We start from the raw sequence: 57671 nt of genomic DNA on the forward strand, positions 1-57671 counted from the left end.
AGCGAGGATTACACCGCTACCGCTAATCTGAACGGCCACCCCGCCGCCGGGATTGCGGTAATGATGGCGCCCGGCGCCAACGCGCTGGATACCGCGACGCTGGTGAAAAGCAAAATCGCTGAATTCCAGCGTCAGATGCCTCAGGGCTACGATATCGCCTACCCGAAAGACAGCACCGAGTTCATCAAAATCTCGGTCGAGGACGTGATCCAGACGCTGTTTGAAGCGATTATTCTCGTGGTCTGCGTAATGTATCTGTTCCTGCAGAACTTCCGCGCGATGCTCATTCCGGCGGTAGCGGTACCGGTCGTGTTACTTGGTACCTTCGGGGTGCTGGCGCTGTTCGGCTACTCCATTAATACCCTGACGCTGTTCGCCATGGTGCTAGCGATCGGCCTGCTGGTGGATGATGCCATTGTGGTGGTGGAAAACGTCGAACGTATTATGCGCGACGAAGGACTGCCTGCCCGCGAAGCCACCGAAAAATCGATGGGCGAAATCTCCGGCGCGCTGGTGGCGATCGCCCTGGTGCTGTCGGCGGTATTCCTGCCAATGGCCTTTTTCGGCGGTTCGACCGGGGTAATCTATCGCCAGTTCTCGGTGACGATCATCTCGGCGATGATGCTGTCGGTGGTGGTAGCGCTAACCCTCACTCCGGCGCTGTGCGGCGCGCTGCTAAGCCACTCCAAACCTCATGACAAAGGCTTCTTCGGCGCCTTTAATCGCCTGTGGGGGCGTACAGAAGAGGGCTACCAGCGTCGCGTACTCGGCGGCCTACGCCGCGGCGCGGTGATGATGGGCGCTTACGCCTTGATTTGCGGGGCGATGGCGCTGGCGATGTGGAAACTGCCGGGCAGCTTCCTGCCGGTGGAGGATCAGGGCGAAATCATGGTCCAGTACACCTTGCCTGCCGGGGCGACGGCGGTGCGTACCGCCGAGGTGCGCCGTCAGGTGACCGACTGGTTCCTCACCAAAGAGAAAGCCAATACCGAGGTTATCTTCACCGTCGACGGCTTCAGTTTCAGCGGCAGCGGTCAGAATGCCGGTATGGCCTTCGTCTCATTGAAAAACTGGTCGCAGCGCAAAGGCGACGAAAATACCGCGCAAGCCATTGCGCTGCGCGCCAACAAAGAGCTGGGCGCGATCCGCGACGCCACCCTGTTCGCCATGACGCCGCCATCGGTGGACGGCCTTGGGCAAAGTAACGGCTTCACTTTCGAGCTGATGGCCAGCGGGGGTACCGATCGCGATAGCCTGATGAAGCTGCGCAGCCAACTGCTGGCCGCAGCCAATCAGAGCGGCGAACTGCAATCGGTTCGCGCCAACGATCTGCCACAAATGCCACAGCTGCAGGTGGATATCGATAACAACAAAGCCGTCTCGCTGGGGCTGTCGCTCAGCGACGTGACCGATACGCTCTCCAGCGCCTGGGGCGGCACGTACGTCAACGACTTTATCGATCGCGGCCGGGTGAAAAAAGTCTATATCCAGGGCGAGAGCGACGCGCGCGCCGTGCCGTCCGATCTTGGTAAATGGTTTGTCCGCGGCAGCGATAACAGCATGACGCCGTTCACCGCGTTCGCCACCACCCATTGGGAATACGGCCCGGAAAGCCTGGTACGCTACAACGGCTCAGCCGCCTTTGAGATCCAGGGGGAAAACGCCGCGGGCTTCAGCTCAGGGGCGGCAATGGACAAAATGGAAAAACTGGCCGATAGCCTGCCGGCGGGTTCCACCTGGGCATGGAGCGGTATTTCGCTACAGGAAAAACTGGCCAGCGGCCAGGCGATGAGCCTGTACGCCATTTCGATTCTGGTGGTGTTCCTGTGCCTGGCGGCGCTGTATGAAAGCTGGTCGGTGCCGTTCTCGGTGATCATGGTCATCCCGTTAGGCCTGCTTGGCGCGGCGCTGGCGGCCACGCTGCGCGGCTTAAGTAACGACGTCTATTTCCAGGTGGCGCTGTTGACGACTATTGGCCTGTCGTCGAAGAACGCCATTCTTATCGTTGAATTCGCTGAATCCGCGGTGGATGAGGGCTATTCGCTCTCGCGGGCGGCGATCCGCGCCGCGCAGACCCGTCTGCGCCCGATTGTCATGACCTCGCTGGCATTTATCGCCGGAGTACTGCCGCTGGCCATTGCTACCGGCGCCGGGGCCAACAGCCGCGTGGCGATCGGTACCGGGATTATCGGCGGCACCCTGACGGCGACGCTGCTGGCGGTGTTCTTCGTCCCGCTGTTCTTTGTGCTGGTGAAGCGTCTCTTTACCCGCCCAAGTCCTTCTCAGGAGTAAGTTATGTTTCGTTTGAGTTTAATGTTTATCGCGCTCCTGACCGCGGGCTGCGTCTCTCTTGACCCGCACTACGAGCGCCCGGCCGCGCCGGTGCCGGCGACCCTTCCCGGCGCGCACGGCGAATCGACGGCGGTGGTCGGTGACTGGCAAAAAGTGGTCAATGATGCGCGGCTAAAAAAAGTGGTCAGCATCGCGCTTAATAGCAACCGCGATGTGCAAAAGGCATTGGCCGATATTGAAGCCGCTCGCGCCCAGTATGGCGAAACGCGCGCATCGTTGTTTCCCACCGTCGATGCCGAGCTGAGCCATACCCGCAGCAAAACGATCGCCAGCGGCCTAAGTTCTACCTCGCAGGCTGACGGCGCGGTCTCGAGCTTCGAACTGGACTTGTTCGGCAAGAACCAGAGCCTGTCACGCGCGGCGCGAGAAAGCTGGCTTGCCAGCGAATTCACCGCGCAAAATACCCGACTGACGATGATTGCCGATTTGACCACCGCCTGGGTGACGCTGGCGACGGATAATAGCAATCTGGCGCTGGCGCAGCAGACGATGGAAAGCGCGGAGAACTCGCGTAAAATCGTCGCTCGCCAGATGGCGGTGGGCACCGCCTCCGCCGGTGATTTAAGTTCGGCGGAAAGCGTCTATCAGCAGGCGCGAGCCAGCGTCGCCAGCTATCGTACGCTGGTGGCGCAGGATAAAAACGCCATTAACCTACTGGCCGGGGAAACCGTGCCGGAGAGCCTGCTGCCCGGTACGCTGGAGAGCCTGGGGGATAACAGCATCGCGCTGGTGCCGGCGGGGGTATCATCATCGGTACTGTTGCGCCGGCCGGATATTCAGGAGGCGGAACATAATCTCAAGAGCGCTAATGCCGATATCGGTGCGGCGCGAGCGAACTTTTTCCCGTCCATTTCGCTGACCGCCAGCGCCGGGGTCGGCAGCGATTCGCTATCGTCGCTGTTTAGCCATGGCATGCAGGTGTGGTCGTTCGCCCCGTCCATCAGCCTGCCGCTGTTCACCGGCGGCAGTAATCTGGCGCAGCTACGCTATGCGCAGGCTGAGAAAAAGGGGCTGATTGCCACCTACGAGAAATCCATTCAGAGCGCCTTTAAGGACGTTGCCGATGCGCTGGCGCGCCGGGAAACGCTGAGTGAACAGCTCGATGCCCAGCAGCAGTATGTTGCCGCCGAGCAGAAGTCGCTGGATATCGCGATGAAGAGTTATCAGGCCGGGGTTGGCGATTATCTGTCGGTGCTGACCGCCCAGCGGACGCTGTGGTCGGCGAAGGCGACGCTGCTGTCGCTGCAGCAGACCGACCTCAATAACCGCATTACGCTCTGGCAATCGCTGGGCGGCGGCGCCAATTAATGTTCCTCTTCGGAGGCGTTATAGCACCTTAATCCCCACTGACACGTGCGTTAACTCCAGATTGCGGTAATAAAATATTCCACCTTTATTACCGCAATATCTCTAGCTATACCTACAATTATCCTATTATCCCAAGCGTATTAATCGTGATACTCTTCACATGAATGGAATAAAAAATTCCTTATACTGCGCGCAACTGAGAATAACGAGGTTTTTATGAGTATCGACCTGAGCAAACTGCTGACCGAGCGACGCAACGCCAACAGCGCCAACATTGACACCCTCTCCACCGTCGACATGCTGACGGTGATAAACCAGGAAGATCAGCAAGTGGCGCAGGCGATAACGCCTTACTTGCCGCAGATAGCGGAAGTCGTGGATAAAGTGGCGGCGGCGCTGCGGGCCGGGGGACGGCTGATTTACATCGGCGCCGGCACGTCGGGGCGTTTGGGTATTCTGGACGCCAGCGAATGCCCGCCGACCTTTGGCACCCGTCCGGAGCAGGTGGTGGGGATTATCGCCGGCGGACATAAAGCGATTCTGAGCGCCGTGGAAAACGTGGAAGACAATAAAGCGCAAGGGGCGATGGATCTGCAGAACCTTAACTTCAGCAACCGCGATGTGCTGGTGGGGCTGGCGGCCAGCGGGCGTACGCCGTACGTCATTGGCGCGATGGAATACGCCCATAGCCAGAATGCGTTTGTCGCTATCGTCAGCTGTAACCCGCACGGTGAAATGGCGCAGCTGGCGGACGTGGCGATTACCCCGGTGGTCGGCCCGGAAGTGGTTACCGGATCGACCCGCCTGAAAGCCGGCACCGCGCAGAAACTGGTGCTGAATATGATCTCCACCGGGGCGATGATCCGCATCGGTAAGGTCTACAGCAACCTGATGGTGGATGTCGAAGCGACCAATGCCAAGCTGATTGAGCGCCAGGTGTCTATCGTGATGGAAGCGACCGACTGCGATCGCGCCACCGCGCAGAATGCGCTGGATGCCTGTGGCCGCCACTGTAAGACGGCGATTGTGATGGTGTTGGCTGACTTAAGCGCCGCAGAAGCGCAGTCGCTGCTGGCGAAAAACAACGGTTATATCCGCAAGGCGCTAAGCAACACCTGAGCGCCGACAGACAGGTAACAGGCAATGGCAAAAATAACTAAAGAGATGATAGAGCGGATCCTGGCCCACGTCGGCGGGGCCGCAAACGTGGCGCAGGCGGGTAACTGCATGACGCGCCTGCGCTTGACCCTGCGCGATGAAAGCCTGGCCGATAGCGCCGCCATTCGCCAGATTGATGGCGTGATGGGGGTTATCGTCAGCGATGAACAGTTCCAGGTGGTATTAGGCCCCGGCAAGGCGCAGACCGCCGCGGAAATGATGAACGGCCTGATGGAAGCGGCGCCGCAGGCAGCCGCCTCGCTGGCGGATGTGGCAGCGGAGAAAAAGCAGGCGTTAAAGAGCAAGCAGACCAGCGGTGTACAGAAGTTTCTCGCGAAGTTCGCCACTATTTTTACGCCGCTGATCCCCGGCTTCATCGCCGTCGGGCTGCTGCTGGGCTTTGCTACGCTGGCGGAACAAATCTTCGTGCTGGAGAACGCGCACCCTAACGCCAGCCTGGTGGCGCTGATTGGCTACATGAAGGTATTCAGCAAAGGGATGTTTACCTTCCTGAGTATCCTGATTGGCTATAACGCTCAGAAAGTCTTCGGCGGTTCTGGCGTGAACGGCGCGATTATCGCCTCGCTGTTCGTGCTGGGCTACAACCCGGAAGCGACCAGCGGATTCTACGCCGGAATTTCGACCTTCTTCGGCCACGGTATCGACCCGCGCGGCAATATTATCGGCGTGCTAATCGCCTCGATTATTGGCGCGTGGGTAGAACGTCAGGTGCGGCGGATAATGCCTGCTAACCTCGATATGATCCTTACCTCGGCGGTGACGCTGCTGATTATGGGCGCGGTGACCTTTACGGTGATTATGCCGATTGGCGGCTGGCTGTTTACCGGTATGTCGTGGCTGTTCCTGCATCTTAACGGCAATCCGTTTGGCTCGGCGGTGCTGGCAGGGCTGTTCCTGCTGGCGGTGATGTTCGGCGTGCATCAGGGGTTTGTACCGGTCTATTTTGCGCTGGTGGATGCGCAGGGCTTTAACTCGCTGTTCCCGATCCTGGCGATGGCCGGGGCCGGGCAGGTGGGCGCGGCGCTGGCGCTGTTCTGGCGCGCAAAGCGCGATTCGCTGCTGCGAACCCAGATCAAAGGGGCGATTATTCCGGGCTTCCTCGGCATTGGCGAACCGCTGATTTACGGCGTGACCCTGCCGCGTATGAAACCATTTATCACCGCCTGTATCGGCGGCGCCTGCGGCGGTTTCTTCGTGGGCCTGATCGCCTGGCTGGGGCTGCCGGTCGGCCTGAACACGGTGTTCGGCCCCTCGGGGCTGGTGGCGCTGCCGCTGATGACCTCCGGTAGCGGAATTTATGCCGGAATGGCGGTGTACGCCGGCGGTCTGGCGGTTTCGTATCTATGCGGTTTTGTGCTCACCTGGCTGTTCGCCAGTAAAAACGTTGACCTGAGTTAAGCGTATTTCCCCGGATATGGTTAGGCATTCGGCCGGTAGTCAGTAGCCCCGGTAAGCGTAAGCGCCACCGGGGAAGGGTCCCGGATGTCGGCTAACGCCTCATCCGGGCTACGATTGGGCATTCGGCCGGTAGCCCGGTAAGCGTAAGCGCTTAGACGATTTTCATCTTATTGATACCTTTTCGTGTTTAAAAATCGAACACAAAATCGTTATAGTTTTGCTCGAAAAATAATAATGATTTTCCATGGACTGATGGGGTACTAACGATGAAATTGCGTTTACGCACGGCGGCGGCAGTGATGCTGGCTGGCCTGCTATTAGCGGGCTGTGACCAGAAGAATGACAATGCCAAACACATAAAAGTCGGCGTGATTAACGGCGCGGAACAGGATGTGGCGGAAGTGGCGAAGAAGGTGGCGAAAGAAAAGTATGGCCTCGACGTCGAGCTGGTAGGCTTTAGCGGCTCGCTGTTGCCGAACGATGCTACCAACGCCGGGGAGCTGGATGCCAACGTCTTCCAGCATCGTCCCTATCTGGAACAAGACAACAAAGCGCACGGCTACCACCTGGTGGCCATCGGCAATACTTTCGTCTTTCCCATGGCCGGCTATTCGCGCAAGATTAAATCCGTTGCCGATATTAAAGATGGCGCGACTATCGCCATTCCCAACGACCCGACCAACCTCGGCCGCGCGCTATTGTTATTGCAAAAAGAGCAGCTGATTACCCTCAAAGCGGGTACCGGCCTGCTGCCGACGGCGGTGGATATCACCAGTAACCCGCGTAATCTGAAAATTATGGAGCTGGAAGGGGCGCAACTGCCGCGGGTGCTGGACGATCCGAAGGTCGATGTCGCTATTATCAGTACCACCTACCTGCAGCAAACCGGGTTATCGCCGGTGCGTGACGGCATCTTTATTGAAGACAAAAACTCGCCGTACGTGAACATCATTGTGGCGCGTGAAGACAATAAAGATGCCGAAAACGTGAAAGAGTTTATGCGGTCGTACCAGTCGCCGGAAGTGGCGAAGGCGGCAGAAACCATCTTCAACGGCGGCGCGGTACCGGGCTGGTAATCATCTACGCTGCGCCATCAGGTGCAGCAGCGGCACCAGAGACAGCCCGTCCGGCATTTCGCCGCGGGCGATCAGCTGGTTTATCTCCTCGAAGGTAAACCAGCCGGTTTCCATCACTTCATCCTGATCTGCGTCCATGCCAACCCAGCTTAAATCGGTGGCGAGCCAGGTGATAAACAGCTGGTCGCTGCTGCCGTATGACGGGTTGTAGCGGATGATTTCCTCAGCGTGTTGCGCCTGCCAGCCGGTCTCTTCGCGCAGTTCGCGCAGCGCGGCGACGGCGGGCTCTTCCCCTTCATCGACGCCGCCAGAGGGAATGGCCCATACCACCTTATCGATAAGATAACGGTAGTGGCGAATCAGCAGCACTTTGTCGTCCTGGAGCGCCACAATCCCGACCGCCGGGCGTGGGTAGTGAATGGAATAAAAGTCGCGCCGCTCGCCGGGGGCGACATCAATACCTACCTTGCGCATGCTGAACCACGGCGTCTCGGCGATGACCTGCGGATTATGCATATCGGCGGCGGTTAGTTTCTTTTTCATCCTGCCATTCCTGTAGAAAGTCTAACCTTCAGAACAACATAGCCGGCTGTGATTGGCAACCGTCGCAGGTTGGCCCGATTCCATCGATCATTGCCCAAACGCCCATATTGCGCCAGGCTGGTACTCAGTACGATGTTCGTCAGATTACCCCACAGAGGAACGCTAACATGAACATCACCCATATCCGAAATGCTACACAGGTTATTGAATACGCAGGTAAAAAATTCCTGATTGACCCGATGCTGGCGGACAAAGGCGCCTGGCCGGGATTTCCAGGAACCGCGCGCAGCGAGCTACGCAATCCGCTGGTGGCGCTGCCGTTTTCTCGTGAAAAAATTATCGACGTCGATGCGGTTATCGTCACCCATACCCATGACGATCATTGGGACGAGGCGGCGATCGCGGCGATCCCGAAAACCCTGCCGGTTTTCGTCCAGCATGAGGCCGACGCCGCGCTGCTGCGCAGCCAGGGATTTCAGGATATCCGCCTGCTGTCGGCAGACAGTGTATTTGCCGGCGTTAGCCTGCAGAAAACCACTTCCGGGCAACATGGCAGCGACCGTACCTACGCGGTACCGGCGATGGCTGAACGTCTGGGCGAGGCCTGCGGCGTGGTGTTCCGTCATCCGCAGGAGAAGACGCTGTGGCTGGTTGGCGATACCATCTGGCGCGATGAGATTGAAGCCGACATGCTGAAGCTGCGCCCGGATGTGGTGGTGTTGAACGCCGGCTACGCTCACGTTATCGGCTTTGGCCCGATCATCATGGGCAAAGAGGACCTGTTGAAGGCGCATTTCGCCCTGCCGGAAGCGAAAATCATGGCCATCCACCTGGAGGCAGTCAACCATTGTCTGGTGAGCCGCGAAGAGATGCGCCAGTACGTCGCGGATAATCAGATTGCCGGGGTAGTCAGTATTCCGCAGGATGGGGAAACCGTTGTTTATTAACCTGCTCAAGGGGAAGGAATGATGAAATTAACCGACGTGGCGATTGTCGCCGTAGAGGGCTTTAGCCCGTTTCATTATGCCGTCCCCTGTATGCTGTTTGGCGATACGGTCTCGGAAACCAAACGTTTTAATCTGCAGATTTGCGCCGAACAGCCGGGATTACTCAGCGCCCGCGACGGCTTTGCGTTGTACGCCAGCGGTGATTTTACCGCGATGGAACAGGCGGATATCGTGGTGGTGCCCTACTGGGGCGAGGTCAATCAGTGCCCGCCGCAGGCGTTGATCGCGAGCCTGATTCGGGCGCGGGATAACGGCGCAGAAATCGTCGGCCTGTGCCTCGGCGCATTTGTCCTTGGCTACGCCGGGCTGCTCGACGGTAAGCGGGCGGCGACCCACTGGGAGTTCGAGCAGGATTTCCAGCGCCTGTTTCCGCAGGTGCAGCTCGATATCAACGCCCTGTACGTCGATGACCAGAAGGTAATTACCTCGGCGGGTACCGCGGCGGCGCTAGATTGCTGCCTGTATATCATTCGCCAGCGTTTTGGCAGCCTCGCCGCCAACCAGATCGCCCGGCGGATGATCGTGCCGCCGCACCGCGAGGGCGGCCAGGCGCAGTTTATCGCCCAGCCGGTGCCGCGCAACACCCGCGATGCGCGGATTAATTGTCTGCTGGATTATCTGCAGCAGCACATTGCCGAGCCGCATAATCTTGATTCGCTGGCCGAGGTGGTGGCGATGAGCCGCCGTACCCTGACCCGCCACTTCGCCAGGGCGACCGGGATGAGCATTGCCGACTGGTTGACCGCTGAACGTCTGCGCCGCAGCCAGAGCCTGCTCGAAGCGGGGGATTTGCCGGTCGAGCAGGTGGCGGAAGCGGTGGGCTATCTTTCCGCCGTGACCTGGCGCCAGCAGTTTAAAGCGCGTTTTGGCGTTAGCCCGACGGAGTGGCGGCGGACTTTCCGCCGCGGCGTTTAGCCGGCGAGAGTCGAACTGTCGATCACGAAGCGATATTTCACGTCGCCCTTGACCATTCTTTCCCATGCTTCGTTGATCTGATCGGCGCGAATCAGCTCGATATCGGCGACGATGCCGTGTTCGGCGCAGAAGTCGAGCATCTCCTGGGTTTCCGGGATACCGCCGATCATCGAGCCGGCAATCGAGCGGCGGCGGAAGATCAGATTGAACACTTCCGGCGATGGATGCGGCGTAGCCGGGGCGCCAACCAGCGTCATGGTGCCATCGCGTTTCAGCAGCGTGGTGAAGGCATCGAGATTGTGCGGCGCCGCCACGGTGTTGAGGATGAAATCGAAGCTTTTGACGTGGGCCGCCATTTCGTCTTCGTTGCGCGACACCACTACTTCATCCGCGCCCAACGCTCTGGCCGCGTCACGCTTGGATTCCGAGGTGGTAAAGGCCACCACGTGGGCCCCCATGGCGTGGGCCAACTTGATCCCCATATGCCCCAACCCGCCGATGCCGACGACGCCGACTTTTTTGCCCGGCCCGGCGTGCCAGTGGCGTAGCGGCGAATAGGTAGTGATCCCGGCGCACAATAGCGGCGCGACGGCGGCGAGCTGCGCTTCGGGATGGTTTATCCGCAGTACGTAGCGTTCATTGACCACGATCTGCTGTGAATAACCGCCGAGCGTGTGCCCTGGCGCGTCCTGGGTCGGCCCGTTATAGGTCAGCACCATATGGTCGCAGTAGTTCTCCAGTCCCTCAGCGCACTCCTCGCACTTCTTACAGCTATCCACCATACAGCCGACGCCCACCAGATCGCCAACGGCGTAACCTGAGACGGCATCGCCGACCGCCGTCACCCGGCCAACGATTTCATGCCCCGGCACGCAGGGATACAGCGTCCCGGCCCATTCCGCTCGCGCCTGATGGAGATCGGAATGGCAGACGCCGCAGTATGCAATGGCGATCTGCACATCCTGTGGGCCGGGTTCGCGGCGGGTGATAGACATCGATTCGAGCGGCTGGCTGGCGGAGTACGTACCTATAGCGTTGATCTGCATAGCATTACCTCTTGTGCAATAGCGTGATAAATCAAGCGGAAGGGAGTGAACGTTTTTTGTGCGGCAAGGGTAAGCGTAGCCTGGTTAGGGCAGGATGAGAAAAGCGCAGCTCGAAGGGTTAAAAAAGGCGCCTCACCGAGGTGAGACGCTCGTGATATCAAGGCGCGATGGGCGAAATGGCCTCATCGCGCATTTAAAAACCCTCCAGCACGATTTTGCCGACCGAGCTCCCGGTTTCCAGCTTAGCGTGGGCTTTTTGCAGATTGGCGGCGTTGATGGTTCCGTAGTGCTCGCCAAGGGTGGTGCGCAGCGTGTTATCGTCAATCAACGCGGCGACGCGGGTCAGTAGCTGATGTTGGGCGATCATATCATCCGTCTCAAACATTGAGCGGGTGAACATAAATTCCCAGTGCAGCGAAATGCTTTTCGCTTTCAGCGGCACCACGTCCAGGCTCTCCGGGTCATCAATCAGCGCCAGCTTACCCTGCGGGGCGAGCGCGGCGATCAGTTCGTTAAAATGCTGATCGGTATTGGTCAGGCTGGCGACGTGGGTCACGGCATGAATGCCGATTTTCGCCAGTTCTTCACCGAGCGGTTTGCTGTGGTCGATGACGTGATGCGCCCCGGCCTCGCGTACCCACTTCTGGCTTTCCGGGCGCGATGCGGTGCCAATTACCGTCATATTGGTGAGTTTGCTGGCCAACTGGGTGAGGATAGAGCCAACGCCGCCCGCCGCGCCGACAATCAGCAGCGTATCGCCGGCGTTACCGCCTTCCTGCACGCCAAGGCGGTGGAACAGTAATTCCCAGGCGGTGATAGCGGTCAGAGGCAGCGCGGCGGCGGCGGCATTCTCCAGCGAGCGCGGCTTCAGCGCCACGATGCGTTCATCAACCAGCTGCAGTTCGCTGTTGCTGCCGGGGCGGCCCAGCGCGCCGGCGTACCACACTTCATCGCCCGGCGTGAATAGCGTTACCGCATCGCCAACGGCTTTCACCACGCCAACCGCATCCCAGCCCAGCACCCGCGGGGTATCGGCGTTAAACCCGGCGCGCACTTTGGTGTCGACCGGGTTCACCGAAATGGCTTTGACCTCGACCAGCAGATCGTGCCCCTGCGCCTGCGGATCCGGCAGATCGATATCGCGTAAAAAGGGAATGTTGTTGCCGTCGGCGGCGGCCTGGGTAATGGCAATGGCTTTCATAGGTTCTCCGGTCTACAAAGAGGATTCATGGTGCGAATGCGTCGAGGATAGACCGGTCTACCGTCGGGAAAAACGGCCCGGCGGCGATAACAGTTATATAAAAAAAGTGAAAATCGGCGAATGCGACATTGGCGAGTTTCGTTTATTTCGAATATTGTGAGTTTCGAATATTGCGATTATAATTTATACATGGCCATTGGAGACAAGCGCATGACTAAACTGAACCTTCCGGACCCGCTGGAGAGTGAACTTGCCCAGCGCGGGCAGCGTGAGCTGGCGGCATACCTTTCTACTCATCTTGAAACGCAGCGTATTGCGATTGTGGGTGAAGATGACAAAACTCATACCATTGAGTTGCCAACCAGCGCTCTGACTATGCTGATGGAGATCCTTGGGGAATTGGCTTGTGGCAACGCGGTGCAGATTGTTCCTGTTCATGCTGAACTCACCACCCAGGAAGCAGCGAATATCCTCAATGTTTCTCGTCCGCATATGGTTAAACTGCTGGAAGCGAGGAAGCTTCCATTTCATAAAACTGGACGCCATCGCCGGGTTCTGTTTGCCGATCTGATGGAGTATAAAAAACGTAGGGAACAGGAAAGCCTGGACGCGATGCAAGCGCTGGCGGATCAGGCGCAGGACTTAGGGATGTATTAATGCGACATTCACCTTATCCGGTGATTTTAGATGCTTGTGTATTATATCCAGCACGGCTCAGGGATTTATTAATGCACTTAGGGATCGCTGGACTTTATCAACCAAAATGGAGCCGCTTCATTCACGATGAATGGTGCAGGAATCTTCTTATAAATCGGTCTGATATAGCCCCTGAAGCGCTGCGTCGTACCGTTGATCTCATGAATGCTGCTTTACCGGATGCTAATGTAACAGGTTTTGCAGGATTAATTAACGGACTAGTTTTACCCGACCCTGACGATCGGCATGTCCTTGCTGCGGCAATCAGGGCGAAGGCTGAAATTATCGTTACGTTAAATCATAAAGACTTTCCAGCAGAATCATTGCTTCCATTTGAAATTGAAACACTTCATCCTGATGTATTCATATCGGACCTGTTTGACCTTAATCATGCTCTGGCGTTGGAGGCGGTGAGAAGGCAGCGGCAGTCTCTCAAGCATCCTCCAATGACCGTCGATGAGTTCCTGGAGATGCTGCTAAAGCAGGGCTTGCCGATGACGGTAAAAGAGTTAGCCAATTACCAGTACGCCATATAGCGATGGTCATCACCCGGAAGTATTTTGGTTTCATATTTGAGACCCTTTTCCTTTCCATGTCGCAAATATTAATATCACTCCGGAAGAATAATGATATTGCGTTATGGCTCAAGGTTTATACCTTGACTCCCGACATCCTGCGTGCGATTTTTCTTCTATCAAATAATAAACAGAGTTTCATATTTGGAACAAAAATAAAATCATCGTGTTATTTAATTAAGAGTTTCACCGCTGAGACAAAATAATAAGTCGATATTAATCGACGGTCTTTTATCGCTTATAAAAATAAAGTGAGGGATGTGCTATGCGTAAAATACTCCTTTCGCTGCTGCTGGCAGCCGCGACCAGTGGGCTGGCGCTGGCGGACGACGGCAAGCCGTTCCCGCATATCGGCTGGCGCAGCGCGGATAATCTTGCCGGGCTAGATTTCGGCGGCGCGTTGCGGGCAAACTATCGCTATGAAGACTGGAAAGGCAGTAATTATCGCAACCCGCCGCATCTGCGTTTTGATACATTCCGTATCGACAGCAGCGGCTTCTATGATAATTATTTCTTTGATGCCGGGTTCTGGTTCCAGGATCACCGTAAATACGCCATCGACCGCGCTTACGTAGGGTATCGCTTCGACAATAATAATAATATCCAGCTGGGGATCCCCGGCAAACCATTTGGCCTTGAACCTTATCCGCAATTTGGCTGGTCCTATGGTATTCCGTTTTATTTAGGCTTTGGCGTTAGCGCCGGTAGCGGCGTGAACTATCAATATCATGATAATAACTGGTCACTGGATGTGGCCTATTTCCCATGGATGGAACCGGAGAATTTGCGCTATGCGCCGGACGTTGGCGATTACGATCGGCTGAAAAACACTATCTATCCGACTCAGCATCAACAGCATAATGAAAAGCGCGACCAGGTGAACGTGCGTATTGCGCGGGATTTTCACGGCGGCGGCTGGAATAACGAGCTGGGCGGCTCGCTGGCGCTGGCGCGGTTGCACAACCGCGAGACCGACGACGACGGCACCTTCTGGGCAGCAGGCGTGCACGGCATGTTGCATAACGGGCCGTGGCAGCTGACCTCGCAGCTGATTCGCTACCAATACGATCCGAAGAACCCGCCGGGCGTCAGCGACGATACGATTCTGATGGGCGGCAACGGCCTGACGCCGGCCTACCTGATCCCGGCGAAAGCGACGACCGCGTCGCTGAACGTCGCCCGCGATGTTGATGTGAAGTGGGGCGGCGTGTCGAAGCTGCGTTTTTACAACGACTACAGCGTGCTGTGGAAAGATAAAAGCGGCTGGCGCGATTCGCAGATGAACACCCTTGGCGTACAGGTCTTTGCGCTACCGGTGATGTTCTGGGTCGATCTCAGCTGGGCGAAGAATGTTAATCCGTGGGGCGGCGCGCTGAACGCCACCGGCTGGACCAGCACCCAGTCCGAGGGCAGCGGCAAATGGTACTTCCGCACTAACGTCAATATTGGCTATTACTTCTGAGGCGAGAATTTTCCCTGCTCGCGCTGCGCTCAGCAGGGCTACCGTTCTGCGCCCTTTGGTAGCCCGGGTAAGGCGCTAGCCGCCATCCGGCGCAAAAGCGGCTCTTTACCCGCGGTTATTGCCCGGCGGCGCTACGCTTGCGCGGGGCTACAGATCACATGCCGGGCGTAGCCGGGTAAGGCGTAAGCTGATATCCGAGGGTTAGCTCGCGCTATCAGGCATCCTGAGCTACTTTTTAGGCCCTGTTTTCCACTGTAGCAAACCGGCGATATCCTTTTCACCTTCGGCTTCCTTTAAGCGCCGCTGTTGCTCAGCAAACTGACTATATTCCTCCTGCGCTTTTTCATCGGCCATTTTCTTACTGACTTTACCTGCACCTTGCAAAACCTCACGGTCGTTAAATTGCAGGAACTGATCCAGCTTATCCTGCCAGTCGCGTAAAAAGACCTGCTGACGACGACGGGCCTGATCCTCGGCAAAATCCAGCCACATGTTAACTACGCGGTTAAGCTCATTGACTTCATCCTGAGTGAGATAATTTTTTGCTACCGTCACGTCACCCTTATGCACCTCTTCGCCTCTATAGCTGGTCAGTCCCATATGCGGCAGACTTGCGTCAGCACGTTGATGAATGAGCTCAGCGGCGGTATGTCCGGTACAGGCAAAATGTAACTTGTTCTGGATAGTTTGAAAAAACTGCGTGGTTTCTTTTAACGACGGTTGATAGTCAGCTGCTAATGCAAAAATCTCTCGCACCCGTAAATAAACGCGGCGTTCGCTGGCGCGAATATCGCGAATACGCTCCAGCATCTCATCGAAATAGTCGGGTACTGCCGATGAGCCCACAGGCGGATTCTTCAACCGCTCATCGTCCATCACAAACCCTTTGATCAGGTATTCCTGGAGCGTCTGGGTCGCCCACTGGCGGAACTGCGTGCCGCGAGAGGAGCGAACGCGATAGCCAACAGCGAGTATGGCTTCAAGATTGTAATGATCTATCTCCCTGGAAACCTGGCGTTTTCCTTCTTGGCGAACTATCCGGAATTTCCGGATAGTTGAATTTTGAGCAAGTTCACCTTCAGAGAAGATATTGATTAAATGCTCATTAATAGTCCGGACGTCTTTATCGTACAGTTCAGCCATTGTCGCCTGGGATAACCAGATTGTGTCTGACTCAAAACGGCATTCAACGCGCACTTTCCCATCACCGCTGGCAAACATTATGAACTCACCTGCTGGGGATGACGTTATATTTTCTTTTGCCATATGGTCTCCGGGTCAACCTGTTCACAACGGTAGAGTATGTCAGAAGCGGGGCATAAATTTCATTAGACGAACGATTAATCTGGCGCATTTGCGAGCGGTTATCCGGAAAGTGAAGGTATTAAGGCGTCAGCCGCAATCCGGGGGATTTCCCTGCTCGGCGCCGCGCAGGGCTACGGTTCTGCGCCGTCTGGTAGCCCGGGTAAGGCGCTAGCCGCCACCCGGGGATTTTTCTTGCTCGCGCTATCAGGTATGTTGCAGCGTGCCGTTGACGCTTTTCAGCGATTGTTGAATATGCCGTAATTCGGCTGTTAATTTCTCTTCTTTATCGCTGAGCGGTAACAACACAATGCAGCCATCCATCACCTTAACCGTGACCGGCTTCCCGGTATCGAATCCCGCTTCGCGTAGCCACTTGCCGGAAAGGGTAAGACTTGGTGTACTGGTATCCCGGCCATTGGGCCGATAGCCAACCAGCAACTGACGCTCGGTTCCGCTAGCGGTGATATCTGGGGTAGAATGCAAATCAGCCATAATCAACTCCTTGATAGTTGGTGAGGTTAGACGCTCCGGTTGTGTTCCCGCACATCGGAGCGTTGCTTGCACAAGAGGCGTTTAGGTGGCCTCCTATATGTTGAGATTAGATAAATAGGTGGCCTCATGTCAACCATATCGCGCGAAAAAAAACCAAAAGGTGGGGGGCAGTCCCCACAGTTCAAAATGCGCATTGACCCAGCATTAAAGGAACAACTTGATGCCGTGGCGGCAGAGGAAGGGGTAAGTCTCGCCAGTTGGTTGAAGGAACTGGCGAGAGAGGCTTTGCGAAAAAGAGGAGTTAAACCAAAAGGTTAACTTAATATTTAACTTTTTTGTATCGAATATGCTCGAGGACCCTTATCCATTTTTCTTATTTCAAACGAAACTTTGTCGCCAGGTGTAAGATATTTGACTTCATGAAGTATCTCGCCATAGAAAAAGAAAACATCTCGACCTTTTTCTCTAGTGATAAAACCAAATCCTTTAAAAGAATCGAAAGTCTTCACTACCCCATAATGAATTTCTTTTTCTTCACTCATTGCCAAATTTCCTTTTTTGTTGGCATACATTTGAAGTGTTTTCTAATTTTAGTACGCCATATTTTGCTAAGAGCTCTATTATTTCTGGATAATATACCAAGCTTACCAATTAGCTTGTTGACAGTATCTACTTGTCCAATGCTTAGTGATACCTTGTTATTGTATCGAAGAATAATTTTACACTCACGAATTACTTTATTTTTTGATTTGTCATCATAAAGTGGCAAGATTGCATTTAGTCTTTCACGAAGATCTTTATGATTTGATTGGTCTAATCTAGTTAATTTAGCAACAAGTCCGGATGTTTTATTCCAGAAAGCATGATATTCTTCACTATAGATATCAGTATTTGCTTTGTTTTCACATATCTTTACTAATAGTCTAATATACCTTCTTTCTTTTCTGGTCGCTTTTGGTTTAGAATGGCCAACCCATAGCCCTGTTATTTTAAAACTATCTTTAGAGTTTTTTTGAGTTTCAACTTTAGTTTTCTTGTTATTATGTTTGAGGTTATATTTATTAAACATACCAATTACCTCCTTGATAGAGGTGGTAATCTGCGATTCTGATAAAGCTTTACTTGATGATAATGTTACATCATCAAGTAATCTGGTATAAGTGATACTATTATTTCTAAATGATGATACTAATGAATATTCTGAGTTAAAAAAAATTAAGTTGGCTAAATAAGATGAAGTACATGCACCCTGTGGTACTTTATTTCTAAAGGTCGTTAGTTTTGTTAAAATATTTGCAACTTCATCTGGGAAGTGAAAAAAGTTTTTATATATTAAGAAAACAAAATTAGATTTAATATTGTCATAGAAAGATCTAATATCAATGCTTATTATTATATTCGGTTTGTGTTCGCAATGTATATTTGCATTCTCGACATAATCGCGTTTATTGTTATTATCTTTAATTCCTCCTTGTAAATATCCAGGATATTGTACCTTTTCAAAGATTCTATGATTGATTCTTTTCTGTAATCTTTTAAGCTCATGCTTAGGTTCATAAACGGTTCTATCTTTACCTTTCACGTTAATCAAAAACTCAGTGTATGAGTCATCAATTTTGTTAGATAAATTTACTAACAATACTTCGTGTATACCTAAAGTTTTAGCTAGGGTGGGAATAGAAGATATAGGACGAAAAGGGTAATATGGCTTATCCATAATTATTCCATATAACGAAACGTAAAAGAGGTTAGGAGTTAGTTAGAATTAGTAGTATGTACCAAGAGAAGCGTAACAAATAGTACATAATTCCAACCAGTTTTCCCCAATCCACTAACGTAGTCTTGGGTAATTCTTTTCTGCTTCGGTCGACTTGCTCATCAGTAGTAGGAACATCTACTTTCTTTACTACTGAGCCCTTTACTTTGTTAAATGTCACGTGCAGATTTAAGATAATATTAAACATGTGCATAGCCTCGAAAATTAAGACGCTTATTGCGCCGCCAGACCGAGCCTTTCACTGAAGGTAATATTGTCGACCTAACTACTCCTAACCCTATACGCCAGACAACTGTCGGCTATATTATGCAATGAAAATGAGGCAATCTACCTTTCGCTCATATTCTTTTAATATATCCGCATGACCGGTCATGATCCCTAAGGATCGCCTTTCGGCATCGATACCTTCTCTATTGTGACATTTTAAAGAGCGGCAACAGGCGTAGTTCACCTGAATGTTGCAGATTAATCCTACATCTTTTTTCATAATGAGCGCAATACAAAAAACAATAAATTAATGGTTAAAGCGATATTTTATTTAACAAAGAGGTAAAGGCTATTGGTTCACAGTAAATTGATAACTGATTCCATTTATTCTGAAGCTATATAATGATTGGGGAATTAGTAAGGTCAAGATGATTAGGGAACTAATCTAGTTTGGCGGAAGATCACAGGAGTTGAACCTGCCCGGGACCGCTGGCGGCCCCAACTGGATTTGAAGTCCAGCCACCTCACCGGAGATGACGATCTTCCGCGCCTCGATTGCTACATGGAGGCGGGGCGCATTATAGCTACTTTCAGGCATTTACCACATACCTAAACGCACTTTTTTACTGTTAAAACTGGACTTTGCAGAACAGTCTGAGACAAATCCGTTCAAAATCCATGGGTTACACTTTTTCACACTCTTTCGGGCTACCGCGATCACAGAAAACAAGAAACGTAATTTGATAACGAGATATCGCAATTCATCTTACTGCGCCAAAGGGTTACAAAAACCGTAACCGGTACCAATCCGCGGTGCCGCTAAGGGAATAGTGCGCAAATGAAAGATCATATTCTGTCCGTCAAAGAGAAAATTGGCTACGGTATGGGTGACGCCGCCAGCCACATCATTTTTGATAACGTCATGTTATACATGATGTTTTTCTACACCGATATTTTCGGTATCCCCGCCGGCTTTGTCGGCACCATGTTCCTGCTGGCGCGGGCGCTGGATGCGATTTCCGACCCGTGCATGGGCCTGCTTGCCGACCGTACCCGCAGCCGCTGGGGTAAGTTCCGCCCGTGGATCCTCTTCGGCGCTATCCCGTTCGGCCTCGTCTGCGTGCTGGCTTATAGCTCGCCGGATTTAAGCCACAACGGCAAGCTGATCTACGCCGCCGTGACCTACACGCTGCTGACCCTGCTCTACACCGTAGTGAATATCCCCTACTGCGCGCTCGGCGGCGTGATCACCGACAACCCGACGCAGCGCATCTCGCTGCAGTCCTGGCGCTTCGTGCTGGCGACGGCGGGGGGCATGCTCTCCACCGTGCTGATGATGCCGCTGGTCAACTTTATCGGCGGCGAAGATAAAGCGCTCGGCTTCCAGGGCGGCATTGCGGTGCTCTCGGTGGTCGCCTTCCTGATGCTGGCCTTCTGTTTTTTCACCACCAAAGAGCGTGTCGAAGCGCCGCCGAGCAGTACCTCGATGCGTGAAGACCTGCGCGATATCTGGCGCAATGACCAGTGGCGGGTGGTCGGCGTGCTCACCATCCTCAATATCCTCGCGGTCTGCGTTCGCGGTGGCGCGATGATGTACTACACCACCTGGATCATGGGCTCGGCGGCGCTGTTCACCGTCTTCCTCACCACCTACTGCGTCGGCAACCTGATTGGCTCGGCGCTGGCGAAGCCGCTGACCGACTGGAAATGCAAAGTCAGCGTCTTCTGGTGGACCAACGCCCTCCTGGCGGTGCTCAGCGTGGCGATGTTCTTCGTACCGATGGACGCCGAAATCACCATGTTCGTCTTTATCTTCATCATTGGCGTACTGCACCAGCTGGTGACGCCAATCCAGTGGGTGATGATGTCCGACACCGTCGACTACGGCGAATGGTGCAACGGCAAACGCCTGACCGGCATCAGCTTCGCCGGCACTCTGTTTGTGCTCAAGTTGGGGCTGGCGCTGGGCGGCGCGCTGATCGGCTGGATGCTGGCCGGCGGCGGCTATGACGCCGCCGCTAAAACCCAGAACAGTGCCACCCTCACCATCATTATCGCCTTGTTCACCCTCGTTCCGGCGGTGTGCTACCTGCTGAGCGCGGTAATCGCCAAACGCTACTACACGTTAAAAACGCCGTTCCTGAAAAAAATGATGGCCGAGCTGGCCCAGGGCGCGCGTCGCAACGAACAAGAATTCACGGCAGCCCCGATCGACAAAGAATGGCAAAACTAAGAGGACGTTTTAATGAAAATCAGTGATGGAAACTGGCTCATTCAACCAGGGCTCAACCTGATCCAACCCGTACAGGTTTACGAGGTGGAGCAGCAGGGGAATGAAATGGTGGTCTATGCCGCGCCGCGCGATGTCCGCGAACGCGCCTGGCAGCTGGATACGCCATTGTTCACCCTGCGCTTTTTCTCGCCTCAGGAAGGGATAATCGGCGTGCGCATGGAGCACTTCCATGGCGCGCTGGATAACGGCCCGTACTATCCGCTGAACGTGCAGAAAGACGTCCATGTCGAAATAGAAAATACGGCCGAGTTCGCCGAGCTGAAAAGCGGCAGCCTCAGCGTGCGGGTGACTAAAGGTGAATTCTGGGCGCTGGATTTTCTGCGCGACGGCGTGCGTATCACCGGTAGCCAACTGAAAAACAACGGCTACGTGCAGGATAGTAAGACCCAGCGCAACTACATGTTTGAGCGCCTCGACCTCGGCGTCGGCGAAACCGTCTACGGCCTCGGCGAGCGCTTTACCGCGCTGGTGCGCAACGGCCAGACGGTAGAAACCTGGAACGAAGACGGCGGCACCAGCACCGAGCAATCCTACAAGAACATCCCGTTCTACCTGACCAACCGCGGCTATGGCGTGCTGGTGAATCACCCGCAGCGCGTCTCTTTCGAGGTGGGCTCGGAGAAAGTCTCTAAAGTCCAGTTCAGCGTTGAAGGCGAACACCTCGAGTACTTCGTGATCGACGGCCCGACGCCGAAAGCGGTGCTTAACCGCTATACCCAGTTCACCGGCCGCCCGGCGCTGCCGCCGGCATGGTCGTTCGGTCTGTGGCTGACGACCTCGTTCACCACCAACTATGACGAAGCGACGGTGAATAGTTTTATCGACGGCATGGCCGAGCGTAATCTGCCGCTGCACGTCTTCCACTTCGACTGCTTCTGGATGAAGGCCTTCCAGTGGTGCGATTTTGAATGGGATCCGCTAACTTTCCCGGACCCGGAAGGGATGATTAAGCGCCTGAAGGCGAAAGGGCTGAAGGTCTGCGTGTGGATCAACCCGTACATCGGCCAGCGCTCGCCGGTGTTCAAGGAGCTCAAAGAGAAGGGCTACCTGCTGAAGCGTCCGGACGGTTCGCTGTGGCAGTGGGATAAGTGGCAGCCGGGGCTGGCGATTTATGACTTCACCAACCCGGAAGCCTGCCAGTGGTACGCCGACAAGTTAAAAGGTCTGGTGGCGATGGGGGTCGATTGTTTCAAGACCGACTTCGGCGAGCGTATCCCGACCGACGTGCAGTGGTTTGACGGTTCCGATCCGCAGAAAATGCACAACCACTACGCATTCATCTATAACGAGCTGGTGTGGAAGGTGCTGAAAGAGACCGTCGGCGAGCAGGAGGCGGTGCTGTTCGCCCGTTCCGCCTCGGTGGGCGCGCAGCAGTTCCCGGTGCACTGGGGCGGCGACTGCTATGCCAATTACGAATCGATGGCGGAAAGCCTACGCGGCGGGCTGTCGATCGGCATGTCCGGCTTCGGTTTCTGGAGTCACGATATCGGCGGTTTCGAAAACACCGCGCCGGCCCACGTTTATAAGCGCTGGTGCGCCTTTGGCCTGCTCTCCAGCCACAGCCGCCTGCACGGCAGCAAATCCTATCGTGTGCCGTGGGCCTACGACGAAGAGTCCTGTGACGTGGTGCGCCACTTCACGCAGCTGAAATGCCGCATGATGCCGTATCTCTATCGCCAGGCGGCGCTGGCCCACGAGTTCGGCACTCCGATGCTGCGCTCGATGATGCTCGAATTCCCGGACGATCCGGCCTGCGACTATCTCGACCGTCAGTATATGCTCGGCGATTCGCTCCTGGTGGCGCCGGTGTTCTCTGAGGCGGGCGAGGTGCAGTTTTATCTGCCGGAAGGGCGCTGGACGCATCTGTGGCATAACGATGAATTGCCGGGTAGCCGCTGGCATAAGCAGCATCACGATGCGCTGAGCCTGCCGGTCTACGTTCGCGACAACACCCTGCTGGCGCTGGGCAACAACGACCAGAAACCCGATTATGCCTGGCATGAAGGCACCGCCTTCCAGCTGTTCCAGCTCGACGATGGCCGCGAAGCGCTGTGCCAGGTTCCGGCTGCCGATGGTTCCGTGATTTTCACCCTGAAGGCGAAGCGCCAGGGGAACACCATCACCGTGAGCGGCGAAGGCGAAGCCCGCGGCTGGACGCTGTGTCTGCGCAATATCCCGCGGATAGCGGGCGTGCAGGGTGGGACTCAGGCCGGCAGCGAACGGGGCGTGGTAGTGAGCGCTGAGGGTAATGCGCTGACGATTACGCTGTAAGTTAATACAACCCTCTCCGCCAGCGGTGAGGGTTTTTTTATTCCATTTATTGCACAATTCGTAACGTTCATTTCATTCTGGTGACTCATCCCACAGACCGATTTGCCCTCCGGTGGTAGCGTAATCTGCCGCTGAGAGGAGCCCGTAATGGACTTAGAAAATATCTTTCGTGACGTGAAGTTGAGTAAAACCGAAATGACCGTGCTGCGTTTTATTCAGAATGACCCGCAGCTGTGTATCCGCGAAGGGATCCGCACCGTCGCGGAGCGCTGCTACAGTAATCCTTCTTCGCTGGTGCGGCTGGCGAAGAAGCTTAAGTTCAGCGGCTGGCTGGAGCTGGTCTATTTCATCAAGTTCAATATCACCATGCCAAAGCTCGATGTCACCAACGATATCGATTATATGAGCATTCAGCCGGCAGAAGCGCTGACGCCGCTGCTGACTGGCCTTGAGCAGCAGCGTATTTTGATCCACGGCAGCGGCTTTTCGCAGCTGATCGCCCAGTATATTTATAATAAGTTTCTCGTCACCGGCGTTAACGCCAGCCTGGCGCTGTGGCCCGATTACGAAATCCTTGAGCAAAAAAACGCTGCCCGTTTTGATTCTATCTGGATCATTTCTAAATCCGGACGCAGCAGTTCGGCGTTAAATTGGGTTAAGGCGCTGGAAGGCAAGGAGATAAACCTGGTTTGCTTTACCGGCGATTATCAAAGCCCGCTGGCGCAGGCCGCGAATACGGCGTTTATTATTCACGACCCGCAGAAGTTCGACGATGATATTTACTGGAGCAACCCGTTTTTTGGCTACTGCATATTGGGCTTTGAGCGGCTGTTAAAAATGTGGTTTACCAGCGTACATAGCAATAGGTAGCCCCGCTAAGCGTAGCGCGAGCGGGGGGGGGAGTTCCCGGATGGCGGCTGGCGCCTTATCCGGGCTACTCAATCGAGCGGGGGCGACTCGTTACCGCCACCCGGCGAACTGTTCATCGTCGAGATAGGCCTCAACCAGCTTCTTCGCCAGCGAATATGAACCGACCAGCGGATGAGCCATCAACGCCTGCACCGCCAGCGATTTGTCCTGCTGCAGAATTGCCGCCACCGCCAATCGTTCATACTCCTTCACGCTGGCAATCATATTTTTCTGCGCTGTCGGCACGTTAACCGGCGTCACCGGCTTAAGACCCTCTTTGCTCAGATCGCAGCTGATTTCAATCACATCATCGGGGCGTAAAAAATCGAGCGTGCCGTTATTTTGTAGCGACACCACGATGCGTTTGGTGGTGGTGCTGTTGACCGCCTCCAGAATATCCAGCGCCACCCCGGCGTAGCCGCCGGTATCCGGCTCTTCAATAAACTGCCGCAGCGTTAACGGCTCGCGGGTATGGAATTTTTCCTGCTGCGACTCGTTTTGCATATAGCTGTTTTCGCGGCGTAGGTAGTGCTTCATCCAGATGGTAAAGGCCGCCTGCGGATCCGCTTTAACATCCACGCCGCTGAGCTCCTGACGCATATCGTGGTTGATACGGGCAATCTGCTCGCCGCGGGTCTCCGGCGCCTGTTGAATCGCCCGTAGCGCCACTTCGCGATAGTAGTAGTAGTAGAGATACTCGTTGAGCAACTGGTTATCGCACAGTTTGACCAGCTCCGGCGAGAAGTACTGCATCGCCGTTTTACGGTACAAATCCGGGTTGGCGACCAGCTGCGCGGTAACATCTTCCCCGCGCACGGTGAAGTGCGTAAACCAGGAAAAGTGGTTTAAGCCGTAGCATTCCACGCTCAGGTCGTGCGGGTCGCAGCCGAGGATCTCCGGCAGTTCGCGAATCAGCTCCGACGGCGCATCGCAAATCCCGTATACCCGGCGTTTGAAACCGGATTTGATAATCGCCTCGGTGACCAGCCCGGACGGATTGGTAAAGTTAAACAGGATCGCGTCTTTGTCGGCATGTTCCTCGATCAGCCGACAGTAGCGCAGGATCGCCGGGATCGAGCGCATCGCCATGGCAAAACCGCCCGCGCCGGTGGTCTCCTGGCCCAGCGTGTTATGCTCCAGCGCAATCCGCTCGTCGCGGATGCGGCTCTCATCGCCGCCGACGCGCAGCGTGGTAATCACATAATGGGTACCCTGCAGCGCGGCAACCGGATCGCTGGTGGTAGTAAAATGAATATCCGGGCGAATGGTATTAAATACATAGCGGGCGATTTCACCAAATAGCGATAAATTATCTGCTGAGCTATCCTGAAATACCACTTCCGTTAAACCAATGCGGTGCGCGTTATAAGCCAGCGACTTCGCCAGAAATGCAGAGCGTACACCGCCCCCGCCTAATACGGTTAATTTCATACATCACTCCCAATTAATTTTCTGCTAGCCAGCTATCAACCCGGGAACGGACTTGCCCGACTTTGACGCCATAAATAACCTGAACTTCATTACGATTGCGTACTACGCCATTTGCGCCAGTGCTTTTTAATATTTCATCATCAACTAATGCCATATTATGGACGGCCACCCGCAGGCGTGTGAAACAGTTATCAACGGAGATAATATTGGCTTTACCGCCTAAGCCATTAATAATTTCATCCGTCATCGACTGCGGGCCGCTGACTTTTTTACGGTAGTCCGCCTTACTGTATAACTTGACGTTATCGTCATCCTCGCGGCCCGGCGTTTTCAGATTTAACTTCACGACCAGCGTGCGGAATATCGCGTAATAAACGATAAATTGACCAATACCGATCAGCACGTACCCCGGCCAGCGGGTTAACGACACCGGCAGCGGTAGGTTGTAGATCAGAAACTCAATCAGGCCGGAGGCGCCCCACGGCCGCACGGTGAAGATGTCGCAAATTGCCTGTGAAGCAGCGGTTAACGTCGCATGGATCACCCACAGCAGCGGCGAGACAAATAAGAAGGTGAACTCAATGGGTTCGGTGATGCCGGTCAGCATCGAGGTGATAATCGCCGGCAGTAGAATCGCCTTCGCCATCGCTTTCTTCTCCGGCTTCGCGGTGTGATAAAACGCCAGCGATGCGCCCGCCAGGCCAAAGATGGTGGTCATCCCCTGTTGCGAGAAACGTAATGCGTCGTTCATCACCGGCGTCAGATCGGGATGGCGCATATAGGCGAGGAAAATCGCCTGGGTGCCGGAGACGACCTGGCCATCGACATTCAGCGTGCCGCCGATTTGTGTAAGCTGGAAAGGCGACCACACGAAATGGTGCAAGCCGGTAGGAATAAGGAATTTTTCAAAGAAGCCGTAGACAAACACTCCCGCAACGCCGGCATTCTTCATAAACCCGGTCAGGGCGCTAATGCCGTGGGTCATAAACGGCCAAATCCAGGTAAAAGCAATGGCGTAGCAGATAATGACCGGCGTCATGGCGACCAGCGTCAGCTTCGCCCCGCCGTACATCGATAGCGCGCCGGGCAGCTCAATATTGGAGACTTTATTATGTACCCAGGCAATGGTGCAGCCAAGGATGATTCCGAGGAATACTCCCATATCGACGACCACAAAGCCTAATAGCTGCGTTTGTCCGGTGCCGTAATATTCGCCGTTAATTTTTTCCGCCACCGCATGTGTATGTTCCAGCCATGAATGGTTGGCGCCGAGAAACATGATAAAACACATCACCGAGACAAGCGCGACTTCTGTTTTTTTATCTTTTGCCAGGCCGTAACTTATTCCCACGCAAAACAATAATCCAAGGTTGCCGAATAATGGCCAGAAGGTATCGCCAAGCAGTTGCCCTAATTGATGAAGGAAACTGGTTTCAGCAATAAGAGTCGGATTAGTTAAGACGGAACTGAGAGCCAGAATTAATCCAATGACCGGCAAGAACAATACTGCGCCGATCATGGCTCTGGAGAATTTTTGCATATTCTCCAGAATACGTTGACGTATTACAGACATGGTTGTTCCTTTTATTTTTGTAGGTACAGGGGATCATTATTTTTATCAACTTCCAGTATTTTGGTTATAGCAATTCTGATATTTGAAAGGAACCTGTTGCGGGAAATAGGTACAAATAGCCGCTAATTGCATACAGGTTTCAGGACCCGCACCCCAACCCCCTCCCTAAAAGGGAGAGGGAGCGGTCAGAGCTGAGTTTTGCGGGGAGAGGGCAGGGAGAGGGGGACTTTACTGCGGCGCGGCGGGCGCGTTGCTAACCTCGCCGTTGCGCATCACCTGCGCCGCCTGCTGCTTGTCCATATTGGTGGCGCTGAGCTGAGCATTAACGCTCGGTTTCAGCGGCGCATTGGCCTGCACGCTACCGTTCGCGGTTAGCTGGAAATTGCCGTCGCCGCTAATCGGCAGCGCAGGCCAGCCCCAGGCCTGCAGAATATTCAGCGGCACGCCGCGGCCGTTCAAGCTCAGATTGACCTGGCGCTGCGGCAATTGTGACACCGCGGCGGTCGCCTGCAGAATGCCGCGCTCGGTAAAGGCGCTCAGCTCGCTGATGTTGACCGTAGAAGCGTTCGCGTTCAGCTTCAGCGACGGGCGGCGTACGTCGATACGGTTGAAGGTCGCGGCGGCGGCATTGAGGGTGGCGCTACCGTTCCACACGCCCCACTGGCCATCTTTCACCAGCTGTAGTTCACCGCCGTAACCGTCCAGTGCGGTGATCTGCCACGGGAAGGCCGGGTCGATATCGATAATCAGATTTCGGCTGGCGCTGAATTTCTTCAGCGTCAGGCTTTGCAGCCAGCCCGGCATCGGCTCCATCCACAGCTGTTTCCAGTTGGACGGCAGCGTATATTCCAGCCCGGCGAAGACGGCATCGTCGAGCACCAGCGCATTACCGGCGCGCAGCCAGTTGCCGGAGGTACGCACCATGCCGCCCTCCCAGCGGGAGCTGAACTGGCGCAGCGCAATGCCCTGCGGCGAGAATTCGGCATTAACGATGGGATCGAGGAAGTTCAACGAACCGTAGATAAACTCGCTGGCGTTCATCGATAGCGTCCCGTCGTCGCTCTGCCAGCCGTTATGGCTCAAAGTCAGATTGCGCAAGTTGAGGTCGAGGTCGGTCACCGCCCAGCCTGGCCCCTGCAAACGAGCATCGGTCACATCCAGTCGGCCAATCTGCAGCGACGGCACCGAGGTGAGCGGCGCAAGGAACTCATTCAGCGGTTTGGCGCTCTGCAGCCGAATTTCATTCAGGCGCAGGTTATCAACCAGCCAGCTACCGTCGGCGCGGCGTTTGGCGTTGCCGGTCAGCGTGCCGCGCGCGATATCGGCGCCAAGGGTGTTCAGAGTCACCTCGCCGTTATCAATTGCCCCCTGGATCAGGACGTTGCTGGCTTCGACGCCGTTAATATTCATCGAGCCCGCGCTCATCTGAATTTGCGCTTTTCTGCCCAGCACGTCGCCCGCTTCCGGCTGCCACGGCATCACGCCACCGGTCACCCGCTGCGCGCTCAGGTTCCACTCGCTGTCCGGGCTGTTAAAAGCCATATCGCGTAGCTGCAGGCGGTCGGCGGCAAATGGCATTGCCGCGGAAGCCGGAGAAAGATTCAGCGTGCCGTCGCTGAGGACGATTTCATCAGCGTGCAGCGGGTCGCTGAACTGGCGGGTGCTAAAACCGATATCCACCGTTTTGGCGACCAGCGTCGGCGGCTTGCCGTCGCGGCCAAAGGTGACATTTTGCAACTGCAGATGTAGCGGAGAAGAGAAGTCATGCGCCATCTTATCGAAGGCGATTTTCCAGCCGGTGCTTTCGCTTAACCAACTGCTCGCCTGGCGCGCCCCCCAGCGGGTCTGCAGCGCAAAGTAAGCGGCGACGATAACGACCAGCAGGGCGATCAGCAGCCAGAGAACCAGCTTTCCAAGAAATTTCATGATCTTCCATCCTGATAAGTACACATCACCGTGTTATGCACGATTTATGCGCAATCCTCAAGGCGGGAATAGTGAAATGAGATGAAGTGAGGTGAAGAGATGTTACAGCCGCCGCGCTCCCAGGTCGCCGTGGCGATACCGGGGAGCGCAACTTCAATGCGTTAGTTCTTCTCAGGCGGGAAGATTAAATTCAGAACAATCGCCGTGATACCGCCAGCGGCAATACCGGAAGAGAGCAGGTTTTTCAGCCAGTCCGGCGCGAACTGCAGGATCAGCGGCTGCTGCGATACGCCGAGACCCACCGCCAGAGAGAGGGCGATAATCAGAATGGCGCGGCGATTCAGCGGCTCGCGGGAGACGATGCGCACGCCGGATGCGGCAATGGTGCCGAACATCACCAGCGTCGCGCCGCCAAGTACCGGCTCAGGAATATGCTGCACAAAGCCGCTTACCGCCGGGAACAGGCCGAGCACAATCAGCATCAGCGCCACCACAAAGCCCACATAGCGGCTGGCGACGCCAGTCAGTTGGATCACGCCGTTGTTCTGGCCGAAGCAGGAGTTCGGGAAGGTATTGAAAACTGCGGAAACAAATGAGTTCAGGCCGTTCGCCAGTACGCCGCCTTTCAGACGTTTCATATACAGCGGGCCGGAGACCGGTTGCTCAGAAACGTCGGAGGTGGCGGTGATATCGCCGATCGTTTCCAGCGAGGTAATCATAAAGACCAGCATCAGCGGCAGCAGCAGGCTCCAGTCGATGCCCAGGCCGTAATAGAGCGGCGTAGGGATAGTGATCAGGCTGCTGTTGGTAGGCGCGGTGTTAGCCGGCAGCATATCGAGGAACCACGCCGCCAGATAACCGGCAGCCATCGCGATCACCAGCGAGGCGATGCGCAGGTACGGGTTGCGCTGGCGGTTGAGGATAATAATCAGCGCCAGCACGATGCCCGCCAGCAGCAGGTTTTTCGGCGCGCCGAAGGTGTGGTCGGCCATCGCCGCATAGCCGCCGCCGATAGAAGTCAGGCCAACCTGAATGAGCGACAGGCCGATAATCATCACCACCACGCCGGAGACCAGCGGCGTAATAATGCGGCGCGCCAGATGCAGAACCCGCGAGAGGACCATTTCGGTGCAGCTCGCCAGCATCAGGGTGCCGAACAGCGCGGCCATCATCGTCGGCACGTCGGCGCCGCCGGTTTTCAGCGCGGTGCCGCCCATAATCAACGGGGCGACGAAGTTGAAGCTGGTGCCCTGGATGGAGAGCAGGCCGGAGCCAACTGGTCCCCAGGCTTTAATCTGGATAATGGATGCCACGCCGGAGGCGAACAGCGACATGCTGATGATGTGTTGCGTATCTTCGGCCGGGAGGCCGAGCGCCTGACAGATGAGCAGCGCCGGGGTGATGACCGCGACAAACATCGCCAGCAGGTGCTGGAATGCGGCAAACAGCGTTTGCGGAAGCGGCGGACGGTCTTCGAGGCGATAGATTAATTCGCTGGCTGGTTTATGCGCAACCGGTTGCGCATTTTCTGACTCTGCGGTCGTAACGGACATCACAAACAATCCCAAGGTGGCAAAGCGGGAATTTTATCGGACTGTAGACCAAAAGCAAACGTTTGCCACGATTTGGCGCAAAAAATATCCTCACTGAATAGATGTAACAAATTAATTAACATTTTGTATGCTTGATCGCATCAACGCTAATACAAAATATCTTTTTCTGTCATTTTTTGCGCGCTTCTGCTTAAAATCGCTCTCCAACTCCTCAAGATGAGAAGTAATCGACACCGGGAATACCGTCGCGTGTGAATGAATCATGCGCCCATAAGGAGCTCTTTTTTATGTTGCATCTCGATACCTTATCGACGCTCGTTGCCGCAACCATGGTGTTGCTTTTAGGGCGAAAGCTCGTTCAGAACGTCCCATTCCTCAAAAAATATACCATTCCTGAACCCGTCGCCGGCGGCCTGCTGGTGGCGCTGGCGCTGCTGGTTTTGAAAAAAAGCATGGATATCGAAATCGATTTCGATATGAGCCTGAAGGACCCGCTGATGCTGGCGTTCTTCGCCACTATCGGCCTTAACGCTAACCTTGCCAGCCTGCGGGCGGGCGGCAAAGTGCTTGGCACTTTCCTGATTGTGGTGGTGGGCCTGCTGCTGCTGCAGAACGCTCTCGGTATCGGCATGGCGAAGCTGCTGGGGCTGGATCCGCTGATGGGTCTGCTGGCCGGTTCTATCACGCTTTCCGGCGGTCACGGCACCGGGGCGGCGTGGAGTAAATTGTTCGTTGAGCGTTACGGTTTTGCCAATGCCACCGAGGTCGCCATGGCTTGCGCAACCTTCGGCCTGGTGCTCGGCGGCCTGATCGGCGGGCCGGTGGCGCGTTATCTGGTGAAGCACTCTTCCTCGCCGGACGGTACACCGGACGACCAGCTGGCGCCGACGGCGTTTGAGAAGCCGGATATGGGCCGCATGATCACCTCGCTGGTGCTGATTGAAAGCATTGCGTTAATCGCTATCTGCCTGACCGTAGGGAAGGTGGTTGCGCAACTGCTGGCAGGCACCGTGTTTGAATTACCGACCTTCGTCTGCGTGCTGTTTATCGGCGTGATCCTCAGCAACGGCTTGGCGCTGGCAGGGCTGTATCGCGTGTTTGATCGCGCGGTATCGGTACTCGGCAACGTCAGTCTGTCGCTGTTCCTCGCGATGGCGCTGATGAGCCTCAAGCTGTGGGAACTGGCGTCGCTGGCGTTGCCGATGATTATTATTCTGGCGGTACAGGCGGTGGCGATGGCGCTGTATGCGGTGTTTGTGACTTACCGGATGATGGGCAAGAACTATGATGCCGCCGTGCTGGCAGCCGGTCATTGCGGGTTCGGGCTTGGCGCGACGCCGACGGCGATTGCCAATATGCAGGCGATTACCGACCGTTTTGGCCCATCGCATATGGCTTTCCTGGTGGTGCCGATGGTGGGGGCGTTCTTTATCGACATCGTCAACGCGCTGGTGATTAAGCTGTACCTGCTGTTGCCGATATTTGGCTGATACAAAAATGCCGGAGTTAATCTCCGGCATTTTTTTGCCTGATGGCGCTGCGCTTATCAGGCCTACGGGCAACGCCCTGGTATCGTCATCCGGCGCGATACCGAGGTTTACTCGTCGTGCTCTTCCCACGCTAACGCGCGTTTCACCGCTTTCTTCCAGCCGCTGTAGCGGAAATTACGCTCGGTGGTTTCAATACCCGGGCGGAACTCACGTTCAATCACCGCTTTCTCCTGCAGCTCGTCGAGGTTTTGCCAGAAGCCGACCGCCAGACCTGCCAGATAGGCGGCGCCCAGTGCCGTGACTTCACGCACTTCCGGGCGTTCCACGCGGGTGCCGAGAATATCGGACTGGAACTGCATCAGGAAGTTGTTGGCGACCGCGCCGCCGTCCACGCGCAGGGCGTGCAGACGGATACCGGAGTCGGCCTGCATCGCTTCCAGAACGTCACGCGTCTGATAGGCGATAGATTCCAGCGTGGCGCGGATAATATGGTTGGCGTTCACCCCGCGGGTCAGGCCGAAAATCGCGCCGCGCGCATACGGATCCCAGTATGGCGCGCCAAGACCGGTAAAGGCCGGCACCACATACACGCCGTTGGTGTCTTTCACTTTAGTGGCGAAGTATTCAGAATCGAAGGCATCGTTGATGAGTTTCATTTCATCACGCAGCCACTGAATCGACGCTCCGGCCATAAACACCGCGCCTTCCAGCGCGTAGTTCACTTCGCCGGTCGGGCCGCAGGCGATGGTGGTCAGCAGGCCGTGGGTTGAGGTCACCGCCTTTTCACCGGTGTTCATCAACATGAAGCAGCCGGTACCGTAGGTGTTTTTCGCCATCCCTTCTTTCACACACAGCTGGCCAAACAGCGCCGCCTGCTGGTCGCCGGCGATGCCGGAGATAGGAATACGGGTACCGCCTTTACCGCCGATGTTGGTCTGGCCGTACACTTCAGAAGACTTACGTACTTCCGGTAGCATGGCGCGCGGGATATCCAGCGCGTCGAGCATTTTGTCGTCCCAGTCCAGTTCATGGATGTTGAACAACATGGTACGCGAGGCGTTGGTGTAGTCGGTGACGTGCACGCGCCCCTGGGTCATTTTCCAGATAAGCCAGGTATCAACGGTACCGAACAGCAGCTCGCCGCGCTTGGCGCGCTCGCGGGCGCCTTCGACATGGTCAAGGATCCACTTCACTTTGGTACCGGAGAAGTACGGGTCCACCACCAGGCCGGTGGCTTTGCGGATGTACTCTTCCATGCCGTCGCGCTTGAGCTGCTCGCAAATATCCGCGGTGCGGCGGCACTGCCAGACGATAGCGTTGTAAATAGGCTTGCCGGTCTCACGCTCCCAGACGATGGCGGTTTCACGCTGGTTGGTGATGCCGATGGCGGCAATTTCGTCGGAGTTGATATCGGCTTTTGCCAATACTTCGACCAGCGTAGAGCTCTGCGAGGCCCAAATCTCCATCGGGTCGTGCTCAACCCAGCCTGGCTTCGGATAAATTTGTTCGAATTCACGCTGTGACACGCTGACGATATTGGCGTCGTGATCCATCACGACGGCGCGGGAGCTGGTAGTGCCCTGGTCGAGCGCAACGATATATTTTTTCTCGGTCATAATTGGTGTCCCGTAGTCAGATTACAGCGAAGCTTTTTGTTGCGACGCGGAAGAAGCGGATTCTTTTTCTTCCTCGACGCAGGTGTCGCAAGGCAGATGGCGGCCAATGAATTTGCGGTAGCTGAATGCGCCCAGCGCCGCGCCGACCACCGGTGCGCACAGCGGCACCAGGAAATAAGGAATATCTTTGCCGCCGGTGAAGGCGACGTTGCCCCAGCCTGCCAGCCAGGCGAAGGCTTTCGGTCCGATATCACGCGCCGGGTTCATCGCGAAGCCGGTCAGCGGACCCATGGAGGCGCCGATAACGGCAATCAGCAGACCAATCAGCAGCGGCGCCAGCGGGCCGCGCGGCACGCCGTTGCCGTCGTCGGTCAGCGCTAAAATCACGCCCATCAGGATAGCGGTAATCACCATTTCTACCGCGAAGGCCTGCACAAAATTGATATGCGGGTTAGGATAGGTCGAGAAGATACCGGCGAGCTCAAGGCTTTCCACGCTGCCGCGTACCATATTGTGGGTGTGTTCGAAATCGAAGAAAAGATTGTAATAAAGCCCGTAAACTAATGCCGCAGCGCAAAAGGCGCCAGCGAATTGCGAAATAATAAAAGGAACAACTTTGCGCCCATCAAAGCAGGCGAATAACCATAAGGCGATGGTGACCGCCGGATTAAGGTGCGCACCGGATACGCCCGCGGTCAGGTAGATAGCCATAGCCACCCCCAGACCCCAGATGATGCTGATTTCCCACTGACCGAAGCTGGCTCCTGCGACTTTGAGCGCAGCTACGCACCCAACGCCGAAAAAGATCAACAACCCGGTACCGAGAAACTCTGCGATGCACTGGCCTTTTAATGTTGATGTCTGGCTCATAATCGGATCCTGAAGCGAAGTGATTATTGTAAGTATGTTGGTCGTGGACGACCACGGTGCCTTGTAGGCATAGTGTTAATTTATCGTTAACGAGCATAAACGAGAAATATCGAAATTTAAATTTGTGTCCCTCGTCAAGAAAATGAGCGTTTTCGCGCCATAAACGCGTGTTGCGGCACATTTACCCACCTTTTTCTGCGTATTTTGTTATCTCATTGATTAACAATCGCCAGAGAAGTTCGGGGCAATTGCCGCGAACGCACCAGGTAAAGACTGAAAAGTGTTGCAAACCGCAATCTGCGCGGGTTGTCGCTGGACAGGTGAGGCGGGGATTCATACAATCGACGACAACACCGCTATTGTGCGCTAATTCGTTAAGGCGGGACCGCGTATACGAAACACGAGTTTCTATCAACGCCTTGCAAGATCAGGAGAGGTATGACGATGTCATTAGAAGTGTTTGAGAAATTAGAATCTAAAGTTCAGCAGGCGATTGATACCATCACTCTGTTGCAGATGGAAATCGAAGAGCTGAAAGAAAAGAACACCACGCTGGCGCAGGAAGTGCAGAGCGCGCAGCACGGTCGTGAAGAGCTGGAGCGTGAAAATAGCCAGCTGAGAGAACAACAGCAGGGCTGGCAGGATCGTCTGCAGGCGCTGCTGGGCCGCATGGAAGAAGTCTAATCGCTTCTCGCCCCTTCCCGTCCGGGAGGGGGTTTTCTTTATCCTCCGCTTTATATCTCCAGGTTATAGCCAATCTTTTTTTATTCTTTAATCATTGATTCGCTTTCTGGCACGCTTAGTTCATCACAACACGACATAAAGAGAGCGGTGCGATGAATAAGTGGGGCGTAGGGTTAACTCTGTTGCTGGCATCCGCCAGCGTGCTGGCAAAAGATTATCAGCTGTTAAACGTATCGTACGATCCGACGCGCGAGCTGTACGAACAGTATAATAAAGCGTTTAGCGCGCACTGGAAGCAGGAAACCGGCGATAACGTGGTGATTCGTCAGTCGCACGGCGGCTCCGGCAAACAGGCGACGTCAGTTATCAACGGGATTGAAGCAGATGTCGTCACCCTGGCGCTGGCCTACGACGTAGACGCCATTGCTGAACGTGGCCGTATCGATAAAAACTGGCTGAAGCGCCTGCCGGATAACTCCGCGCCGTATACCTCAACCATCGTGTTCCTCGTCCGTAAGGGCAACCCAAAACAGATCCATGACTGGAACGACCTGATTAAACCTGGCGTGTCGGTCATCACCCCGAACCCGAAAAGCTCCGGCGGCGCCCGCTGGAACTACCTGGCGGCATGGGGCTACGCCCTGCATCAGAATCACGGCGATCAAGCTAAAGCGCAGGAGTTCGTGAAGGCGCTGTATAAAAACGTGGAAGTGCTGGATTCCGGCGCGCGCGGTTCTACCAACACCTTCGTCGAACGCGGGATCGGCGATGTGCTGATTGCCTGGGAGAACGAAGCGCTGCTGGCGACGAAAGAGCTGGGCAAGGACAAGTTTGAAATCGTGACGCCGAGCGAGTCTATTCTGGCCGAGCCGACGGTTTCCGTCGTCGATAAAGTGGTGGATAAGAAAGGCACTCGTCAGGTGGCGGAAGCGTACCTGAAGTATCTCTACTCGCCGGAAGGCCAGGAGATTGCGGCGAAGAACTTCTATCGTCCGCGCGATCCTGATGTGGCGAAGAAATATGCCAACGAGTTCCCGAAATTGAAGCTGTTTACCATCGATCAGGAGTTCGGCGGCTGGACGAAAGCGCAGAAGGAGCACTTCTCCAACGGCGGTACCTTCGACCAGATTAGCCAGCGTTAATCCTCTTGTCCCTGCTGGCGCTACGCTTAGCAGGGATACAGTTCTGCGCCATTTGGTATCCCGGGTAAGGCGACAGCCGCCACCCGGGGTAACTCCCCGCCCGCCATCTGTTTTTATTTAGTCATCAAATTACGTTACTCTTCCGGTTCAAGCTTAACAGGGAACAATAATGAGAAGAGTAAGATACCTTTTATGGGTGCTGCTGGTGGTTATTCTGGCGGCGCTGGCTGGCGGCTACTATTGGCTGCATTCCGGCAACCCGAACGCGTTACGTCATATTGTCCTGCAGCAGTGCGTACCCAATCAGCAGCAACATCAAAATCCGTCGCCGTGCGCGGAAGTGAACCTGAAAGGCGGCTACGTGTTGTTTAAAGATCGCAACGGCCCGCTGCAATATCTGCTGATGCCGACCTACCGTATTAACGGTACCGAAAGTCCGCTGCTGTTGGATCCGCTGACGCCGAATTTCTTCTGGCAGGCGTGGCAGGGGCGCGAAATTATGAGCCAGCGCCGCGGCGCGCCAATTGATGATAACGCGGTATCGCTGGCGATTAACTCGCGCAGCGGGCGCACGCAAAACCACTTCCATATTCATATCTCCTGCCTGCGTCCCGATGTCCGCGCGCAGTTAGATAATGATGCGGCGACAATTAGCAGCCGCTGGCTACCCTTGCCGGGCGGTCTGCAGGGCCATCAATATCTGGCGCGTCGGGTAACGGAAACCGAGCTGGCTCAGCGCAGCCCGTTCCTGATGCTGGCGGAAGAGGTACCGGAAGCGCGCGAACATATGGGGCGTTATGCGTTAGCGATGGCGCGTCAAAGCGACGGCTCGCTGGTGCTGTTGGCGACAGAACGTAACCTGCTGACTTTCAACCGTGCTTCGGCGGAAGAAATTCAGGATCATAGCTGCGCAATTCTTAACGCAAACCACTAGTTCTGGCGTTTACCTGTCTTTCCTGTCGTCGTATTCTTGCTGAAAAAAACGACAGGAGACAGGCATGTCGCTCTGGCTAACCCACCCGCTGTTCCTCCCTTCGCTGATCGTCGGCATCACCATTGTGCTCTGGGCGACTTCACTGTTACCGGAATTTATCACCGCGCTGCTGTTCTTCGCGGCGGCGATGATGACCAAAATCGCTCCGCCGGAGGTGATCTTCGGCGGTTTTGCTTCCTCGGCGTTCTGGCTAGTGTTCAGCGGCTTTGTGTTGGGGATCGCCATCCGTAAGACCGGACTGGCGGATAGAGCGGCGCAGGCGCTATCGGCGCGGCTCACCGACTCCTGGCCGCGGATGGTCGGCAGCGTCGTATTACTGAGTTATGCGTTGGCGTTCGTGATGCCGTCAAACATGGGGCGCATCGCGCTGTTGATGCCGATCGTGGCGGCGATGGCCCGGCGCGCGGGGATCGCCGACGGCACGCGCGGCTGGTACGGCCTGGCGCTGGCGGTGGGCTTTGGCACCTTCCAGCTTTCTGCGACCATTTTGCCCGCTAACGTGCCAAATCTGGTGATGAGCGGGGCGGCGGAAGGCTCTTACGGGATCCATCTGAATTACGTTCCCTATTTACTGCTGCATACGCCGGTGCTTGGCTGGCTGAAAGGGGCGGTGCTGGTGGCGTTGATCTGCTGGCTGTTTCCCGGCAAGCCGCATCCGCCGCGCGAGCTGGCGTCGCTGGCGCCAATGAGCCGCGATGAAAAGCGTCTGGCGTGGCTGCTGGTGGTGGTACTGACGTTATGGGTGACAGAGAGCTGGCACGGTGTCGGCCCGGCGTGGACCGGCCTGGCGGCAGCGGTGGTCACGCTGCTGCCACGAGTGGGATTTATCAGCGGCGAGGAGTTCGCCAGCGGGGTGAATATGCGCACCTGCATTTATGTTGCCGGCATTTTGGGACTGGCGATTACCGTGACCCAAACCGGGATTGGCGGCGCGGTGGGTAACGCGCTGCTGCAGGTGATGCCGCTGGATAAAGATAATCCGTTCACCAGCTTCCTGGCGCTGACCGGAATTACCAGCGCGCTGAACTTTATTATGACCGCTAACGGCGTCCCGGCGCTGTATACGACTTTTGCGCAGAGCTTTGCCGACGCGACCGGCTTTCCGCTGCTGAGCGTGATTATGATTCAGGTGCTGGGTTATTCCACGCCGCTGCTGCCGTACCAAGCGTCGCCGATCGTGGTGGCGATGGGATTAGGTAAAGTCCCGGCGAGAGCGGGGATGTTGCTATGTCTGGCGCTGGCGGCGGTGAGCTATTTGATTTTGCTGCCGTTGGATTACGCGTGGTATCAGCTATTGGGGAAATTGTAGCGATAATATAAAACCCGGCTCGCGCTGCGCTAAGCCGGGTTATTACTCGTGCGAATTTGTCAGCAACCCCGGCGGCGTTTCACCACCGGGAAAGCGAATTACGCTTTTTTCGCCGCTTCTGCAGCTTTAACGATCACCGCGAAAGCGTCTGCTTTCAGGGATGCGCCGCCAACCAGCGCGCCGTCGATGTCCGGCTGGGTGAACAGCTCTGCGGCGTTGCCGGCGTTAACGGAACCGCCGTACTGGATGATGACCTGCTCAGCGATTTTAGCGTCAGCTTTAGCAATGTGGTCACGGATAAATTTGTGCACCGCCTGAGCCTGCGCTGGGGTAGCGGATTTACCGGTACCGATGGCCCATACGGGTTCGTAAGCGATAACCACGCCTTCAAAAGCGGCTGCGCCCTGAGTTTTCAGCACGGCGTCGATCTGACGCGCGCAAACTTCTTCAGTTTTGCCCGCTTCGTTTTCAGCTTCGGTTTCACCGATGCACAGAACCGGCGTCAGACCCTGCTCTTTCAGTACAGCGAATTTCTTCGCGATCAGCTCGTCGGATTCTTTGTGGTAGGTACGGCGTTCGGAGTGGCCGATGATGATGTACTGCGCGCCGATATCTTTCAGCATTTCAGCGGAGGTTTCACCGGTGAATGCGCCGGACAGGTTCACGTCAACGTTCTGCGCGCCCAGGTGGATGTGGCTGCCTTCTGCCGCACGCTTAGCCAGGTCGAGATACATTTCCGGCGGCGCGATTGCCACTGCACAGCCGCTTACGCCGGCCAGTTCAGTACGCAGGTTAGCAACCAGTTCGTTTACCATGTGGCGGCTGCCGTTCAGTTTCCAGTTACCCATCACTAAAGGATGTCGCATTTTAATTCTCCACGCTACTAAGCGAATTAAGGAATATAGCCGCCCCAGAGGGCAGCATGGTCTGTGAAACAGTATAGAGACTCGTCACTGGAAAGGCTTTGCTTTTTGTCATTTATTGTTGTCTTCCAGCGTTTCAGATAGCGCCAGCTTAATCGGTTCAATGGCGAAAGTTAGCCCCTTTTCCCCGTGATCTGCCACCACATAGCGCACCGCGCCTTCGGTTTCGGTGTAGTAGCGTTTGCCTTTGCCGGCAGTCAGCAGTTTTTGCAGCTTTTGCTGGCTCTGCAGTGGGCTTAGGGTCGGCACAAAGGCGCGAAGAATGGCGCTCATATACTCCTGCGCTTTCGCTTTCGCCGCCTTTTGTTCCGGCCCCTGAATCGGCAGCCAGGTTATCTGCATTGATTTAATCTTCAGCGTGCCGCGCTCCAGCGCGGTAGAGGCATACAGATTCTCGTTAATCTTGGTGGCGGCGCGGGTCAGGTTGGCTTTATCGCGGCTGGAGGCGATAGAACGGAACTCGTTTAGCGGCAGTTTCGGATTATCGGCATTAAATTTCTCGCGGAACTCGCTGATGCTGACATCAAAAATCGGCGCGCTGGGTAGCAAATAGGGGGCGGTGGCGGCGGATTCCGTTTCTGCGGACAACGCCATCGGGCCGACAGATAACGCTGTCAGCCCAATTAAACTTAAGATTGCCCACTTCTTCATGCCCATCTTTCCTTTTTTTGCCTGCCGACGATTAAAACGGGAACCGTCACGCTTGTCAAAAAGTGACGCCTTCAGGGTAAACTACGCGAATGATGATGATAAGGAATAAAACATGACCCTACAGCAGTGGTTATTCTCAATTAAAGGCCGTATTGGCCGCCGGGATTTCTGGATTTGGATCGTTATCTGGGTGTTGACCATGAGCGCGCTGTTTACCCTCGCGGGCAGCAATTTACTGAGTTTGCAGACCGCGGCGTTTATTCTCGTCTGCCTGCTCTGGCCGACGGCGGCGGTGGTGGTGAAGCGTCTGCACGATCGCGGGAGATCCGGCCTCTGGGCGCTGCTGATGATTTTGGCGTGGATGCTGCTGGCGGGCAACTGGGCGATGTTGCCGCAGGTCTGGCAGTGGGGCGTTGGGCGCTTTGTACCGACGCTGATTATCGTCATGATGTTGATCGACCTGGGCGCGTTCGTCGGCACCCAGGGCGAAAATAAGTTTGGCAAAGAGACGCAGGATGTCCGCTGGAAAGCGGACGCCTGATTACCAGTAGTGCTCTGCCGTCATATGGCCCGGTCGGCGACGCAGATGTTTGGTCATCTGCCGGGTCTCTTTCAGCAACTGCTGGGTATCACGCACCATCTGCGGGTTACCGCACAGCATCACGTGGCTGGTATCGGCGGTCATCGCCAGGCCGACCGCCTCTTCCAGCGCGCCGGTTTCAATCAGAAACGGCACCCGGCCCGTCAGCGAACCTTCCGCTGTCTCGCGGCTAACCACGGTCTGGATACGTAATTTGCCGGCGTAGCGCTGCTCCAGTTCGCGCATTTGCGGTAAATAGCTGAGGTCGGCGGCGTAGCGCGCCGCATGCACCAGCACAAGGTTCTTGAAGCGATCCAGGTCTTTTCCTTCTTCCAGAATCGACAGATAGGGGCCGATCGCCGTACCGGTGGCGAGCATCCACAACGTGTCGCAGTCTGGCACCTCTTCCAGCACGAAGAAACCGGCGGCTTCGCTGACAATCTGAACATCGTCGCCGGGTTTCAGCGCGGCCAGTCGCGGGCTGAGTTTACCCTCCGGAACGGTGACCAGGTAGAACTCGAGATCGGGATTGCTGGGGGCGTTGACATAGGAGTAGGCGCGCTGCACGCGCTCGCCGTCAACATCCAGGCCCAGTTTAGCAAACTGCCCTGCGGTGAACGGCTCAACGGGCGCGTGAATGGTGAGGCTAAATAGTGCATCGGTCCAGTTTTGCACTTTTACAACTTTACCTGTAACCCAGTTTGCCATTGCGTCTCTCCTTTCAATCTCGTCAGTCTATCTTCACCGCGACGGGAGAAGATTTCCAGCCCGAAAAGGCTGGAAAGCTCGATTGATCAAATGTTTTACAGGATGTATTGCTGGACGTCCGGGTCTTTTCGGTCGAGGTAATGAATCGACTGAATACGGCGGATAGTCCGCGATTTACCGCGGATTAGCAGCGTTTCGGTGGTCGCCATGTTGCCCTTGCGGGTGATGCCGTCCAGCAGATCGCCTTTGGTAATCCCGGTGGCGGAGAAGATGACGTTATCACTGCGCGCCATCTCATCAAGACGCAGCACTTTACCCGCTTCGATACCCATGGTTTTGCAGCGCGCCAGTTCGTTTTCACCGATACGGCGGTTCTCTTCGCTATCGCCCTTCACGTGGTGACGAGCCAGCAGGCGGCCCTGCATATCGCCGTCAAGCGCGCGGATCACTGCCGCCGAAACCACACCTTCCGGCGCGCCGCCGATGCCGTACAGCACGTCGACTTCGCTATCCGGCATACAGGTCAGGATAGAGGCCGCCACGTCGCCATCGGGGATCGCGAACACGCGCACGCCCAACTGCTGCAGTTGCGCAATGACCGCGTCGTGGCGGGGTTTTGCCAGCACGGTGACGGTCAGCTCGTCGAGCGGTTTATTCAACGCGCGGGCGATGTTGCGCAGGTTCTCTTCCAGCGGCAGATTGAGATCGATGGCGCCTTTAGCGCCGGGGCCGACAATCAGCTTTTCCATATACATATCCGGCGCGTTGAGGAAGCAGCCTTTATCGCCAACCGCCATCACCGCCAGCGCGTTGGCCTGGCCCATGGCCGTCATGCGGGTACCTTCAATCGGATCGACGGCGATATCTACCGCGTCGCCTTTGCCGGTACCCACTTTTTCGCCGATATAGAGCATCGGCGCTTCATCGATTTCACCCTCGCCGATGACGATGGTGCCGTCGATATTGACGAGGTTAAGCATAATGCGCATGGCGTTAACCGCTGCGCCGTCGGCGGTATTTTTATCGCCGCGGCCCAGCCATTTATAGCCCGCCAGCGCGGCGGCTTCGGTGACACGCGAAAATTCGATGGCCAGTTCTCGTTTCATAATCCACTCATTGTGTAGAAAAGTTGCCCGTAGCGCGGCAAGAAGGACGCGCTACGCGTTGGAATAGCGTTCGGTTTCCGGCATCCAGCGCTCAATCAGCGCCTGTGCCTGCAGCGGATAGCGTTCGTGAATATGGCGAGCAATGCGCTGAACCTCGGGGATCATGGCCTGATCGCGCAGCAAGTCCGCTACTTTAAATTCGGCGTTGCCGGTCTGGCGGGTGCCGAGAAGCTCGCCGGGGCCGCGGATTTCAAGGTCTTTCTGGGCGATGACGAAACCGTCGTTGCTGTCGCGCAGCACCTGCAGGCGCTTCTGCGCCGTTTTGGAGAGCGGCGATTTATAGAGTAGCACGCAGTGGGAGGCGACGGCGCCGCGCCCGACGCGCCCGCGTAGCTGGTGCAGCTGCGCCAGACCCAGACGCTCCGGGTTTTCGATAATCATCAGGCTTGAGTTAGGGACGTCAACGCCGACTTCAATCACCGTGGTGGCGACCAGCAGGTGCATCTCGCCCTGCTTGAAGGCCTGCATCACTGCCTGCTTTTCCGCTGGTTTCATCCGCCCGTGGACGAGGCCGATATTAAGTTCCGGCAGCGCCAGTTTGAGCTCTTCCCAGGTGGCTTCCGCCGCCTGGGCTTCCAGCAGATCGGACTCTTCAATCAGCGTACAGACCCAATAGGCCTGACGACCTTCCTGGGTGCAGGCGTTGCGCACGCGGTCGATAATGTCGCTGCGGCGGGTATCCGGGATAGCGACGGTCGTTACCGGGGTACGGCCCGGCGGCAGCTCGTCGATAACCGAGGTATCGAGATCGGCATAGGCGGTCATCGCCAGGGTGCGTGGAATCGGCGTAGCGGTCATGATCAGCTGATGCGGGTGGAAGCCCTGCTGCTGGCCCTTTTCCCACAGCGCCAGGCGTTGATGAACGCCAAAACGGTGCTGTTCGTCGATAATCACTAGCGCCAGGCCGTTAAACTGCACCTGCTCCTGGAAAATGGCGTGGGTGCCGACAATCATCTGCACTTCGCCGTTGGCGATGGCCTCCTGCTGCGCCTGGCGCGCTTTGCCTTTCTGCTTGCCCGCCAGCCAGCCGACTTCAATGCCCAGCGGCGCGAACCAGCTGCGGAAATTATTGGCGTGCTGCTCGGCGAGCAGTTCGGTCGGCGCCATCAGCGCCACCTGTTTGCCATGGGCGATAGCGCGCAGGGCGGCCAGCGCGGCGACCAGCGTTTTGCCGGATCCGACGTCGCCCTGCACCAGGCGCATCATCGGCACGTCCAGCGCCATATCGCGCTCGATCTCAGCGGTGACGCGCGCCTGCGCGCCCGTTGGTTTAAAGGGCAGGGAAGCCAGAAGCTGGGTTTTCAGCGTGTCGTTGGCGCTGAGCGGCAGAGCATGATAGCGCTGGGCGCCGGCGCGGAGCGCCAGCATGCTGAGATTATGCGCTAACAACTCTTCCAGGATAAGACGCTGCTGTGCCGGATGTTTACCGCTCTCCAGCTCGCTGAGCTGTAGCGACGGCGGCGGGCGATGCAGCGTACGCAGCGCCTCCGGCAGGCTCATCATCCCCTGCGCCAGCTCCGGCGGCAGCAGTTCGCTAATCGCGCAGGTGTCCAGCAGCTCAAGCGCCTGATCGGTGAGTTTGCGCAGCGTCGCCTGCTTAATGCCTTCAGTGGTCGGGTAGACCGGAGTCAGGGTTTCCTGCAGCTCCGGGGTACTCATATCGCCCTGCACGCGATATTCCGGGTGGATCATCTCGGCGCCAAACTTGCCGCGTTTAGCTTCGCCGTAGGCTAGCACGCGACGACCGGTCGCCAGGCTGTTTTTCATCGCCGCGTTGAAGTTGAAAAAACGCATGGTCAGGATGCCGGAACCGTCACTTATCTGACAGGTCATCATCCGGCGGCCGCCGAAGGTGATATTGCTGTTGAGCACTTCCCCCTCTACGGTTGCGTAGACGCCCGGCAGCAGTTCGCCGATTTGGTACAAGTGAGTCCGGTCTTCATAGCGCAGTGGCAGATGAAGTAGCAGGTCCTGAACCGTATGCAGACCGATTTTCGCCAGTTTGCTGCTCTGTGCGGCGCCAACGCCGGTCAGCGAGTTGAGCGGGACGGCATCTAACAGGCGGCCTGACATCGGATTTACCTCGCCGCCTGCATCGTTGCCCACCACGAGGCATCGGCTTCTACTTCGCCCTGCTCGTTGACGTGGGGATAAGGCAGACCTTTTTGTTTGGCGACGCGCGCCAGCACCGGGTAACCGCCTTCAAATAGCAGCCGCTGCTGCTCTTCAGGCGGCAGCATGCTATTAGCGCGTTTGTACATTCCAGCGTTCTGCCGCTGACGCTGCGCTTCGTAAAGGATCAGCGCGGAGGCGACGGAGACGTTCAGCGACTGCACCATACCGACCATAGGGATAATGATGTCCTGGTCTGCCAGCGCCAGTGCTTCTTGGGTGATGCCGGTTTTCTCCTGGCCCATCAGGATGCAGGTCGGGCGCGTATAGTCGATTTCGCGAAAATCGATGGCTTTGTCGGAAAGGTGCGTCGCGAGGATTTGCATGCCCCGGCCTTTTAAGTGGCTGACGGCATCGCCGATCGTGCGGTGCGTTTTTACCTGCACCCAGCTATTGCTGCCGGCGGCGGCAGAGGCCATGGTGCGCATGCGGCTGCCAGGCCAGATGGCGTGTACTTCATGTACGCCGATGGCGTCTGCGGTGCGGATGACCGCAGAGACGTTATGGGGTTTATGGACCTGCTCCATGCAGACCGTCAGATCAGGCTGACGCCTGGCGAGCATCTCGCAGATACGCGCATAACGCTGTGAATTCATTCTACTTAATCCTTCGAACTGCCTCGGCGTTAGCTGCACTCACTCACCCCAGTCACGTACTTCAGTACCTTCCTGGGGATTCGATTTTTGTAAAAGCTAATTTCGGTTACGAGTGACTTTAATCACGTCCGGCATGACGCGAATTTTGCGCATGATATTCGCCAGATGCACGCGGTCGCGCGCGGTCAGGCGGATAAAGGCGCTGTAAACGCGGCCATCTTTTTCTTCCGTATTCAGGCTCTGAATATTGGAAGACGCGGTGTTGATTGCGGCCGTCAGGTTAGCCAGCGCGCCCTGGTGGTTGAACATATCCACCTTAATTTCGGCGATAAATTCCTGCGCAGTTTCTTTATCCCATTCGACCGCCATAAACTTCTCAGGCTCTTTCTGGTAGCCGCGGATGTTACGGCAGGATTCATGGTGGATAACCAACCCTTTGCCTGGGCTGACGTGGGCGATGATCGGATCGCCTGGAATCGGACGACAGCACTTGGCGAAAGTAATCAGCACGCCATCGGCGCCCTTGATCGGCAGATGGCCGTGATTCGACGCGTTGGCCGGCACCGGTGCGGCAGAGGCTTCGCCCTGCTGCAGATTTTTAGCTACCACGACGCTCATTGCGTTACCGAGACCGATTTCCGCCAGCAGATCGTCAAGCGTGGCCAGCTTCATGCGGTCAAGTTCGCGCTGGATGTTCTCCTGCGGGATCTCTGCCAGCTTGCGGCTGCCGCCTAACGCGTGGTTGAGCAATCGGCGGCCAAGGCTGACCGAATCGTCGCGCTTAAGGTTCTTCAGCAGTTGGCGGATTTTGGCGCGCGCTTTCGAGCTAACGACAAAGTTCAGCCATGCGGCATTCGGGCGTGCGCCCGGCGCGGTAATGATTTCGACAGTCTGACCGCTGGAGAGCGGCTGCGACAGCGGATAGGGCTGGCGGTCGACGCGCGCGCCGACGCAGGCATGGCCGATATCGGTATGCACCGCGTAGGCGAAGTCCACCGGCGTGGCACCGGCAGGCAGTTCGACAATGCGCCCTTCCGGGGTGAAAACGTAAATCTCATCCGGGAACAGATCGGATTTAACGCTCTCGATAAATTCAAACGAACTACCGGCGCTCTGCTGCAGTTCCAGCAGGCTTTGCATCCAGCGCTGGGCGCGGATTTGCGCGGTCGTGCTGCTTTCGCCGCCGTGCTCTTTATAAGCCCAGTGCGCCGCTACCCCCATCTCCGCCATCTGGTCCATATCTTCGGTACGGATTTGCACCTCGACCGGGACGCCGTGGGGGCCAATCATCGAGGTGTGCAAAGATTGATAGCCGTTCGCTTTTGGAATGGCGATGTAATCTTTGAAACGACCTGGACGCGGCTTGTAGAGGCTGTGCATTTGGCCCAGCACGCGATAGCAGATATCGGGATCGTGAACGATAACGCGGAAGGCGTAGATGTCCATGATCGAGTGAAAACGCTGCTCTTTGAGCACCATTTTGCAATAAATGGAGTACAGATGCTTTTCGCGACCGCTAACGCGGCAGGGGATCCCCGCTTCCTGTAAACGCCCTTCGATCTCAGAGAGGATCTTCTGAATCATCTCTTTTCGGTTGCCGCGCGCTGCTTTGACCACTTCTTTAATGACGCGGTAGCGGTTAGGGTACAGCGCTTCAAAGCCCAGCTCTTCGAGCTCGGTTTTGATGTGATGGATACCTAAACGGTGCGCCAGAGGGCTATAAATTTCCAGCGTTTCGCGGGCGATGCGGCGGCGTTTATCCGGGCGTAGTGAGCCCAGGGTGCGCATGTTGTGGGTGCGGTCGGCAAGCTTGATGAGGATGACGCGGATATCCTGCACCATCGCCATGATCATTTTGCGGAAGTTTTCGGCTTGCGCCTCTTTCTTATCGCGGAACTTGAGCTTATCAAGTTTCGACACCCCCTCTACCAGTTCGGCGACGCTTTTACCAAAAAGCTGTTCCATGTCCTGGTAGGTGGCAGGGGTATCTTCAATCACATCATGCAGCAGCGCGGCCATCAGCGTTTCGTAGTCGAGTTTCATCTCGGCCAGAATGCAGGCCACCGCTACCGGGTGCGTGATATAGGGTTCACCGCTTGAACGTGTCTGACCCTCGTGAGCGTCACGTGCAACGAGATACGCCTGCCGAAGGCGCTTGATTTGCTCTTCCGGCAGGTAGTTTTGAATCAGCTGATTCAGGCTTTCAAACAGATACAAGGGCGACCCGCTGTGTGATTAACGACGACCTTCAGCAATCGCGGTAACGGCTTGTAATTCAGCGGCTTCCTGCTCTTGCTGTTCCTGGCGCTCACGTACATCGAGGATCTGGTTGTTGATCAGACCTTCTTCGATTTCGCGCAGTGCGATAACGGTGGTTTTATCGTTTTCTTCCGGTACCAGCGGATCCTTTCCGCCTACCTGCATCTGACGAGCGCGACGCGCGGCGACCAGTACCAGGTCAAAACGGTTACCAATTTTCTCTACAGCGTCCTGAACAGTTACGCGTGCCATACTTAAAATGCTCCACAGGTGAAGAAATGACTGGGCATGATACTGAATGTGGGTTCAGTCTGCCAATAGTTTGGTGATTAAAGCGCCATGTCGCTGCTTTTGGCGGCTCATGCGCAGACGTTCAGCGCGGATAATGTTTTTCAGATCGCCTAAAGCGGTATCAAAATCATCATTCACAATAAGGTAATCATATTCCGCGTAATGGCTCATTTCTGCAACTGCCTGCGCCATACGTTTTGCGATGACTTCTTCGCTGTCCTGACCGCGGCCGCGCAGGCGGCGGTCAAGCTCGTCTTTTGACGGCGGCAGAATAAAGATACTGCGCGCGCCGGGCATTTTATTACGAATTTGCTGGGCGCCCTGCCAGTCGATATCGAGGAAAACATCGACGCCAGTCGCCAGAACCTGCTCGATAGCTTCACGAGAGGTGCCGTAATAATTGCCAAAAACCTCAGCGTGCTCAAGGAAAGCGTCTTCGCTAATCATCGACCTGAATTTATCGTGATCCACAAAGAAATAGTGTTCACCGTGAACTTCACCCGGGCGCGGATTGCGCGTGGTATGCGACACAGAAACCTGGGAGTCGTACAACGGTTGGGTCTTCAATAAAGCCTGAATCAGGCTGGATTTACCCGCGCCGCTAGGGGCGGAAACAATATAAAGCGTGCCTTGAGCCATGAGTGTCTTTTGTATGTGATTGTCGAAAGAGATGCTACATACGAGCCTATTATACACGCCGCCGCTGCGTGACGCAGTCATTGTCACACTTTTTGCCGCTGTTTCTTTCATTTTGCCTGCCGCTTTCCTGATTTCTTAAGCAGTTGCAGCAACGATGCGTAAATCCTGGAAAGCCGCTCGCAGCGTAATGATTTGCCTGTCGCCGCGGCTTCGGTCTTTAGCGCACGATGCCGCAAGGTAAAACAAGGAGGTAAAGGCATGTGCAAATGGCTGATAGCGGCAGCGTTATGGATGGCGGCGGCACTGGCAACGGCGGCCTGCCCGGCGTGGTCTTCGCAACGAGCCGGGCAGGAGATAGACCGCCTGAGCCTGCAGATTGCCGACTGGAAAGCGGCCTACTGGCAGCAGGGCAGTAGCGGAGTCAGCGACGAAGTCTACGACATGCTTTCGGCCCGGTTGGCGCAGTGGCGGCGCTGCTTCGGTGAGGAGACGCCGACTGAAGACGATCTGCCGCCGCCGCGCGGCGAAGTCAAGCACCCCATCGCGCATACCGGCGTGCGCAAGCTGCCTGACGCCATGAGCGTCGGGCGCTGGATGCGCGATAAAACAGACCTGTGGCTACAACCAAAAGTCGACGGTGTAGCGGTGACGCTGGTATATCGCGGCGGCAGGTTAATACGGGCGATTAGCCGCGGTGACGGTCTGGCAGGGGAAGACTGGACGGCAAAAGTGCGCCAGATCCCCGGCGTACCGCAAACTACCGCAGGAGCGCTGGCAAACAGTGTATTACAGGGAGAAATTTTTCAGCTGCAAGAGGGGCATATACAAAAACAGGCGGGCGGTATGAATTCACGGGCGAAAGTGGCCGGGATACTGATGCGCAAAGCGTCGTCGGCTGAGCTGAAAACGCTGGGGCTGTTTATCTGGGCCTGGCCCGATGGCCCGGCCCAGATGCCTTCTCGTCTGGCGCTGCTTGCCGCTGGCGGGTTTCCTCTGGCGCAGCGCTATTCCCATCCGGTTAAAGATTGGCAGCAGGCTGCCGCCTGGCGGGAGCGCTGGTTTAGCTCGCCGCTGCCCTTTGTCACCGACGGCATTGTGATCCGTGCGGAAAAAGAACCCGCCGGGGGCAGTTGGCTTCCAGGACAGGGGTTCTGGGTGGCGGCCTGGAAATATCTACCGTTTTCGCAGGTGACGGAAGTGACCACTATCCAGTTTGCCATCGGGCGTAGCGGTAAAATAGCCGTTGTGGCGCATCTCGAACCGGTAAAACTGGACGACAAGCTGGTGCGGCGGGTCAATATTGGTTCGGTGTCCCGCTGGCGGCAGTTAGACATCGTCGCCGGAGACCAGGTGTTAATAAGCCTGGCCGGACAGGGGATCCCGCGTCTGGATAGCGTGGTCTGGCGGGCCAGCCAACGCGATGGGCCGCAACCGCCTTCGCCTCGCTTTCATTCCTTAACTTGTTATTTTGCGACGCCCGAGTGCGCCGGGCAGTTTCTCTCCCGCCTTGTTTGGCTATCGTCTAAGCCAGTTCTGGATATTGCAGGCGCAGGAGAGGCGCTTTGGCGCACATTAATGGAAGATCGCCACATGACACATCTTTTCTCATGGTTGGCTTGGACGCCTGAACAACTACAGAGCGTGCCAGGAATTAGCGGCGAGCGCGGCCTGCGTCTGTGGCATCAGTTCAATTTGACCCGTGAGCAGCCGTTTATTCGTTGGGTGTTGGCGCTGGGGGTACCGATACCTCAGGCCGCGCAGGCAAGCGTTGCGGCAGAAAACTGGCGGCAGCTGCGGGAGCGCAATGAGTCTCAGTGGCGACGATTACCGGGAGTGGGGCAGGAAAGGGCACGGCAGCTGGTCGTCTTTTTGCAAAACCCGGATATTGCCGCGCTGGCGCAGTGGCTCAGCGGGCAACGTATCCCGGGTTTCTGAGGAATTAATGAGCGTCGTGCTTGTAGTAGAAGACCGGCAGGCCGAGCTTCCAGCGCAGGGCGAGCATACGCGCGGTAAAGCCGAAGAGCAGCGTGGCGATGACCACTACGTCGTGGCTGCTGACGTAGTGCTGTAATGCGATATAGAGCACCGCGGCGGCAAAAGAGATACCAGCGTACAGTTCTTTCTGAAACACCAGCGGGATACGCTTACAGAACATATCGCGTAGCACGCCGCCAAAGACGCCAGTGATCACCGCGGCAATAGACGCGATTATTGGCCCTTCGCCCATATCCAGCGCGATTTGCGCGCCGATAATCGAGAACACGATCAGGCCCAGGGCATCCAGCACCAGGAACAGGCGGCGCAGGTGCGGCATCACCGGCGCGGCGATGGTAGTGAGAACGGCGGCAACCGCCACAATGATGACGTATTCCGGATGCTTCACCCAACCGAGCGGATAATGGCCGAGCAGGATGTCCCGCACGGAGCCCCCGCCGAGCGCGGTGGCGGTAGCGATAATAATTACCCCAAAAGTGTCCATCCGGCGACGCCCGGCCGCTAAGGCGCCGGTCATCGCTTCCGCCGTAATACCAATCAGATAAAGAACATGAAGCAGCATAAATCCCCCACAATGATGGGCAAAGGGTAGCGATTTGTGCGGCAGATCACGATTGAGTTTTTCTAAAGTGAGCTGATTTTCATGAAAAAAGCTAATGATGAATGATTGATATGGTCAATCACTGTGGGGCGTTTGGCTTTTGCTTTTCAAAAATGAATAAGAAAAAGTAATGCTGGCCCGCGGGGCAGGCCAGCCGGGGAAGAGATTACTCGATGTTTTGGATCTGCTCGCGCATCTGCTCGATCAGCACCTTCAGCTCAATCGCTGAATTGGTCACTTCGGCATTGATGGATTTGGAGGCCAGAGTGTTCGACTCGCGGTTGAATTCCTGCATCATGAAGTCGAGGCGGCGACCGACGGCTTCTTTCTTCTTCAGAATGTTGTAGGTCTCTTTAACGTGCGCTTCCAGGCGATCGAGCTCTTCGGCGACGTCAATACGCTGCGCCATCAACACCAGCTCTTGCTCGAGGCGGTTGTTTTCCAGCTGCACTTCGGCGTCTTCAAGCTTGGCGACCAGGCGCTCGCGCTGCCACTGCAGGATTTCCGGCATATGGGCGCGGACTTTGCTGACTTCGGCGCTGACGCCTTCCAGACGCTGTTCGATCAGCGTTTTCAATGCCTGGCCTTCGGTCTCGCGAGCGACAATAAAATCATCCAGCGCGCCATTCAGGGCGTTGAGGATTTCAGCGGCGATGGCATCAAGGTCTTGCTCCTGAGCGGCCATCACGCCAGGCCAGCGCAGGATATCAACCGGGTTGATTTCGCCTTCATCGCTCTGCATTTTTACCCAGTTAGCGGCGTTAACCAGCTGCTTGGCCAGGTTTTCGTTAAGAATCAGCTCACCCTGGGCGCTGGGATCCTGCTCAAAACGCAGGGTACATTCGATTTTGCCGCGAGTCAGGCGAGAGCGGATGCGCTCGCGAACCACGGGTTCCAGGCTCCGGAACTGTTCCGGCAGGCGGAAGTAGGTTTCCAGATAGCGTTGGTTTACCGAGCGCAGTTCCCACGCGGCGCTACCCCAGTCACCCTTGATTTCACGCCGGGCATAGGCGGTCATACTGCGGATCATAGACGTTCCTGTTTTTTAAGGAGAGTGGGGAGGATTATAGCTTTCGAGGCCCTTTCAGGATAGGAATAAGCGCGCATTATCCACATTGGCTGGCGCGTGTCGTCGCGATGCAACTTGGCCGAATTTGTGTATAATGCGCAGCCACATTCGTTTCAAGCCGGAGAGTAATCATGCGTCCAGCAGGCCGTAGCGCTAATCAGGTGCGTCCAGTAACCCTGACCCGTAACTATACAAAACACGCTGAAGGCTCCGTGCTGGTCGAATTTGGCGACACCAAAGTGCTGTGCACCGCCTCCATCGACGAAGGCGTGCCGCGCTTCCTGAAAGGTCAGGGCCAGGGCTGGATCACCGCCGAATATGGCATGCTGCCGCGTTCCACCCATACCCGTAACGCTCGCGAAGCCGCAAAAGGCAAGCAGGGCGGCCGCACTATGGAAATCCAGCGTCTGATCGCTCGCGCGCTGCGCGCTGCGGTGGATCTGAAAGCGCTGGGCGAGTTCACCATTACGCTCGATTGCGATGTGCTGCAGGCCGATGGCGGTACCCGTACCGCGTCCATTACCGGCGCCTGCGTTGCGCTGGCCGATGCGCTGAACAAGCTGGTTGCCGCAGGTAAACTGAAAACCAACCCGATGAAGGGCATGGTGGCTGCCGTTTCCGTGGGTATCGTTAATGGCGAAGCCATTTGCGATCTGGAGTACGTGGAAGATTCCGCCGCGGAAACCGATATGAATGTGGTCATGACCGAAGACGGTCGCATCATTGAGGTGCAGGGCACGGCAGAAGGCGAGCCGTTCACCCATGAAGAGCTCCTCACTCTCCTGGCGTTAGCGCGAGGGGGAATCGAATCCATTATTGCGACGCAGAAAGCGGCGTTAGAAAATTAATGATTAAGGCGACTGAGAAGTCGCCTTTTTTTTGCGCTTTATCCCTCATGACACCTGCGAAGGATAGGGCGCGTAGTCCGACAATGATGACAGTACTAAAAGGAGCGAATCCATGAAGCCGTATCAGCGCCAGTTTATTGAGTTTGCGCTTAGCAAGCAGGTTCTTAAATTTGGCGAATTTACGCTGAAATCCGGGCGTAAGAGCCCTTATTTCTTCAACGCCGGCCTGTTTAATACCGGGCGCGATCTGGCTCTGCTGGGCCGTTTCTACGCCGAGGCGCTGGTGGATTCCGGGATCGAGTTCGACCTGCTGTTCGGCCCGGCCTATAAAGGTATCCCTATCGCCACCACCACCGCCGTCGCGCTGGCTGAGCATCATGACCGTGACCTGCCGTACTGCTTCAACCGTAAAGAAGCGAAGACCCACGGTGAAGGCGGCAACCTGGTCGGTAGCCCGCTACAGGGCCGCGTGATGCTGGTAGACGACGTGATTACCGCCGGTACCGCAATTCGTGAATCAATGGAAATTATTCAGGCTAATGGCGCGGAGCTGGCTGGCGTACTCATTTCGCTTGATCGCCAGGAACGCGGCCGCGGCGAGATCTCTGCGATTCAGGAAGTGGAACGTGATTATGGCTGCAAAGTGATTTCTATTGTCACTCTGAAAGATCTTATTGCCTATCTGGAAGAAAAGCCTGAGATGGCTGAGCATTTGGCATCGGTACGCGCTTACCGCGAAGCCTACGGCGTCTGATGATGAGCCCGGCAGCCAGCGGCTGCCGGTATAGCCAGAGCACGCTGAGAATGTGAATGATGAGTCATGCAGCCTTGCGGCTGCATATAAAGCTTTACTGCAGTTGCGCCGCGACCAGCGGCCAGCGGGCATCGAAATCATCCGTTGGGCGGTACTTGAACTCGCTACGCACAAAACGCGACAGCATGCCTTCGCAAAATGCCAGCAGCTGGCTTGCCAGTAGCGTCTCGTCGAGGGTGTAGCCCTCTCCCTCACGCATTTTCTTTTCACGCATCACCTGACGTAATTGAACTTCGATGCGTTCAAATAGCTGGTTAATACGGCCCTGCAGACGGTCCTGTTCGAACATTAAGGCGTGGCCGGTGAGGATACGCGTCAGCCCAGGATTACGCTCGCCAAACCCAAGAATCAGCAGAACAATCAGGCGCAGACGAGCCGTGGTGTCCTTTTCATCTTTCAAAATCAAATTGATGCGCGTAATCAGACTGTCTTCAATGAACTCGATCAGGCTGTCAAACATGCGGGTTTTACTGGGAAAATGACGGTATAACGCCGCTTCGGAAACACCGACGGAGGCCGCCAGCTTCGCCGTGGTAATACGTTGGCTACCATCGCTGGATTCAAGCATCAGCGCCAGAGACTGAAGTATTTCTTCGCGACGATTCCTTTTCGCAGTTTGTTTTTCTGCCATGTTTTAAAATACCCCTGAAAATAAGCACTTGTCAGGCAGGCATCCACAAAGCGACCGCAAACCTTAGTTTGCGGTGATGTTATTGCATTATGCGCTTTGGGATGCGGGTTCCGTATAGCCGGGCTTATTTGCGCCCTGAGTGGCCGAAGCCGCCTTCGCCGCGGTCGGTGGCGTCAAACTCTTCCACCAGATTAAATTCCGCCTGTACCACCGGCACAAAGACCATCTGCGCGATGCGCTCGCCTGGTTCGATAGTAAAGCTCTGTTGGCCGCGGTTCCACACGGAAACCATCAGCTGCCCCTGGTAGTCGGAGTCGATAAGGCCGACCAGGTTGCCCAGCACCACGCCATGTTTATGGCCCAGGCCAGAACGCGGCAGAATCACCGCCGCCAGAGACGGATCGGCGATATGAATCGCAAGGCCTGTTGGCAACAGAGTAGTTGCGCCCGGTGCCAGCTCTACGGCGTCGTCAAGACAGGCGCGCAGGTCAAGTCCGGCCGAGCCGGAGGTGGCATAAGTCGGCAATGGGAACTGCTTGCCAACACGCGGGTCCAGAATCTTAACGTCGATTTTTTTCATCATAACGGGTAACGATCTCGTCGAGTAATAATTGGCCCAGGAATTCCTTGCGCTCAAGTGGTAAGCGCTTATCCCCATCCTGCCAGAAAAGGTGTAATGCGTTGTTATCGCTATTAAAACCTTGATTTGGCTGAGAAACATCATTGGCGCAAATCAGGTCGAGATTTTTGCGGGCACGTTTTTGCCGGGCGTATTCTTCCACATTATTCGTTTCGGCGGCAAATCCAACAACGTACGGGCGGTGATTTTTTAGTGCGGCCACCCCGGCGACGATATCCGGATTTTTGACCATTTTTATTGTTAATTCATCACCTTGTTTTTTGATTTTTTCGTCGGCGACAATCGCTGCGCGGTAGTCGGCAACGGCGGCACAGCCGATGAAAATATGCTGCTGTTGCACGCCATTCTGCACCGCAGCTTCCATTTCCAGCGCGGTACCCACATCTATACGTTGCACAAACGGCGGCGTCGGCAGCGACACCGGGCCGCTAACCAGCGTGACGTTCGCACCGCGTTGTGCGGCGGCGGCGGCAATCGCGAAGCCCATTTTGCCGGAGCTATGGTTGGTGATGTAGCGCACTGGGTCCAGCGGCTCGCGGGTTGGGCCCGCGGTAATCATGATGTTGAGATGTTGCAAATCTTTGACAGGCGAGAAATGCTGCGCTGCCATTTCCATGATAGTCAGCGGATCGAGCATGCGGCCCGGGCCGACGTCGCCGCAGGCCTGGCTGCCGCTATCCGGGCCCCATACCAGCAGGCCGCGTGCGGCAATAGTGGCAAGATTATCTTGGGTGGCGGCGGCGCGATACATCTGTTGGTTCATCGCCGGGACGACGGCCACCGGCGAGGGCGTAGCCAGGCAAATCGTGGAGACCAGATCGTTCGCCATACCGGCGGCGACGCGGGCGATTAAATCGGCGGTTGCCGGGGCAAGGATAACCAGATCGGCCCACTTGCCCAGTTCAATATGGCCCATTGCCGCTTCGGCGGCCGGATCCAGCAGGCTATCGGAGACCGGATAACCGGAAACCGCCTGCAGGCTCAACGGGGTAATAAAGGCCTTGGCGGCTTCCGTCATGGCGACGCGAACATCCGCGCCGCGTTCTCGCAGTCGGCGCACCAGTTCCGGCGTTTTATAGGCGGCGATGCCGCCGCTCACGCCAAGAACGATTTTTTTACCAGCCAGACTCATCATGATTTTGTCCTGTTGAAATACACCAGAATCCGCGCATCTTATCACAATCCCTGTGGCATCGTGCGTATGCCGGGCACTCACTTTGCGAGCGGCTACGCAGGCCCTGAAATCACCGGTCGGCAGCGCGGAAAGGGTATGCCAGGATGGGCGAGGAACGGATAAGGAGACAGGGTAATGGATATACAGGAATCATTGATGCCGCGGGAAAAAATGCTGCGCGACGGCATTGAAACGTTGAGTGATGTTGAGCTGCTGGCGTTGTTTCTGCGTACCGGTACACGTACTCAGGATGTGCTGGCTTTTTCACACAGCTTGCTACAGCGCTTCGGTTCGCTGTACGGGCTGTTATCGGCTGAGATAGAACAATTTGCAGATATCGACGGTATCGGTATAGCAAAATATGCGCAACTTAAAGGTATTGCCGAGCTGGCGCGGCGCTATTTTAGCCTGCGGATGAGAGAAGAACCGTCGCTGGTGACGCCGCTCATGACGCGAGAATTTTTACAAAGCCAGCTCGCCGATGAAGAGCGGGAGATCTTTATGGCGATCTTTTTAGATAATCAGAACCGGGTATTGAAACATAGCCGCCTTTTTTCTGGTACTCTTAGCCACGTAGAGGTGCATCCGCGAGAAATTGTACGCGAAGCAATCAAAGTGAACGCCGCCGCGGTGATCCTTGCCCATAATCATCCTTCAGGTAGTCCTGAACCGAGTAAGTCGGATAAGTTGATGACCGACAGGGTGGTTAAGTGTTGTAGATTCATGGAGATACGCGTGCTTGATCATCTGATTATTGGCCGCGGCGCGTACGTCTCTTTTGCCGAACGTGGCTGGATTTAGCCCCGATCATGCGATCTATCGGGATCTTTGTCTGTTCGGGACTTGAGCACACCGCCGAGTCAGCGTATACTACGCCACCTTTGAGAATCTCGGGTTTGGCATTTGGGCCTGGCAATCGAGAGTTCAATAGAACTATGCGATGACCGGGCTGTAAAGCCTGACGAGGCGCCAATACCCCATACGAAGCTCGAGCTAATTTGATTTTTGGAGAATAGACATGTCCCGAGTCTGCCAAGTTACTGGCAAGCGTCCGGTGACCGGTAACAACCGTTCCCACGCACTGAACGCGACTAAACGCCGTTTCCTGCCGAACCTGCACTCTCACCGTTTCTGGGTTGAGAGCGAGAAGCGTTTTGTCACCCTGCGCGTATCTGCTAAAGGTATGCGTGTAATCGATAAGAAAGGCATCGATACAGTTCTGTCTGAACTGCGTGCCCGTGGCGAAAAGTACTAAGTACTTAGAGGAAATAAATCATGGCTAAAGGTATTCGTGAGAAAATCAAGCTGGTTTCT

53 protein-coding genes and 1 tRNA gene (2 of these 54 only partly in view) are annotated in these 57671 nt (G+C 55.9%); 26 read left to right on the forward strand and 28 right to left on the reverse strand.

Annotated elements, in window-relative coordinates; translation table 11 throughout:
• From eefB to nlpA, 5 genes are all read left to right on the forward strand, one after another.
• Positions 1–2292, forward strand: the 3' portion of a protein-coding gene (gene eefB / locus PGR79_RS12410) for a multidrug efflux RND transporter permease subunit EefB (protein ID WP_430921762.1). The gene continues 816 nt to the left of window position 1, outside the view; the window shows 2292 of its 3108 coding nt (coding positions 817–3108); its start codon lies off the left edge, out of view; the stop codon is at positions 2290–2292.
• Between the two features lie 3 nt (positions 2293–2295).
• Positions 2296–3660: a multidrug efflux RND transporter outer membrane subunit EefC gene (gene eefC / locus PGR79_RS12415; protein ID WP_430921764.1), complete on the forward strand. Its 1365-nt coding sequence runs from the start codon at positions 2296–2298 to the stop codon at positions 3658–3660.
• A 216-nt stretch (positions 3661–3876) separates the two neighbouring features.
• Entirely contained in the window at positions 3877–4779 is a 903-nt protein-coding gene (gene murQ, locus PGR79_RS12420) for an N-acetylmuramic acid 6-phosphate etherase (RefSeq protein WP_015369100.1), read from the forward strand.
• 24 nt (positions 4780–4803) lie between these two features.
• Positions 4804–6237 carry a PTS N-acetylmuramic acid transporter subunit IIBC gene (gene murP, locus PGR79_RS12425; RefSeq protein ID WP_430921766.1) on the forward strand — a complete coding sequence of 478 codons (1434 nt, stop codon included), beginning with the start codon at positions 4804–4806 and terminating at the stop codon, positions 6235–6237.
• 266 nt (positions 6238–6503) lie between these two features.
• The gene (gene nlpA, locus PGR79_RS12430; RefSeq protein WP_411325299.1) at positions 6504–7313 is read left to right on the forward strand and encodes a lipoprotein NlpA; all 810 of its coding nucleotides are present in this window, start codon (positions 6504–6506) and stop codon (positions 7311–7313) included.
• Here nlpA and PGR79_RS12435 read toward each other — a convergent pair whose 3' ends face one another.
• The gene (locus PGR79_RS12435) at positions 7314–7856 is read right to left on the reverse strand and encodes an NUDIX domain-containing protein (RefSeq protein ID WP_020077657.1); all 543 of its coding nucleotides are present in this window, start codon (positions 7854–7856) and stop codon (positions 7314–7316) included.
• Between the two features lie 167 nt (positions 7857–8023).
• On the opposite strand from PGR79_RS12435, the gene PGR79_RS12440 reads away from it, so the two are divergent.
• Together PGR79_RS12440 and PGR79_RS12445 are read left to right on the forward strand one after the other, a co-directional pair.
• The gene (locus PGR79_RS12440; RefSeq protein WP_047079826.1) at positions 8024–8803 is read left to right on the forward strand and encodes an MBL fold metallo-hydrolase; all 780 of its coding nucleotides are present in this window, start codon (positions 8024–8026) and stop codon (positions 8801–8803) included.
• Between the two features lie 21 nt (positions 8804–8824).
• Complete coding sequence (locus PGR79_RS12445) at positions 8825–9778, forward strand: GlxA family transcriptional regulator (RefSeq protein WP_113374112.1); 954 nt, start codon at positions 8825–8827, stop codon at positions 9776–9778.
• On the opposite strand, the gene PGR79_RS12450 is transcribed toward PGR79_RS12445, so the two are convergent.
• Together PGR79_RS12450 and PGR79_RS12455 are read right to left on the reverse strand one after the other, a co-directional pair.
• The gene (locus PGR79_RS12450; protein ID WP_271032697.1) at positions 9775–10824 is read right to left on the reverse strand and encodes an NAD(P)-dependent alcohol dehydrogenase; all 1050 of its coding nucleotides are present in this window, start codon (positions 10822–10824) and stop codon (positions 9775–9777) included. The genes PGR79_RS12445 and PGR79_RS12450 overlap by 4 nt on opposite strands.
• A 193-nt stretch (positions 10825–11017) precedes the next feature.
• Entirely contained in the window at positions 11018–12025 is a 1008-nt protein-coding gene (locus tag PGR79_RS12455) for a zinc-binding alcohol dehydrogenase family protein (RefSeq protein WP_113374066.1), read from the reverse strand.
• Positions 12026–12235: 210 nt separating this feature from the next.
• On the opposite strand from PGR79_RS12455, the gene PGR79_RS12460 reads away from it, so the two are divergent.
• The 3 genes from PGR79_RS12460 to PGR79_RS12470 all read left to right on the forward strand — a co-directional run bounded on the left by PGR79_RS12460 (position 12236) and on the right by PGR79_RS12470 (position 14758).
• Positions 12236–12682: a helix-turn-helix domain-containing protein gene (locus PGR79_RS12460; protein WP_015369110.1), complete on the forward strand. Its 447-nt coding sequence runs from the start codon at positions 12236–12238 to the stop codon at positions 12680–12682.
• Positions 12682–13257, forward strand: a complete 576-nt coding sequence (locus PGR79_RS12465) for a PIN domain-containing protein (RefSeq protein ID WP_087858911.1) — start codon at positions 12682–12684, stop codon at positions 13255–13257. The genes PGR79_RS12460 and PGR79_RS12465 overlap by 1 nt, the downstream gene beginning before the upstream one ends.
• A 304-nt stretch (positions 13258–13561) precedes the next feature.
• The gene (locus tag PGR79_RS12470; protein WP_113374064.1) at positions 13562–14758 is read left to right on the forward strand and encodes a porin; all 1197 of its coding nucleotides are present in this window, start codon (positions 13562–13564) and stop codon (positions 14756–14758) included.
• A gap of 228 nt (positions 14759–14986) precedes the next feature.
• Here PGR79_RS12470 and PGR79_RS12475 read toward each other — a convergent pair whose 3' ends face one another.
• Positions 14987–16024 (reverse strand): virulence RhuM family protein, encoded by a 1038-nt coding sequence (locus PGR79_RS12475; protein ID WP_113374063.1) that lies wholly within the window; start codon positions 16022–16024, stop codon positions 14987–14989.
• Positions 16025–16267: 243 nt separating this feature from the next.
• On the reverse strand, positions 16268–16555 hold the full coding sequence (locus tag PGR79_RS12480; protein WP_113374062.1) for a SymE family type I addiction module toxin: 288 nt from the start codon (positions 16553–16555) through the stop codon (positions 16268–16270).
• Positions 16556–16681: 126 nt separating this feature from the next.
• Here PGR79_RS12480 and PGR79_RS12485 point away from each other — a divergent pair, with 126 nt between their 5' ends.
• A complete protein-coding gene (locus PGR79_RS12485; RefSeq protein WP_113374061.1) occupies positions 16682–16873 on the forward strand; it encodes a toxin-antitoxin system HicB family antitoxin in 192 nt (63 codons plus the stop codon).
• An 8-nt stretch (positions 16874–16881) separates the two neighbouring features.
• Here the strand turns inward: PGR79_RS12485 and PGR79_RS12490 are convergent, their stop codons facing one another.
• The 3 genes from PGR79_RS12490 to PGR79_RS12500 all read right to left on the reverse strand — a co-directional run bounded on the left by PGR79_RS12490 (position 16882) and on the right by PGR79_RS12500 (position 19085).
• The gene (locus tag PGR79_RS12490; protein ID WP_113374060.1) at positions 16882–17097 is read right to left on the reverse strand and encodes a retron Se72 family effector protein; all 216 of its coding nucleotides are present in this window, start codon (positions 17095–17097) and stop codon (positions 16882–16884) included.
• On the reverse strand, positions 17094–18272 hold the full coding sequence (locus PGR79_RS12495) for a reverse transcriptase family protein (protein WP_113374059.1): 1179 nt from the start codon (positions 18270–18272) through the stop codon (positions 17094–17096). The genes PGR79_RS12490 and PGR79_RS12495 overlap by 4 nt, the downstream gene beginning before the upstream one ends.
• A 718-nt stretch (positions 18273–18990) precedes the next feature.
• Positions 18991–19085: transfer RNA gene (locus tag PGR79_RS12500), tRNA-Sec, on the reverse strand.
• Between the two features lie 292 nt (positions 19086–19377).
• Here PGR79_RS12500 and PGR79_RS12505 point away from each other — a divergent pair.
• From PGR79_RS12505 to PGR79_RS12515, 3 genes are all read left to right on the forward strand, one after another.
• Positions 19378–20772, forward strand: coding sequence for a glycoside-pentoside-hexuronide family transporter (locus PGR79_RS12505; RefSeq protein ID WP_113374057.1), 1395 nt, complete (start codon positions 19378–19380; stop codon positions 20770–20772).
• Positions 20773–20784: 12 nt separating this feature from the next.
• Positions 20785–23103 carry an alpha-xylosidase gene (gene yicI / locus PGR79_RS12510; protein ID WP_113374056.1) on the forward strand — a complete coding sequence of 773 codons (2319 nt, stop codon included), beginning with the start codon at positions 20785–20787 and terminating at the stop codon, positions 23101–23103.
• A gap of 147 nt (positions 23104–23250) precedes the next feature.
• On the forward strand, positions 23251–23973 hold the full coding sequence (locus tag PGR79_RS12515; protein ID WP_113374055.1) for a MurR/RpiR family transcriptional regulator: 723 nt from the start codon (positions 23251–23253) through the stop codon (positions 23971–23973).
• Between the two features lie 90 nt (positions 23974–24063).
• On the opposite strand, the gene PGR79_RS12520 is transcribed toward PGR79_RS12515, so the two are convergent.
• The 4 genes from PGR79_RS12520 to PGR79_RS12535 form a co-directional block, all read right to left on the reverse strand.
• Complete coding sequence (locus PGR79_RS12520) at positions 24064–25443, reverse strand: glycoside hydrolase (RefSeq protein WP_430921773.1); 1380 nt, start codon at positions 25441–25443, stop codon at positions 24064–24066.
• 13 nt (positions 25444–25456) lie between these two features.
• Entirely contained in the window at positions 25457–27016 is a 1560-nt protein-coding gene (locus PGR79_RS12525; protein WP_045390562.1) for a PTS transporter subunit EIIC, read from the reverse strand.
• A 228-nt stretch (positions 27017–27244) separates the two neighbouring features.
• Complete coding sequence (locus PGR79_RS12530) at positions 27245–28942, reverse strand: AsmA family protein (protein WP_113374053.1); 1698 nt, start codon at positions 28940–28942, stop codon at positions 27245–27247.
• Between the two features lie 161 nt (positions 28943–29103).
• Positions 29104–30495 (reverse strand): nucleobase:cation symporter-2 family protein, encoded by a 1392-nt coding sequence (locus PGR79_RS12535; protein ID WP_015369129.1) that lies wholly within the window; start codon positions 30493–30495, stop codon positions 29104–29106.
• Between the two features lie 287 nt (positions 30496–30782).
• Here PGR79_RS12535 and gltS point away from each other — a divergent pair, with 287 nt between their 5' ends.
• Entirely contained in the window at positions 30783–31985 is a 1203-nt protein-coding gene (gltS, locus tag PGR79_RS12540) for a sodium/glutamate symporter (RefSeq protein WP_015703819.1), read from the forward strand.
• Positions 31986–32092: 107 nt separating this feature from the next.
• On the opposite strand, the gene glpK is transcribed toward gltS, so the two are convergent.
• Positions 32093–33601 carry a glycerol kinase GlpK gene (glpK, locus tag PGR79_RS12545; RefSeq protein ID WP_047040291.1) on the reverse strand — a complete coding sequence of 503 codons (1509 nt, stop codon included), beginning with the start codon at positions 33599–33601 and terminating at the stop codon, positions 32093–32095.
• 21 nt (positions 33602–33622) lie between these two features.
• On the reverse strand, positions 33623–34471 hold the full coding sequence (locus PGR79_RS12550) for an MIP/aquaporin family protein (protein ID WP_015369132.1): 849 nt from the start codon (positions 34469–34471) through the stop codon (positions 33623–33625).
• A 438-nt stretch (positions 34472–34909) separates the two neighbouring features.
• On the opposite strand from PGR79_RS12550, the gene zapB reads away from it, so the two are divergent.
• The 4 genes from zapB to PGR79_RS12570 all read left to right on the forward strand — a co-directional run bounded on the left by zapB (position 34910) and on the right by PGR79_RS12570 (position 38600).
• Positions 34910–35155 (forward strand): septal ring assembly protein ZapB, encoded by a 246-nt coding sequence (gene zapB, locus PGR79_RS12555; RefSeq protein WP_020077673.1) that lies wholly within the window; start codon positions 34910–34912, stop codon positions 35153–35155.
• Positions 35156–35307: 152 nt separating this feature from the next.
• The gene (locus PGR79_RS12560; RefSeq protein ID WP_015369134.1) at positions 35308–36297 is read left to right on the forward strand and encodes a sulfate ABC transporter substrate-binding protein; all 990 of its coding nucleotides are present in this window, start codon (positions 35308–35310) and stop codon (positions 36295–36297) included.
• 169 nt (positions 36298–36466) lie between these two features.
• Positions 36467–37231: a CDP-diacylglycerol diphosphatase gene (locus tag PGR79_RS12565; protein WP_113374052.1), complete on the forward strand. Its 765-nt coding sequence runs from the start codon at positions 36467–36469 to the stop codon at positions 37229–37231.
• 64 nt (positions 37232–37295) lie between these two features.
• Positions 37296–38600: an SLC13 family permease gene (locus PGR79_RS12570; protein WP_113374051.1), complete on the forward strand. Its 1305-nt coding sequence runs from the start codon at positions 37296–37298 to the stop codon at positions 38598–38600.
• A 98-nt stretch (positions 38601–38698) separates the two neighbouring features.
• Here the strand turns inward: PGR79_RS12570 and tpiA are convergent, their stop codons facing one another.
• Positions 38699–39466, reverse strand: a complete 768-nt coding sequence (tpiA, locus tag PGR79_RS12575) for a triose-phosphate isomerase (RefSeq protein WP_002922909.1) — start codon at positions 39464–39466, stop codon at positions 38699–38701.
• Between the two features lie 108 nt (positions 39467–39574).
• The gene (locus PGR79_RS12580; RefSeq protein ID WP_015369137.1) at positions 39575–40174 is read right to left on the reverse strand and encodes a DUF1454 family protein; all 600 of its coding nucleotides are present in this window, start codon (positions 40172–40174) and stop codon (positions 39575–39577) included.
• 112 nt (positions 40175–40286) lie between these two features.
• Here PGR79_RS12580 and PGR79_RS12585 point away from each other — a divergent pair, with 112 nt between their 5' ends.
• Positions 40287–40715, forward strand: coding sequence for a DUF805 domain-containing protein (locus tag PGR79_RS12585; RefSeq protein ID WP_015369138.1), 429 nt, complete (start codon positions 40287–40289; stop codon positions 40713–40715).
• On the opposite strand, the gene fpr is transcribed toward PGR79_RS12585, so the two are convergent.
• The 7 genes from fpr to gmk form a co-directional block, all read right to left on the reverse strand.
• Positions 40716–41462 carry a ferredoxin--NADP(+) reductase gene (gene fpr / locus PGR79_RS12590; protein WP_015369139.1) on the reverse strand — a complete coding sequence of 249 codons (747 nt, stop codon included), beginning with the start codon at positions 41460–41462 and terminating at the stop codon, positions 40716–40718.
• A gap of 95 nt (positions 41463–41557) precedes the next feature.
• On the reverse strand, positions 41558–42568 hold the full coding sequence (gene glpX, locus PGR79_RS12595) for a class II fructose-bisphosphatase (RefSeq protein WP_113374050.1): 1011 nt from the start codon (positions 42566–42568) through the stop codon (positions 41558–41560).
• A gap of 51 nt (positions 42569–42619) precedes the next feature.
• Positions 42620–44701: an ATP-dependent DNA helicase RecG gene (recG, locus tag PGR79_RS12600; protein WP_087858925.1), complete on the reverse strand. Its 2082-nt coding sequence runs from the start codon at positions 44699–44701 to the stop codon at positions 42620–42622.
• Between the two features lie 5 nt (positions 44702–44706).
• Positions 44707–45396, reverse strand: coding sequence for a tRNA (guanosine(18)-2'-O)-methyltransferase TrmH (trmH, locus tag PGR79_RS12605; protein ID WP_101705052.1), 690 nt, complete (start codon positions 45394–45396; stop codon positions 44707–44709).
• Between the two features lie 96 nt (positions 45397–45492).
• Positions 45493–47613 (reverse strand): bifunctional GTP diphosphokinase/guanosine-3',5'-bis pyrophosphate 3'-pyrophosphohydrolase, encoded by a 2121-nt coding sequence (gene spoT, locus PGR79_RS12610; RefSeq protein WP_087858926.1) that lies wholly within the window; start codon positions 47611–47613, stop codon positions 45493–45495.
• 18 nt (positions 47614–47631) lie between these two features.
• The gene (gene rpoZ, locus PGR79_RS12615; protein WP_000135058.1) at positions 47632–47907 is read right to left on the reverse strand and encodes a DNA-directed RNA polymerase subunit omega; all 276 of its coding nucleotides are present in this window, start codon (positions 47905–47907) and stop codon (positions 47632–47634) included.
• 54 nt (positions 47908–47961) lie between these two features.
• A complete protein-coding gene (gene gmk / locus PGR79_RS12620; RefSeq protein WP_015369144.1) occupies positions 47962–48585 on the reverse strand; it encodes a guanylate kinase in 624 nt (207 codons plus the stop codon).
• 258 nt (positions 48586–48843) lie between these two features.
• Between gmk and ligB the strand changes: the two genes are divergently transcribed.
• Positions 48844–50520, forward strand: a complete 1677-nt coding sequence (gene ligB / locus PGR79_RS12625; protein ID WP_113374049.1) for an NAD-dependent DNA ligase LigB — start codon at positions 48844–48846, stop codon at positions 50518–50520.
• A gap of 4 nt (positions 50521–50524) precedes the next feature.
• Here the strand turns inward: ligB and PGR79_RS12630 are convergent, their stop codons facing one another.
• Both PGR79_RS12630 and PGR79_RS12635 read right to left on the reverse strand, forming a co-directional pair.
• Positions 50525–51142, reverse strand: a complete 618-nt coding sequence (locus PGR79_RS12630) for a trimeric intracellular cation channel family protein (RefSeq protein ID WP_015703812.1) — start codon at positions 51140–51142, stop codon at positions 50525–50527.
• 205 nt (positions 51143–51347) lie between these two features.
• Positions 51348–52211 (reverse strand): YicC/YloC family endoribonuclease, encoded by an 864-nt coding sequence (locus PGR79_RS12635; RefSeq protein WP_045390591.1) that lies wholly within the window; start codon positions 52209–52211, stop codon positions 51348–51350.
• A 170-nt stretch (positions 52212–52381) separates the two neighbouring features.
• Between PGR79_RS12635 and rph the strand changes: the two genes are divergently transcribed.
• Complete coding sequence (rph, locus tag PGR79_RS12640) at positions 52382–53098, forward strand: ribonuclease PH (protein ID WP_015369149.1); 717 nt, start codon at positions 52382–52384, stop codon at positions 53096–53098.
• A 112-nt stretch (positions 53099–53210) separates the two neighbouring features.
• Positions 53211–53852, forward strand: a complete 642-nt coding sequence (gene pyrE, locus PGR79_RS12645; RefSeq protein ID WP_015703811.1) for an orotate phosphoribosyltransferase — start codon at positions 53211–53213, stop codon at positions 53850–53852.
• Positions 53853–53946: 94 nt separating this feature from the next.
• On the opposite strand, the gene slmA is transcribed toward pyrE, so the two are convergent.
• The 3 genes from slmA to coaBC all read right to left on the reverse strand — a co-directional run bounded on the left by slmA (position 53947) and on the right by coaBC (position 56315).
• Positions 53947–54543: a nucleoid occlusion factor SlmA gene (gene slmA, locus PGR79_RS12650; protein ID WP_015369151.1), complete on the reverse strand. Its 597-nt coding sequence runs from the start codon at positions 54541–54543 to the stop codon at positions 53947–53949.
• 124 nt (positions 54544–54667) lie between these two features.
• The gene (dut, locus tag PGR79_RS12655; protein ID WP_020077682.1) at positions 54668–55126 is read right to left on the reverse strand and encodes a dUTP diphosphatase; all 459 of its coding nucleotides are present in this window, start codon (positions 55124–55126) and stop codon (positions 54668–54670) included.
• Complete coding sequence (coaBC, locus tag PGR79_RS12660) at positions 55104–56315, reverse strand: bifunctional phosphopantothenoylcysteine decarboxylase/phosphopantothenate--cysteine ligase CoaBC (RefSeq protein WP_113374111.1); 1212 nt, start codon at positions 56313–56315, stop codon at positions 55104–55106. Before coaBC ends, dut begins: the two co-directional genes overlap by 23 nt.
• Positions 56316–56492: 177 nt before the next feature.
• Between coaBC and radC the strand changes: the two genes are divergently transcribed.
• The 3 genes from radC to rpmG all read left to right on the forward strand — a co-directional run.
• Positions 56493–57158 (forward strand): RadC family protein, encoded by a 666-nt coding sequence (gene radC / locus PGR79_RS12665; protein ID WP_045390599.1) that lies wholly within the window; start codon positions 56493–56495, stop codon positions 57156–57158.
• A gap of 217 nt (positions 57159–57375) precedes the next feature.
• Positions 57376–57612, forward strand: coding sequence for a 50S ribosomal protein L28 (gene rpmB, locus PGR79_RS12670; protein ID WP_002436699.1), 237 nt, complete (start codon positions 57376–57378; stop codon positions 57610–57612).
• 20 nt (positions 57613–57632) lie between these two features.
• Positions 57633–57671: the start of a 50S ribosomal protein L33 gene (rpmG, locus tag PGR79_RS12675; RefSeq protein ID WP_002922510.1), read on the forward strand. It continues 129 nt past the right edge of the window; only the first 39 of its 168 coding nucleotides appear in the window; the start codon lies at positions 57633–57635; the stop codon falls past the right edge of the window.

Source organism: Klebsiella sp. 141161 (assembly GCF_050600815.1).
Taxonomy (GTDB): Bacteria; Pseudomonadota; Gammaproteobacteria; order Enterobacterales; family Enterobacteriaceae; genus Klebsiella; species Klebsiella aerogenes.

Coding starts and splice junctions, on each gene's coding strand:
- eefC (WP_430921764.1), top strand. CDS start 2,296: ATGTTTCGTTTGAGTTTAATGTTTATCGCGCTCCTGACCGCGGGCTGC.
- murQ (WP_015369100.1), top strand. CDS start 3,877: ATGAGTATCGACCTGAGCAAACTGCTGACCGAGCGACGCAACGCCAAC.
- murP (WP_430921766.1), top strand. CDS start 4,804: ATGGCAAAAATAACTAAAGAGATGATAGAGCGGATCCTGGCCCACGTC.
- nlpA (WP_411325299.1), top strand. CDS start 6,504: ATGAAATTGCGTTTACGCACGGCGGCGGCAGTGATGCTGGCTGGCCTG.
- PGR79_RS12435 (WP_020077657.1), bottom strand. CDS start 7,856: ATGAAAAAGAAACTAACCGCCGCCGATATGCATAATCCGCAGGTCATC.
- PGR79_RS12440 (WP_047079826.1), top strand. CDS start 8,024: ATGAACATCACCCATATCCGAAATGCTACACAGGTTATTGAATACGCA.
- PGR79_RS12445 (WP_113374112.1), top strand. CDS start 8,825: ATGAAATTAACCGACGTGGCGATTGTCGCCGTAGAGGGCTTTAGCCCG.
- PGR79_RS12450 (WP_271032697.1), bottom strand. CDS start 10,824: ATGCAGATCAACGCTATAGGTACGTACTCCGCCAGCCAGCCGCTCGAA.
- PGR79_RS12455 (WP_113374066.1), bottom strand. CDS start 12,025: ATGAAAGCCATTGCCATTACCCAGGCCGCCGCCGACGGCAACAACATT.
- PGR79_RS12460 (WP_015369110.1), top strand. CDS start 12,236: ATGACTAAACTGAACCTTCCGGACCCGCTGGAGAGTGAACTTGCCCAG.
- PGR79_RS12465 (WP_087858911.1), top strand. CDS start 12,682: ATGCGACATTCACCTTATCCGGTGATTTTAGATGCTTGTGTATTATAT.
- PGR79_RS12470 (WP_113374064.1), top strand. CDS start 13,562: ATGCGTAAAATACTCCTTTCGCTGCTGCTGGCAGCCGCGACCAGTGGG.
- PGR79_RS12475 (WP_113374063.1), bottom strand. CDS start 16,024: ATGGCAAAAGAAAATATAACGTCATCCCCAGCAGGTGAGTTCATAATG.
- PGR79_RS12480 (WP_113374062.1), bottom strand. CDS start 16,555: ATGGCTGATTTGCATTCTACCCCAGATATCACCGCTAGCGGAACCGAG.
- PGR79_RS12485 (WP_113374061.1), top strand. CDS start 16,682: ATGTCAACCATATCGCGCGAAAAAAAACCAAAAGGTGGGGGGCAGTCC.
- PGR79_RS12490 (WP_113374060.1), bottom strand. CDS start 17,097: ATGAGTGAAGAAAAAGAAATTCATTATGGGGTAGTGAAGACTTTCGAT.
- PGR79_RS12495 (WP_113374059.1), bottom strand. CDS start 18,272: ATGGATAAGCCATATTACCCTTTTCGTCCTATATCTTCTATTCCCACC.
- PGR79_RS12505 (WP_113374057.1), top strand. CDS start 19,378: ATGAAAGATCATATTCTGTCCGTCAAAGAGAAAATTGGCTACGGTATG.
- yicI (WP_113374056.1), top strand. CDS start 20,785: ATGAAAATCAGTGATGGAAACTGGCTCATTCAACCAGGGCTCAACCTG.
- PGR79_RS12515 (WP_113374055.1), top strand. CDS start 23,251: ATGGACTTAGAAAATATCTTTCGTGACGTGAAGTTGAGTAAAACCGAA.
- PGR79_RS12520 (WP_430921773.1), bottom strand. CDS start 25,443: ATGAAATTAACCGTATTAGGCGGGGGCGGTGTACGCTCTGCATTTCTG.
- PGR79_RS12525 (WP_045390562.1), bottom strand. CDS start 27,016: ATGTCTGTAATACGTCAACGTATTCTGGAGAATATGCAAAAATTCTCC.
- PGR79_RS12530 (WP_113374053.1), bottom strand. CDS start 28,942: ATGAAATTTCTTGGAAAGCTGGTTCTCTGGCTGCTGATCGCCCTGCTG.
- PGR79_RS12535 (WP_015369129.1), bottom strand. CDS start 30,495: ATGTCCGTTACGACCGCAGAGTCAGAAAATGCGCAACCGGTTGCGCAT.
- gltS (WP_015703819.1), top strand. CDS start 30,783: ATGTTGCATCTCGATACCTTATCGACGCTCGTTGCCGCAACCATGGTG.
- glpK (WP_047040291.1), bottom strand. CDS start 33,601: ATGACCGAGAAAAAATATATCGTTGCGCTCGACCAGGGCACTACCAGC.
- PGR79_RS12550 (WP_015369132.1), bottom strand. CDS start 34,471: ATGAGCCAGACATCAACATTAAAAGGCCAGTGCATCGCAGAGTTTCTC.
- zapB (WP_020077673.1), top strand. CDS start 34,910: ATGACGATGTCATTAGAAGTGTTTGAGAAATTAGAATCTAAAGTTCAG.
- PGR79_RS12560 (WP_015369134.1), top strand. CDS start 35,308: ATGAATAAGTGGGGCGTAGGGTTAACTCTGTTGCTGGCATCCGCCAGC.
- PGR79_RS12565 (WP_113374052.1), top strand. CDS start 36,467: ATGAGAAGAGTAAGATACCTTTTATGGGTGCTGCTGGTGGTTATTCTG.
- PGR79_RS12570 (WP_113374051.1), top strand. CDS start 37,296: ATGTCGCTCTGGCTAACCCACCCGCTGTTCCTCCCTTCGCTGATCGTC.
- tpiA (WP_002922909.1), bottom strand. CDS start 39,466: ATGCGACATCCTTTAGTGATGGGTAACTGGAAACTGAACGGCAGCCGC.
- PGR79_RS12580 (WP_015369137.1), bottom strand. CDS start 40,174: ATGAAGAAGTGGGCAATCTTAAGTTTAATTGGGCTGACAGCGTTATCT.
- PGR79_RS12585 (WP_015369138.1), top strand. CDS start 40,287: ATGACCCTACAGCAGTGGTTATTCTCAATTAAAGGCCGTATTGGCCGC.
- fpr (WP_015369139.1), bottom strand. CDS start 41,462: ATGGCAAACTGGGTTACAGGTAAAGTTGTAAAAGTGCAAAACTGGACC.
- glpX (WP_113374050.1), bottom strand. CDS start 42,568: ATGAAACGAGAACTGGCCATCGAATTTTCGCGTGTCACCGAAGCCGCC.
- recG (WP_087858925.1), bottom strand. CDS start 44,701: ATGTCAGGCCGCCTGTTAGATGCCGTCCCGCTCAACTCGCTGACCGGC.
- trmH (WP_101705052.1), bottom strand. CDS start 45,396: ATGAATTCACAGCGTTATGCGCGTATCTGCGAGATGCTCGCCAGGCGT.
- rpoZ (WP_000135058.1), bottom strand. CDS start 47,907: ATGGCACGCGTAACTGTTCAGGACGCTGTAGAGAAAATTGGTAACCGT.
- gmk (WP_015369144.1), bottom strand. CDS start 48,585: ATGGCTCAAGGCACGCTTTATATTGTTTCCGCCCCTAGCGGCGCGGGT.
- ligB (WP_113374049.1), top strand. CDS start 48,844: ATGTGCAAATGGCTGATAGCGGCAGCGTTATGGATGGCGGCGGCACTG.
- PGR79_RS12630 (WP_015703812.1), bottom strand. CDS start 51,142: ATGCTGCTTCATGTTCTTTATCTGATTGGTATTACGGCGGAAGCGATG.
- PGR79_RS12635 (WP_045390591.1), bottom strand. CDS start 52,211: ATGATCCGCAGTATGACCGCCTATGCCCGGCGTGAAATCAAGGGTGAC.
- rph (WP_015369149.1), top strand. CDS start 52,382: ATGCGTCCAGCAGGCCGTAGCGCTAATCAGGTGCGTCCAGTAACCCTG.
- pyrE (WP_015703811.1), top strand. CDS start 53,211: ATGAAGCCGTATCAGCGCCAGTTTATTGAGTTTGCGCTTAGCAAGCAG.
- slmA (WP_015369151.1), bottom strand. CDS start 54,543: ATGGCAGAAAAACAAACTGCGAAAAGGAATCGTCGCGAAGAAATACTT.
- dut (WP_020077682.1), bottom strand. CDS start 55,126: ATGATGAAAAAAATCGACGTTAAGATTCTGGACCCGCGTGTTGGCAAG.
- coaBC (WP_113374111.1), bottom strand. CDS start 56,315: ATGAGTCTGGCTGGTAAAAAAATCGTTCTTGGCGTGAGCGGCGGCATC.
- radC (WP_045390599.1), top strand. CDS start 56,493: ATGGATATACAGGAATCATTGATGCCGCGGGAAAAAATGCTGCGCGAC.
- rpmB (WP_002436699.1), top strand. CDS start 57,376: ATGTCCCGAGTCTGCCAAGTTACTGGCAAGCGTCCGGTGACCGGTAAC.